49 protein-coding genes, 1 tRNA gene and 1 pseudogene (1 of these 51 running past the window's edge) are annotated in these 56,720 nt (G+C 64.0%); 29 read left to right on the top strand and 22 right to left on the bottom strand.

What is annotated here, in order from left to right; all coding sequences use genetic code 11:
* Positions 1-30 precede the first annotated feature (30 nt).
* The gene (locus tag BIWAKO_RS24860; protein ID WP_084651785.1) at positions 31-795 is read right to left on the bottom strand and encodes a GntR family transcriptional regulator; all 765 of its coding nucleotides are present in this window, start codon (positions 793-795) and stop codon (positions 31-33) included.
* A 90-nt stretch (positions 796-885) separates the two neighbouring features.
* Between BIWAKO_RS24860 and BIWAKO_RS24855 the strand changes: the two genes are divergently transcribed.
* From BIWAKO_RS24855 to BIWAKO_RS24835, 5 genes are all read left to right on the top strand, one after another.
* The gene (locus BIWAKO_RS24855; RefSeq protein WP_043234293.1) at positions 886-1,173 is read left to right on the top strand and encodes a UxaA family hydrolase; all 288 of its coding nucleotides are present in this window, start codon (positions 886-888) and stop codon (positions 1,171-1,173) included.
* A 165-nt stretch (positions 1,174-1,338) separates the two neighbouring features.
* Positions 1,339-2,529, top strand: a complete 1,191-nt coding sequence (locus BIWAKO_RS24850; RefSeq protein WP_069882757.1) for a UxaA family hydrolase — start codon at positions 1,339-1,341, stop codon at positions 2,527-2,529.
* Positions 2,530-2,612: 83 nt separating this feature from the next.
* The gene (locus tag BIWAKO_RS24845; protein WP_069880935.1) at positions 2,613-3,662 is read left to right on the top strand and encodes a YeiH family protein; all 1,050 of its coding nucleotides are present in this window, start codon (positions 2,613-2,615) and stop codon (positions 3,660-3,662) included.
* A gap of 24 nt (positions 3,663-3,686) precedes the next feature.
* Positions 3,687-4,616, top strand: a complete 930-nt coding sequence (locus BIWAKO_RS24840) for a hydroxyacid dehydrogenase (protein ID WP_069880934.1) — start codon at positions 3,687-3,689, stop codon at positions 4,614-4,616.
* Positions 4,613-5,593 (top strand): Ldh family oxidoreductase, encoded by a 981-nt coding sequence (locus BIWAKO_RS24835; RefSeq protein WP_069880933.1) that lies wholly within the window; start codon positions 4,613-4,615, stop codon positions 5,591-5,593. The genes BIWAKO_RS24840 and BIWAKO_RS24835 overlap by 4 nt, the downstream gene beginning before the upstream one ends.
* 106 nt (positions 5,594-5,699) lie before the next feature.
* Here the strand turns inward: BIWAKO_RS24835 and ade are convergent, their stop codons facing one another.
* Positions 5,700-7,400 (bottom strand): adenine deaminase, encoded by a 1,701-nt coding sequence (ade, locus tag BIWAKO_RS24830; protein ID WP_069880932.1) that lies wholly within the window; start codon positions 7,398-7,400, stop codon positions 5,700-5,702.
* 123 nt (positions 7,401-7,523) lie between these two features.
* Here ade and BIWAKO_RS24825 point away from each other — a divergent pair, with 123 nt between their 5' ends.
* The 3 genes from BIWAKO_RS24825 (at position 7,524) to gatA (ending at position 10,311) form a co-directional block, all read left to right on the top strand.
* Positions 7,524-8,222, top strand: a complete 699-nt coding sequence (locus BIWAKO_RS24825) for a metal-dependent hydrolase (protein WP_069880931.1) — start codon at positions 7,524-7,526, stop codon at positions 8,220-8,222.
* A 200-nt stretch (positions 8,223-8,422) separates the two neighbouring features.
* On the top strand, positions 8,423-8,710 hold the full coding sequence (gatC, locus tag BIWAKO_RS24820) for an Asp-tRNA(Asn)/Glu-tRNA(Gln) amidotransferase subunit GatC (RefSeq protein ID WP_069880930.1): 288 nt from the start codon (positions 8,423-8,425) through the stop codon (positions 8,708-8,710).
* An 86-nt stretch (positions 8,711-8,796) separates the two neighbouring features.
* A complete protein-coding gene (gatA, locus tag BIWAKO_RS24815; RefSeq protein ID WP_069880929.1) occupies positions 8,797-10,311 on the top strand; it encodes an Asp-tRNA(Asn)/Glu-tRNA(Gln) amidotransferase subunit GatA in 1,515 nt (504 codons plus the stop codon).
* A gap of 9 nt (positions 10,312-10,320) precedes the next feature.
* On the opposite strand, the gene BIWAKO_RS24810 is transcribed toward gatA, so the two are convergent.
* The 3 genes from BIWAKO_RS24810 to BIWAKO_RS24800 form a co-directional block, all read right to left on the bottom strand.
* A complete protein-coding gene (locus tag BIWAKO_RS24810) occupies positions 10,321-11,040 on the bottom strand; it encodes a glycine-rich domain-containing protein (protein WP_244523540.1) in 720 nt (239 codons plus the stop codon).
* Positions 11,018-14,212, bottom strand: coding sequence for an efflux RND transporter permease subunit (locus BIWAKO_RS24805; protein ID WP_069880928.1), 3,195 nt, complete (start codon positions 14,210-14,212; stop codon positions 11,018-11,020). Before BIWAKO_RS24805 ends, BIWAKO_RS24810 begins: the two co-directional genes overlap by 23 nt.
* Positions 14,213-14,284: 72 nt before the next feature.
* A complete protein-coding gene (locus BIWAKO_RS24800; protein WP_069880927.1) occupies positions 14,285-15,442 on the bottom strand; it encodes an efflux RND transporter periplasmic adaptor subunit in 1,158 nt (385 codons plus the stop codon).
* A gap of 228 nt (positions 15,443-15,670) precedes the next feature.
* On the opposite strand from BIWAKO_RS24800, the gene gatB reads away from it, so the two are divergent.
* From gatB to BIWAKO_RS24780, 4 genes are all read left to right on the top strand, one after another.
* Complete coding sequence (gene gatB / locus BIWAKO_RS24795; RefSeq protein ID WP_069880926.1) at positions 15,671-17,152, top strand: Asp-tRNA(Asn)/Glu-tRNA(Gln) amidotransferase subunit GatB; 1,482 nt, start codon at positions 15,671-15,673, stop codon at positions 17,150-17,152.
* On the top strand, positions 17,149-17,655 hold the full coding sequence (locus tag BIWAKO_RS24790; RefSeq protein WP_176733401.1) for a GNAT family N-acetyltransferase: 507 nt from the start codon (positions 17,149-17,151) through the stop codon (positions 17,653-17,655). Before gatB ends, BIWAKO_RS24790 begins: the two co-directional genes overlap by 4 nt.
* A gap of 118 nt (positions 17,656-17,773) precedes the next feature.
* Positions 17,774-18,262, top strand: a complete 489-nt coding sequence (locus BIWAKO_RS24785) for a GNAT family N-acetyltransferase (RefSeq protein WP_069880925.1) — start codon at positions 17,774-17,776, stop codon at positions 18,260-18,262.
* 147 nt (positions 18,263-18,409) lie between these two features.
* Positions 18,410-19,117: a glutathione S-transferase N-terminal domain-containing protein gene (locus BIWAKO_RS24780; RefSeq protein WP_069880924.1), complete on the top strand. Its 708-nt coding sequence runs from the start codon at positions 18,410-18,412 to the stop codon at positions 19,115-19,117.
* Between the two features lie 119 nt (positions 19,118-19,236).
* Here the strand turns inward: BIWAKO_RS24780 and BIWAKO_RS24775 are convergent, their stop codons facing one another.
* The gene (locus tag BIWAKO_RS24775; RefSeq protein WP_069880923.1) at positions 19,237-20,583 is read right to left on the bottom strand and encodes an amidase; all 1,347 of its coding nucleotides are present in this window, start codon (positions 20,581-20,583) and stop codon (positions 19,237-19,239) included.
* Between the two features lie 430 nt (positions 20,584-21,013).
* Between BIWAKO_RS24775 and BIWAKO_RS24770 the strand changes: the two genes are divergently transcribed.
* The 14 genes and pseudogenes from BIWAKO_RS24770 to BIWAKO_RS36110 all read left to right on the top strand — a co-directional run bounded on the left by BIWAKO_RS24770 (position 21,014) and on the right by BIWAKO_RS36110 (position 40,051).
* Positions 21,014-22,438 (top strand): ISNCY family transposase, encoded by a 1,425-nt coding sequence (locus BIWAKO_RS24770; protein WP_069880922.1) that lies wholly within the window; start codon positions 21,014-21,016, stop codon positions 22,436-22,438.
* A 135-nt stretch (positions 22,439-22,573) separates the two neighbouring features.
* On the top strand, positions 22,574-23,998 hold the full coding sequence (locus BIWAKO_RS24765) for an ISNCY family transposase (RefSeq protein WP_069880922.1): 1,425 nt from the start codon (positions 22,574-22,576) through the stop codon (positions 23,996-23,998).
* A gap of 860 nt (positions 23,999-24,858) precedes the next feature.
* Positions 24,859-25,263, top strand: coding sequence for an Hsp20/alpha crystallin family protein (locus BIWAKO_RS24760; RefSeq protein WP_069880921.1), 405 nt, complete (start codon positions 24,859-24,861; stop codon positions 25,261-25,263).
* 40 nt (positions 25,264-25,303) lie between these two features.
* Positions 25,304-27,715 (top strand): endopeptidase La, encoded by a 2,412-nt coding sequence (lon, locus tag BIWAKO_RS24755; protein ID WP_084651781.1) that lies wholly within the window; start codon positions 25,304-25,306, stop codon positions 27,713-27,715.
* Between the two features lie 153 nt (positions 27,716-27,868).
* Complete coding sequence (locus tag BIWAKO_RS24750) at positions 27,869-28,714, top strand: hypothetical protein (protein ID WP_069880920.1); 846 nt, start codon at positions 27,869-27,871, stop codon at positions 28,712-28,714.
* 346 nt (positions 28,715-29,060) lie between these two features.
* Entirely contained in the window at positions 29,061-29,582 is a 522-nt protein-coding gene (locus tag BIWAKO_RS24745) for a hypothetical protein (RefSeq protein WP_141740218.1), read from the top strand.
* A 600-nt stretch (positions 29,583-30,182) separates the two neighbouring features.
* On the top strand, positions 30,183-33,266 hold the full coding sequence (gene fdnG, locus BIWAKO_RS24735) for a formate dehydrogenase-N subunit alpha (RefSeq protein ID WP_084651779.1): 3,084 nt from the start codon (positions 30,183-30,185) through the stop codon (positions 33,264-33,266).
* A gap of 10 nt (positions 33,267-33,276) precedes the next feature.
* Positions 33,277-34,197 carry a formate dehydrogenase subunit beta gene (fdxH, locus tag BIWAKO_RS24730; protein ID WP_069880916.1) on the top strand — a complete coding sequence of 307 codons (921 nt, stop codon included), beginning with the start codon at positions 33,277-33,279 and terminating at the stop codon, positions 34,195-34,197.
* Positions 34,181-34,876, top strand: coding sequence for a formate dehydrogenase subunit gamma (locus BIWAKO_RS24725; protein ID WP_069880915.1), 696 nt, complete (start codon positions 34,181-34,183; stop codon positions 34,874-34,876). Before fdxH ends, BIWAKO_RS24725 begins: the two co-directional genes overlap by 17 nt.
* A gap of 68 nt (positions 34,877-34,944) precedes the next feature.
* Positions 34,945-35,865, top strand: a complete 921-nt coding sequence (gene fdhE, locus BIWAKO_RS24720) for a formate dehydrogenase accessory protein FdhE (protein WP_069880914.1) — start codon at positions 34,945-34,947, stop codon at positions 35,863-35,865.
* 25 nt (positions 35,866-35,890) lie between these two features.
* Positions 35,891-37,297, top strand: coding sequence for an L-seryl-tRNA(Sec) selenium transferase (gene selA, locus BIWAKO_RS24715; RefSeq protein WP_069880913.1), 1,407 nt, complete (start codon positions 35,891-35,893; stop codon positions 37,295-37,297).
* Positions 37,284-38,033: a tetratricopeptide repeat protein gene (locus tag BIWAKO_RS24710; protein ID WP_069880912.1), complete on the top strand. Its 750-nt coding sequence runs from the start codon at positions 37,284-37,286 to the stop codon at positions 38,031-38,033. Before selA ends, BIWAKO_RS24710 begins: the two co-directional genes overlap by 14 nt.
* Positions 38,030-39,844 (top strand): annotated as a pseudogene (gene selB, locus BIWAKO_RS24705) (selenocysteine-specific translation elongation factor); the annotation flags it as partial. The gene BIWAKO_RS24710 and the pseudogene selB, both read left to right, overlap by 4 nt.
* Before the next feature lie 111 nt (positions 39,845-39,955).
* Positions 39,956-40,051 (top strand) — tRNA-Sec (locus BIWAKO_RS36110).
* A 1,089-nt stretch (positions 40,052-41,140) separates the two neighbouring features.
* On the opposite strand, the gene BIWAKO_RS24695 is transcribed toward BIWAKO_RS36110, so the two are convergent.
* Complete coding sequence (locus BIWAKO_RS24695; protein ID WP_141740217.1) at positions 41,141-41,404, bottom strand: hypothetical protein; 264 nt, start codon at positions 41,402-41,404, stop codon at positions 41,141-41,143.
* A 96-nt stretch (positions 41,405-41,500) separates the two neighbouring features.
* Here BIWAKO_RS24695 and BIWAKO_RS24690 point away from each other — a divergent pair, with 96 nt between their 5' ends.
* Entirely contained in the window at positions 41,501-41,728 is a 228-nt protein-coding gene (locus BIWAKO_RS24690; protein WP_244523539.1) for a transcriptional regulator, read from the top strand.
* An 852-nt stretch (positions 41,729-42,580) separates the two neighbouring features.
* On the opposite strand, the gene BIWAKO_RS24685 is transcribed toward BIWAKO_RS24690, so the two are convergent.
* From BIWAKO_RS24685 to BIWAKO_RS24620, 14 genes are all read right to left on the bottom strand, one after another.
* Positions 42,581-43,006, bottom strand: coding sequence for a type II toxin-antitoxin system PemK/MazF family toxin (locus tag BIWAKO_RS24685; RefSeq protein WP_069880907.1), 426 nt, complete (start codon positions 43,004-43,006; stop codon positions 42,581-42,583).
* A 164-nt stretch (positions 43,007-43,170) separates the two neighbouring features.
* The gene (locus BIWAKO_RS24680; protein ID WP_084651777.1) at positions 43,171-45,597 is read right to left on the bottom strand and encodes a phage tail tape measure protein; all 2,427 of its coding nucleotides are present in this window, start codon (positions 45,595-45,597) and stop codon (positions 43,171-43,173) included.
* The gene (locus BIWAKO_RS24675) at positions 45,590-45,835 is read right to left on the bottom strand and encodes a hypothetical protein (RefSeq protein ID WP_069880905.1); all 246 of its coding nucleotides are present in this window, start codon (positions 45,833-45,835) and stop codon (positions 45,590-45,592) included. The genes BIWAKO_RS24680 and BIWAKO_RS24675 overlap by 8 nt, the downstream gene beginning before the upstream one ends.
* A 20-nt stretch (positions 45,836-45,855) precedes the next feature.
* On the bottom strand, positions 45,856-46,953 hold the full coding sequence (locus BIWAKO_RS35535) for a glycine-rich domain-containing protein (RefSeq protein ID WP_069880904.1): 1,098 nt from the start codon (positions 46,951-46,953) through the stop codon (positions 45,856-45,858).
* A gap of 245 nt (positions 46,954-47,198) precedes the next feature.
* Positions 47,199-48,092 carry a head maturation protease, ClpP-related gene (locus BIWAKO_RS24665; protein WP_069880903.1) on the bottom strand — a complete coding sequence of 298 codons (894 nt, stop codon included), beginning with the start codon at positions 48,090-48,092 and terminating at the stop codon, positions 47,199-47,201.
* The gene (locus BIWAKO_RS24660) at positions 48,092-48,625 is read right to left on the bottom strand and encodes a hypothetical protein (protein ID WP_069880902.1); all 534 of its coding nucleotides are present in this window, start codon (positions 48,623-48,625) and stop codon (positions 48,092-48,094) included. The genes BIWAKO_RS24665 and BIWAKO_RS24660 overlap by 1 nt, the downstream gene beginning before the upstream one ends.
* Positions 48,615-48,980, bottom strand: coding sequence for a hypothetical protein (locus tag BIWAKO_RS24655; RefSeq protein WP_069880901.1), 366 nt, complete (start codon positions 48,978-48,980; stop codon positions 48,615-48,617). Before BIWAKO_RS24655 ends, BIWAKO_RS24660 begins: the two co-directional genes overlap by 11 nt.
* Positions 48,977-49,390 carry a hypothetical protein gene (locus BIWAKO_RS24650; protein ID WP_069880900.1) on the bottom strand — a complete coding sequence of 138 codons (414 nt, stop codon included), beginning with the start codon at positions 49,388-49,390 and terminating at the stop codon, positions 48,977-48,979. The genes BIWAKO_RS24655 and BIWAKO_RS24650 overlap by 4 nt, the downstream gene beginning before the upstream one ends.
* Positions 49,391-49,927: 537 nt before the next feature.
* Positions 49,928-50,545, bottom strand: coding sequence for a hypothetical protein (locus BIWAKO_RS24645; protein WP_069880899.1), 618 nt, complete (start codon positions 50,543-50,545; stop codon positions 49,928-49,930).
* On the bottom strand, positions 50,542-52,470 hold the full coding sequence (locus BIWAKO_RS24640; protein WP_176733400.1) for an AAA family ATPase: 1,929 nt from the start codon (positions 52,468-52,470) through the stop codon (positions 50,542-50,544). Before BIWAKO_RS24640 ends, BIWAKO_RS24645 begins: the two co-directional genes overlap by 4 nt.
* The gene (locus BIWAKO_RS36105) at positions 52,451-52,714 is read right to left on the bottom strand and encodes a hypothetical protein (protein ID WP_069880897.1); all 264 of its coding nucleotides are present in this window, start codon (positions 52,712-52,714) and stop codon (positions 52,451-52,453) included. The genes BIWAKO_RS24640 and BIWAKO_RS36105 overlap by 20 nt, the downstream gene beginning before the upstream one ends.
* Positions 52,715-52,830: 116 nt before the next feature.
* A complete protein-coding gene (locus BIWAKO_RS24630) occupies positions 52,831-53,388 on the bottom strand; it encodes a hypothetical protein (RefSeq protein ID WP_069880896.1) in 558 nt (185 codons plus the stop codon).
* Positions 53,385-53,567: a helix-turn-helix transcriptional regulator gene (locus BIWAKO_RS24625; RefSeq protein WP_084651769.1), complete on the bottom strand. Its 183-nt coding sequence runs from the start codon at positions 53,565-53,567 to the stop codon at positions 53,385-53,387. The genes BIWAKO_RS24630 and BIWAKO_RS24625 overlap by 4 nt, the downstream gene beginning before the upstream one ends.
* A gap of 182 nt (positions 53,568-53,749) precedes the next feature.
* A complete protein-coding gene (locus tag BIWAKO_RS24620; RefSeq protein WP_069880894.1) occupies positions 53,750-54,949 on the bottom strand; it encodes a tyrosine-type recombinase/integrase in 1,200 nt (399 codons plus the stop codon).
* A gap of 157 nt (positions 54,950-55,106) precedes the next feature.
* Between BIWAKO_RS24620 and BIWAKO_RS24615 the strand changes: the two genes are divergently transcribed.
* Together BIWAKO_RS24615 and BIWAKO_RS24610 are read left to right on the top strand one after the other, a co-directional pair.
* On the top strand, positions 55,107-55,577 hold the full coding sequence (locus tag BIWAKO_RS24615; RefSeq protein WP_069880893.1) for a hypothetical protein: 471 nt from the start codon (positions 55,107-55,109) through the stop codon (positions 55,575-55,577).
* Positions 55,564-55,944, top strand: coding sequence for a hypothetical protein (locus BIWAKO_RS24610; protein WP_244523538.1), 381 nt, complete (start codon positions 55,564-55,566; stop codon positions 55,942-55,944). Before BIWAKO_RS24615 ends, BIWAKO_RS24610 begins: the two co-directional genes overlap by 14 nt.
* 58 nt (positions 55,945-56,002) lie before the next feature.
* Here the strand turns inward: BIWAKO_RS24610 and selD are convergent, their stop codons facing one another.
* Positions 56,003-56,720 carry the 3' portion of a selenide, water dikinase SelD gene (selD, locus tag BIWAKO_RS24605; protein ID WP_069880891.1) on the bottom strand. 389 nt of this gene lie beyond the right edge of the window, so only the last 718 of its 1,107 coding nucleotides appear in the window; its start codon lies off the right edge, out of view; the stop codon is at positions 56,003-56,005.

The raw sequence follows: 56,720 nt of genomic DNA, 5'->3' as shown, positions 1-56,720 counted from the left end.
TTGGTATGGAACGGGTATGCCGCCCGCGCCTCAGCGCAGGTCGGAAAGGTAATGAGCCTCCTCGGTCAGACAGAGGCTGAGGCGTCGTTCGACGGGCATGCCGTCGAGCGCCAGAGCCACGCGGTCGATCTGCAAAGCGGGCCGGCCGGCTTCGACACCGAGCGCAGCTGCATCCCCCGGGGACAGGGCGACGGCCTTCAGCTTCTCCCGCGCATTCGCGATCGTCACGCCGTAGCGCGCCGCAAACAGGCTGTAGAGATTGTTCGGGACCGGGCCGTGTTCCAGCCCCGGGAACAGATGTTGCGGCAGGGTCAGCGTCTCGACGATCAGCGGCGCCGCGTCGAGCGAGCGCATCCGGCGGATGCGAATGACCGCGGCCTTGTCGTCGAGTTCCAGCGCAGCTTGCTCGGCTGCGTCTGCCGGTCCGGTTGCGATGCTCAGCACGGCACTGTCGGGAAAGCGCCGCTCGCCATGGTCGGGCACCAGCTTGAAGAACTGGAACAGGATGCGTCGCTCGTCGTGTTCGGCCACGAAGGTGCCGCGCCCCTGCCGGCGAACGACGAGATTTTCGGCAGCGAGTTCGTCCAGCGCCTTGCGCACCGTGCCCTGGCTGACGCCGATCTCGGCAGCGAGTTGCCCTTCGCTCGGCAGACCTTCGCCCGGCGCCCAGACGCCATCGACGAGCCGGCGAACGAGGATCGCCTTCACCTGGCGATAGAGCGGCCGGAAGCCCAGCGGCTCAGCCGTGTCGACCGCGCCGCGCCGCTCTGCATTTTCGAGCTTGTGCACACTCATGTGTCTTATATAAGACTTAGCCAAGCGCAGGTCGAGCCCGATTTTCGCACGGGCCAGAGCGAACCTTCGCAAGCTTGAAGGAGGCGTTACATGAGCAAGCCCCATCTCCTGGTGCATGAGCAGAAGGACACCGTCGGTGTCGTCGTCGTCGAGGGCCTGAAGGCCGGGACGGACATGCTCTGCGTCGTCACCCACGACAATTCGGATTTTCGCCTGGCCGCGAAGATGGACATCCCGATCGGCCACAAGGTCGCGCTCAAGGACATCAAGAAGGGCGACACGATCTGGAAATACGGCCAGGACATCGGCAAGGCCGTCGCCGATATCGGCAAGGGAGAACATCTCCACGTGCACAACGCCAAGACCAAGCGCTGGTGATCGGCACGTTCGCCGCCTGACCTGTTCCGGGGCTCCCGCCAGGGTCGAGCCCGTCAAGAAAACGAAGGAAACGCCATGTCGATCGTCGCCAATTTCGATCTCGTGAAGGGCAAGCTCGGACGCATCAAGGGCCGCAAGATCGAGGCGCCCGAGTTCAAGGTGCCGATGGTGAAGCGCCCGACCGGCCGCAGCCTCGATTCGTTCCATGGCTGGCGCCGGGAGAATGGCCGCGTCGGCGTCCGCAACCACGTCCTGCTGCTGCCGCTCGACGACCTCTCCAATGCCGCCTGCGAGGCTGTCGCCAACAATATCAAGGGCACGCTCGCGATCCCGCATGCCTATGGCCGCCTGCAGTTCGGCGAGGATCTCGAGATCCATTTCCGCACCCTGATCGGCACGGGCTCCAATCCCAATGTCGCCGCCGTCATCGTCATTGGCATCGAGGATGGCTGGACCAAGCGCGTCGTCGACGGCATCGCCAAGACGGGCAAGCCGGTCGTCGGCTTCGGCATCGAGGGCCATGGCGACATCGCCACGATCGCCAAGGCGTCCTATGTCGCCAAGGAATTCATGCAATGGGCGACCGAACTGCAGCGCGAGAAATGCGGCATCGAGGAGCTCTGGGTCTCGACCAAATGCGGTGAATCCGACACCACGACCGGGCTCTCCTCCTGCCCGACCGTCGGCAACATGTACGACAAATGGATCCCGCGCGGCGTCTATGGCGTCTTCGGCGAGACCTCCGAGATCACCGGTGCGGAGCATCTCTGCAAGGCCCGCGCCGCGACGCCGGAGGTCGGCGAGCGCTGGTACAAGATGTGGAAGGCCTATCAGGACGACGTGATCGAGGCCCACAAGACCGACGACCTCTCGGACAGCCAGCCGACCAAGGGCAATATCGCCGGCGGCCTGACCACGATCGAGGAAAAGGCGCTCGGCAATCTCGAGAAGATCGGCCGGGAGTGCAAGTTCATCGACATCCTCGAGCCGGCGGAAGCGCCGACCAAGGGCCCCGGCCTCTACTACATGGACACTTCCTCGGCTGCCGCCGAATGCGTGACCCTGATGGCGGCCGGCGGCTATGTCGTGCACACGTTCCCGACAGGGCAGGGCAACGTCATTGGCAATCCGATCGTCCCGGTCATCAAGATCACCGGCAATCCCAAGACAATGCGCACCATGCCGGAGCATATCGATGTCGACGTCTCCGGCATTCTGCGCCGCGATCTGACGATTTCGCAGGCCGGCGATGCGCTCATCCAGAATATCGTGCGCACCGCCAATGGGCGTATGACGGCGGCCGAAGCCTTGGGGCATCGCGAGTTTTCGATGACCAAGCTCTATCGCTCGGCCTGACCGGACACTAAACCGGCGGGCGGGCGCCATGCCGCCCGCCCTCCACCTGCCGAAGACCGGCAGAGCCAGCCGGAGCAGAGTTCTTGTCCGTCGCCTCATCCTCCCCGCTGAGTGCCTGGCGCCCGCTTCTCGACGGGATCGTGCTTTCGACCGCAGTCGCCATTGCGTCGGTCCTGGCTGAGCCGGTCCTGAAGAGCTGGCTTGGCGGCAAGATCGGCATCCCCGCCGTTGTCATCGCCCTGCTGATCGGCATGGCCTTGCATCCGCTGGCGAATACCGTCCGGTTCCAGGCCGGCATGGTGTTCTGCGTCAAGAAGATGCTGCGCTGGGCCATCGCGCTGCTTGGCCTGCGCATCGCGCTTGGCGACATCATTGCGCTCGGCCTGTCGACCGCCTTGCTGGTCGTGTTCTCGATGATCGTGACGGTCATCTCGGGCTTCTGGCTGGCGCGCCTGCTCGGGCGCGAACACGGTTTTGGCGCGCTGGCCGGGGTTGCGACAGCGGTTTGCGGCGCCTCTGCGGCGCTGGCGACGGCGAGCGTGCTTCCGGATTATCGCGGCAAGGCCGCCGATGTCGCCTTCACGGTCATCGCCATGAATGCGCTCGCGACGATCGCGATGCTGGCCTACCCGCTGATCTGCGTCTGGCTCGGCCTGAGCCCGACCCAGACCGGCGTCATGCTGGGAGCCTCGATCCACGACGTCGCGCAGGTCGTCGGCGCCGGCCAGTCTGTTTCCGACGATGCGGCCAATGCTGCCGTCATCGTCAAGCTGTTCCGCGTCTTCCTGCTGCTGCCGGCTGTGCTGCTCGTCGGTTGGTGGATGGCGCGCGAAGGCGGCCATCCCAGCGATGCCAAGGTGCCGGTCCCGGTTTTCGCCTTCGTCTTCCTGGCGCTATGCCTGGTGAACAGCGCGTTTGCGACGCAGCCGGCGCTGGCCGGGTTCTATGAGCCGGTGCGCGCGGCCTTGCTGGAAGCCTCGCGCTGGGGGCTTCTGATCGCCATCGCCGCGCTCGGGCTCGGCACCTCGATCGGCTCGATGGTGCGGCTGGGCTGGCGGCATCTTGTCGTCGTCACCGGGACCAGTCTCGTCATTCTCGGGCTCGTCCTCGGCGGCCTGACAGCATTGGGTTGAGCAGCCACACAAGGCGGGAGAGTCATGACCGATATCGTCATCACCGAATTCATGGATGAGGCGGCGGTCGCAAGCCTCAGCGCCCGCTACGCGGTCCATCACGACCCTGAACTCTTCGGCAAGCCGGACGAACTCGCCCGGCTGGTCGCCGACATCCCGGCCCTCATCGTCCGCAACCAGACGCAAGTGAGAGGGGCGTTGCTGGCAGGCGCGAAGAATCTGAAGGTCATCGGCCGGCTTGGCGTCGGCCTCGACAATATCGACATGGAAGCCTGCGCCGGCCGCGGCATCAAGGTTTTCCCGGCGACCGGGGCGAACAGTCTCTCTGTCGTCGAATATGTCATCGGCACGGCGATGACCCTGTTGCGCGGCGCCTATTTCGCCAATGCAGCCATGCTGGCTGGCGAATTTCCGAAGACAAAGCTGATCGGCCGCGAGATCGCCGGCAAGCGCATGGGGCTCGTCGGCTTCGGCGCCATCGCGCGCGATGCCGCGGCGCATGCCCGCTTGCTCGGGATGAGCATCGCGGCCTACGACCCCTATGTTCCAGCCGATGATCCGGTCTGGAGCAATGTCGAGCGGCTGGAACTCGATGCCCTGCTTGAGACATCGGATGTGATCAGCCTGCATCTGCCGCTGACATCGGAGACCAAGGGGTTGATCGGAAGCGCATCCTTCGCGCGCATGAAGCCGGACGCGATTCTGATCAACGCCTCGCGCGGCGGAGTCATGGACGAGGCCGCGCTGGTCGAGGCCCTGAAGAGCGGCAGGCTCGCCGGTGCGGCGCTCGACGTCTTCGAGGAGGAGCCGCTGCGCGGCGGTGCCAAGCTCTTCGCCGGCACGCCGAACCTGATCCTGACGCCGCATATCGCCGGCAATACCGTCGAATCGAACGGACGCGTTTCCGGCCTCGTCGCGGAGCGGGTCATCGCCGCGCTGGAGGGGCGGACATGACCCGGCTTTCTCTGGAGGAGGCCGAAGCCAGAATTGCGGCGCTGTTCGCCGCAGCGGGGACTTCGGCGGCCAATGCCGCCTCCGTTGCCTGGGCGTTGGTGATGGCCGAGGCCGACGGCTTGAAGGGCCACGGCCTTTCGCGCGTGCCGACTTATCTCGCCATGCTGAAATCGGGAAAGATCGATGGCCAGGCCGTGCCGATCGCGCGGCGACCGAAGCCCGGCGTGCTCGCCATCGATGCCGCCCATGGCTTTGCCTATCCCGCGATCGATCTTGCGGTCAGCGAACTGCCCGAACTCGCACGCGCCCAGGGCGTCGTCGCGGCGCCGATCAGGCGCTCAAACCATTGCGGTGCTGCGGGACTGCATGTCGAGCGCCTCGCCGAGCAGGGGCTCGTCGCGTTGCTCTTTGCCAATACGCCGGGCGCGATGGCTCCCTGGGGCGGCTCGAAGCCGGTCTTCGGCACCAATCCCATTGCCTTTGCTGCACCGCTCGCCGGGCGCGAGCCGGTCGTCATCGATATGGCGCTGAGCAAGGTCGCGCGCGGGCCGATCGTCGCCGCCAGGCAGAAGGGCGAGCCCATCCCTGAAGGCTGGGCGCTCGATGCGCATGGCAAGTCGACGACCGACCCGGCCGCCGCGATTGCCGGCACCATGGTGCCACTCGGCGACGCCAAGGGCGCGACCTTGGCGATGATGGTAGAGATCCTCGCCGCGGCGCTGGTCGGCACGCATTTCGCCTTCCAGGCCTCCTCCTTCATCGACGACAAGGGCGGTCCACCCGATACCGGCCAACTCATCCTCGTGATCGATCCGGCCAGTATGGGCGGCAATTGGTTCGCCGAACGCATGAAGCTGTTGGCCCACGCGATCGAGGACCAGCCAGGCACGCGCCTGCCGGGGACGAGGCGCTTGAATCTGCGTGCGAAGGCCCGCGCCGAAGGGATTTTGATCCCAGAGGAAATCCTTTCCGCCTAGACCATCGGACCGGATTTCACATCCGGCCCGAGGGTCCAGTTTTCTGTGTTGGCATCGGCCTGAACTCCGCAATCCATTCTTCGGGCCGATGCCGTGAAGTCGGATCTCAGACGAAGTCGAACCGATCGACATCGACCAGCCCCTTGTCGGTGATCTTCAGATGCGGGATCACCGGCAGGGTCAGGAAAGCGACCTGCAGGAATGGCTCGGCCAGCACGACGCCGAGCGCCTTCGCTTCCGTTCGCAAGCCTTCCAGGCCATGCCGCACGACCTCGAAAGGCTGGTCGCTCATCAGGCCGGCGACCGGCAGCGCCAGCTCCGCCTTGACCGCGCCACCATCTGCGACGGCGAACCCGCCGCCGATCTCGATCAGCCGGTTGGCGGCAGCCGCCATCGAGGCTTCGTCGACGCCGACGACGCAGAGATTATGGCTGTCATGGCCGACGGAGGAGGCGATGGCGCCGTGTTTCAGGCCAAAGCCGTGGACGAAGCCGGTCGCGATGCCGTTCGTCTTGCCGTGCCGTTCGATCACCGTGACCTTGACCGCGTCCTGCGCGAGGTCGGGCAGGGCCTCTCCATCCTGGGCGGGCAGGGACATCGCCAGCCGCTCGGTGATGATGCGCCCCGGCACGACGCCGATGACGGGGGTGTCGCTGGACCGGGCCGCGACCTTGAAATCTCCCGGCTCCAGTCTGCGGCTCCTGACGCTGCCGAGGCCGACCGGTGGAATGGGCTTGCGATCCGCGAAGAGGGCGCCCTCGACGAGCCGGCCTCCCGCAAAGACGGACTTTACCCGGCAGCTCGCCAGGTCATCCACGAGCACGATGTCGGCGCGCTTGCCGGGGGCGATGAAGCCACGATCGAACAGGCCGAAATTCCGTGCAGCCGAGAGCGTCGCGACGCGATAGGTCGCGAGCATATCCGCCCCGGCGGCGATCGCAGTGCGGATCATGTAATCGAGATGGCCTTCCTCGGCGATATCGAGCGGGTTGCGATCGTCGGTGCAGAACGCGAGGAAGGGCGAGGCGTCGCGGGTGATCAGTGGGATCAGGGCGTGCAGGTCCTTCGACACCGAGCCCTCCCGGATCAGGATCGCCATGCCCTTGGCGAGTTTTTCGCGCGCCTCCTCGGCCGTGGTCGTTTCATGATCGGTGCGGATGCCGGCCGAGAGGTAGCCGTTCAGGTCCATTCCACGGACCAGCGGAGCGTGCCCGTCGATATGCCGGTGAGAGAAGGCTTCGAGCTTGGCAAGGCAGCCGGGATCGCGGTGAAGCACGCCCGGAAAATTCATGAATTCGGCGAGCCCGATCACCTTGGGATGGTTCATCAGCGGCGTCAGGTCGCCGGCCTCCAGCCGGGCCCCCGCCGTTTCCAGATGGGTCGCCGGTACACAACTCGAGAGTTGTACGCGCAAATCCATGCGCATCGCCTCGGCGCAGCGCAGGAAATAACTGATACCCTCGATGCCAAGGACATTGGCGATCTCATGGGGGTCGCAGATCGCGGTCGTGACCCCGTGCGGCAGCACGCAACGCTCGAACTCGAACGGCGTCACCAGCGATGATTCGACATGAAGATGCGTGTCGATGAAGCCCGGCACCGCGATCAGCCCCCGGGCATCGAAGCTCTCGATGCCCTCATAGCGGCCATGGGTGCCGACGATCGTTCCGCCGCAGAGAGCGATATCGGTCTCGACCAGTGCGCCGGTGACGAGATCGAGCAGCCTGGCGCCGCGAATGACGAGATCGGCCGGCTCGTCGCCACGGCCCTGGGCAATGCGGCGGGAAAGGGTTGCGGCGTCGGTCATGGCGAGGGTTCCATTTGGTCCAGGCGTGGCAGCGTGCACGTCGCCCGATGCAAAGTCGACTTGGACGGCACGCGTTGCCGGCCTAGATAGGCTGTCTTGCCCATCAGCCTAAGAGGTTCCGCCATGAAGCTCACCTGGTTCGGCCATTCGGCCTTCCGCCTCGATCTCCCCGGCGCTTCGCTGTTGATCGATCCGTTCTTCACCGGCAATCCGGCCTTCGAGGGTAATGCCGCCGAGGCATCGAAGGGCGTCAGCCATATCGTGATCACCCATGGCCATGGCGACCATATCGGCGACACGCTTGCCATCGCCGAGGCCAATCACGCGACCGTCGTCACCAATTTCGACCTGTGCATGTACCTTGCCTCGAAGGGCCTGAAGAAGTTCGAGCCGATGAATACCGGCGGCACGGTCGATCTCGGCGCCTTCCAGACGACGCTGGTCCGGGCAGACCACTCAGCCGGCCTGGTCGAGGCCGGTGTCGGATATCCGCTCGGCAGCGCCAATGGCGCGGTCATCAAGGCCCCGGGCGAGAAGACGCTCTGGCATATGGGCGACACCGACATCTTCCCGGGCATGGCGCTAATCAGCGAACTGAATGCCGTCGACATCTGCATCTGCCCGATCGGCGACCGCTTCACCATGGGCGCGAAGACCGCCGCACTGGCCATGACCCGCTTCGTCAAGCCGAAGGTCGCGATCCCCTGCCATTACGGCTCCTTCCCGATCATCGCGGAGAATGCCGACGAGTTCGTCGCGGCGCTGAAGGGCAGCGATGTGCGGGCCCTCGTGCCCGGGAAGGGCGAGGCGGTCGAGATCTGACGCAAGGCCGTGTCATCCGGGGATAGCCGACGAAGCCCGTTATTCCCGTCTCCATCCAGCTCCGGTCCCTGACGATGGATCCCGGTATTTGGCCGGGATCCCGACGATCCGTCAGTATTGACTTATCCTTTTGCCGCCGACGCGCTATAGCGCGGGCAAATCAGTTTCGGCTTGTTCAGCCACAGTTTCAGGAGCCTGCCATGTCGGTCGATCTCGCCACCGTGAAGCGCGTCGCGCATCTGGCGCGCATTGCCGTGCCCGAGGCCGATCTGCCCAAGCTGCAAGCCGAGCTCAACGCCATTCTCGGCTTCGTCGAGCAGTTGGACGAGGTCGATGTCAGCGGCGTCGAGCCGATGACCTCGGTCACGCCGATGGCGATGACGCAGCGCCAGGATGTCGTCACCGATGGCGAGATCGCCGATCGGATCGTCGCCAATGCGCCGGTCTCCGAGGACAATTTCTTCATGGTGCCGAAGGTGGTCGAATAGGCGCTGATCCGCCCGTTCCATCTCCCCGGAAGCGCCAGGCGCGCTCCGCGGGCTCCTCCCAGTTCAATTTGCCGGAAACCACTGACGTGACCGACCTGACCCGCCTGACGCTGACCGAGGCCCGCGACGGCCTCAAGGCAAAGACCTTCTCCGCGACCGACCTCGCCAAGGCGCATATCGCCGCCATCGAGAAGGCCCGCGCGCTCAACGCCTTCGTGCTGGAGACGCCGGAACACGCGCTGAAGCAGGCTGAGGCGTCCGATGCCAGGCTGGCGAAGGGCGAGGGCGGCCCGCTCGAAGGTCTGCCGCTCGGCATCAAGGACCTCTTCGCCACCGAGGGCGTGCGCACCACCGCCTGCTCCAAGATCCTTGGCGAGTTCGTGCCGGCCTATGAATCCACCGTGACGAGCCAGCTCTGGCGCGACGGCGCGGTGATGCTTGGCAAGCTCAACAATGACGAGTTCGCCATGGGCTCGTCGAACGAGACCAGCGCCTTCGGCAATGTCGTCAATCCCTGGCGCCGCAGCGGCTCGAATGTCGGAGCAGGGGGCTCCGGCGCAATCGAGGGCAACCATCTGGTTCCGGGGGGCTCGTCGGGCGGCTCGGCCGCCGCCGTCGCCGCCGACCTCTGCCTGGCCGCCACCGCAACCGATACCGGCGGCTCGATCCGCCAGCCGGCGGCCTTCACCGGGACAGTCGGCATCAAGCCGACCTATGGCCGCTGCTCACGCTGGGGCACGGTCGCTTTCGCTTCTTCGCTCGACCAGGCCGGTCCGATCGGCAAGACGGTGCGCGACAGCGCCGTGATGCTGCGCTCGATGGCCGGCTACGATGCCAAGGACACGACCTCCGCGAACCTCGCCGTGCCCGACTACGAGGCCGCGGTCGGCCGCTCGGTGAAGGGCATGAAGATCGGCATTCCCAAGGAATACCGGCTCGACGGCATGTCGCCTGAGATCGAGGCTCTCTGGCAGCAGGGCATCGCCTGGCTGAAGGCGGCCGGTGCCGAGATCGTCAACATCTCGCTGCCCCACACGAAATACGCTCTGCCGGCCTATTACATCGTCGCGCCGGCGGAAGCCTCCTCCAACCTCGCCCGCTATGACGGCGTGCGCTACGGCCTGCGCGTGCCGGGGCGCGACATCGTCGAGATGTATGAGAAGACCCGCGCCGAAGGCTTTGGCGCCGAGGTCAAGCGCCGCATCATGATCGGCACCTATGTGCTCTCGGCCGGCTATTACGACGCCTATTATCTCAAGGCCCAGAAGGTCCGCACGCTGATCAAGCGCGATTTCGAGTTGGCCTATGCCGACGGAATCGACGCCGTTCTGACGCCGGCGACGCCCTCGGCGGCCTTCGGCATCGGCGAGAAGGGCTCGTCCGACCCGGTCGAGATGTATCTCAACGACGTCTTCACGGTCACGGTGAACATGGCCGGCCTGCCGGGCATCGCGGTGCCCGCCGGACAGGATGCGCAGGGCCTGCCGCTTGGCCTGCAGCTGATCGGCCGCCCCTTCGACGAGGAGACGCTGTTCTCGCTGGGCCAGGTCATCGAGGACGCGGCCGGCCGCTTCACGGTCGGCGAGAAGTGGTGGGCGTAAGCGCCTGACCTAGTCGCCACCGCCACCACCACAGCCGCTGTCACCACCACAACCACCGCCGCCGCAGCCGGAACCTCCAGGAGTGTCCCGGGCGGTGGCGAAATCGCCGCCGCATTGAACCCCAGCCTCGCCGCGGCAGCGAAGCTCCGTGCAATCCGGGTGATAGTAGAAGCCGTTCGGTATGCTCAGCTTGATGTCGAGCGCAAAGAGCAGCGGCAGCCGATCCGGCCGCATCGTGTTGATTTCCTCCTCACGGCAGCAATGCCGCCAGACCCTGCGTAAGCCTTCATTGCTGCGCGTGTGCTGCTCGCTGAGCCCAGCCGCAGGGGTGTGATGCAGGAATCCACCAAAGGCGCGCCGACAGAAGGCCTGATAATCGCGCGTATACAGGATGAACTCGTGCCAGAGATCGTCTGCGACCTGCGATGGCATGGCCACGTAGCGAGAGCCTGATCCGAGATAGGCCCTAAAGAACTGGCGCAGGCCCTGCGAGACCATCTCAACATCGTCAGGACACAGGCTTGGATGATGCTTCGTCAGCTTGTCCAGCAAGCCCGGTGGCCAAGCGTAGTCGTGAATATACCTGGTGCGTTTCAGCCTTGCGCGCTCAAGGAGCATGCTGGCGCAGCCCAGGGCTGCAAAGGACGAGAGGGCCAGCGCGACGAGGATAATGGAAATCGACATCGCGCTGGTCCGGGAGGCTTCGTCAATGCGTTGCCGGATGCGCATCCTTGCCGGCGGCAGGTTCGCCCTTCTTCTTCCTCTCGAACAGACTCGCGAGCCAGCGCACCACCACATAGAACACCGGCGTGAACAGCAGACCGAACAGCGTCACGCCTATCATGCCGGAGAACACCGCGACGCCGAGAACCTGGCGCATTTCGGCACCGGCTCCGACGGAGATCGTCAGGGGCAGCACGCCAAGGATGAAGGCGAGCGACGTCATCAAGATCGGTCGCAACCGGGTCCTGGCCGCTGCGATCGCAGCCTCGCGCCGGCTCATGCCCTCGTCCTCGGCCTGCTTGGCGAATTCGACGATCAGGATCGCGTTCTTCGCAGCAAGGCCGACGAGCACGACGAGACCGATATCGACGAGCACGTTGCGATCGAAGTCCTTGTAACCCACGCCGACCATCGCCGCGAGAATACACATCGGCACGATCAGGATAACCGCGAGTGGCAAGGTCCAGCTCTCGTACAGTGCCGCCAGCAGCAGGAAGACGAAGACGACGGCGAGGCCGAAGGCGATGATCGCAGTGTTGCCGGCGAGCTTCTCCTGCAATGCGATCTCGGTCCATTCGAAACCGAACCCGGCCGGCAGAACCTGCTGCGCGATCTTCTCCACCTCCGCGATGCCCTGGCCGGTCGAGTAGCCACGCGCCATCGAAAGCTGGACCTCGGCCGCCGGATAGAGGTTGTAGCGCGGCACGCGATAGGCGCCGGTCGTGTCGGAGAAGGTCGCGACCGAGCCGATCGGCACCATCTCGCCGTCGACATTGCGCGTCTTCAACGCCGCGACGTCGCGGATGTCGAGCCGGTAGGGGTTGTCGGCCTGCGCTGTCACCCGGAAGGTGCGGCCCAGGATATTGAAATCGTTGACATAGGCCGACCCCATATAGACCGACAGGGTCTCGAACACCCGGGTTACGGGCACACCGAGCATTTCAGCCTTGGTCCGGTCGATATCGGCGTAGATCTGCGGCGTCCTGGTCGAGAACAGCGTGAACGGCTGCTGGATTCCCGGAGCCTGGCCCGCGGTTCCCGCCACAGCCCAGGTCGCGCCCTCGAGCGCCGGCAGGCCGCGCCCGCCGCGATCCTGGACATAGCCCTTGAGACCACCACCGTTGCCGATTCCGGGAACGGCGGGAGGCTCGATCACCAGGGCGAAGGCCTCGCCGATCTGGCCCAGCTGGCTGCGCAGATCGTTGAGGATGCCCTGGGTCGTCAGGCCAGCCTTGGCCCTTTCCCTGAAGTCGGTGAGGGTGACGAAGGCGACGCCGGCGTTGGGCGCCAGGGTGAAGGTTGCGCCGTCAAGGCCGGCGAAGGCGACGATATGGGCGACGCCAGGCCGCGACAGCAGCATGTCGGTCGCCTTGCGGATGACCTCGTCGGTTCGCGGCAGCGACGAGCCCGGAGGCAGCTGCACGACGGCGATGAAGTAGCCGCGGTCGAGCTGCGGGACGAGGCCGGTCGGAATCGCCGCCAGGCGCTGGCCGGCGACCGCGATCAGGGCGGCATAGACCAGCAGCATCAGGACGCCGACCCGGATCAGACGCGAGGTCACCGCGCCATAGCCGCGCGAGAGCCAGTCGAAGGCCATGTTGAAATATTTGAAGAACCAACGCAGCGGCGCGCTGATCGCCGCGAAGAAACCCTTCGGCTCCTCATGGCTGTGTGGCTTCAGCAGGATCGCCGACAGCGCCGGCGACAGCGTCAGCGAAACGAAGCACGAGATCGCCGTCGAAGCTGCGATCGTAACTGCGAACTGCTGGTAGAACGTGCCCTGCAGACCGGTGATGAAGGCGGTCGGAATGAACACGGCGCACAGCACGAGCGCGATCGCGAGCAGGGCGCCGCCGACCTCGTCCATGGTCTTGTGCGCTGCTTCCTTGGCGCTCATGCCTTGCGCCAGATAGCGCTCGACATTCTCAACGACGACGATCGCGTCGTCGACCACGATACCGATGGCCAGCACCAGCGCCAGCAGCGAAATCGTGTTGAAGGAGATGCCGACCGCGCTCATCACCAGGAAGGTGCCGACCAGCGAAACCGGGATCGCGATGATAGGGATGATCGCCGCACGCCAGGTCTGCAGGAACAGGATCACGACGAAGACGACGAGCACGATCGCCTCGAGCAGCGTCGTCACCACGGCGGAGACGGATTCAGCGATGAACTCCGTCGGGTTGTAGACGATCTTGTACTCGACCCCGGCCGGGAAGTTTTTCGACAGCCCGTCCATCGTCTTGATAAGAGCTTCGGACGCCGACAACGCATTCGAGCCCGGACGCTGGAACACGCCGATCGCGACGGCTTCCTTGTTGTCGAGATAGGAGTTCGAGAGATAGTCCTGCGCGCCAAGTTCGACGCGGGCGACGTCGCGAACGCGGATCGTGCCGCCATCTGCGTCTGAGCGAACGACGATGTTGTAGAACTCGTCGATGCTGGTCAGGCGTCCCTGCGTATTGACCGAAAGCTGGAAGGCGCCATCCGACTTCGCCGGCGGCTGGTTGATCGCTCCGGCGGCGACCTGAATGTTGGCGGCGCGGATCGCGGCGATGACATCCCCGGCCGTCAGATTGCGCGCCGCGACCTTGGCGGGATCGAGCCAGACACGCATCGAGTAGTCGCGCGCGCCGAAGACCTGCACGTCGCCGACGCCTTCGACGCGGGTCAGCACGTCCTTCACGTTCAGCGTCGTGTAATTCGAGACGTATTGCTGGTCGCGCGAGCCGTCGGGCGACAGCATGTGGATGACCATCAGGAAGTCGGGCGAGGCCTTGCGGACCTGCAGGCCGAGCGTACGAACGTCTTGCGGCAGGCGCGGTTCGGCAGCCGAGACCCGGTTCTGCACCAGCACCTGTGCCTGGTCGACATCGGTGCCCGCCTTGAAGACGACGCTGATCGTGACACGCCCGTCACCGGTCGATTGCGACGAGATATAGAGCATATCGTCGACGCCGTTGACCTCCTGCTCGATCGGCGCTGCGACGGTCGAGGCGACGACCTCGGCCGATGCGCCCGGATAGGTCGCGGTGATCGTGACGGTGGGCGGCGCGATCTCGGGATATTCCGCGATCGGCAGGCTGCGCTGCGCAATGGCGCCGGCGATCGTCAGCAGGATCGAGAGAACGGTCGCGAAGATCGGCCGGTCGATGAAGAAATGCGCAAAGCGGAACATGCTGGGGTCCTGGCCGGGAGGGCAGGGCGGGCGGCCGATGCCGTCCGCTTCCGGTGATGGCGGCGTGAGCCGTCAGTTGGTTGCGGCGACCTTGATCTCGCCGGCCTGCGGTGTGACGGTCGCGCCCGGCCGCACCATCGGGCTGGCGAGCCCGTTGACGATGACCTTGTCGTCCTTCTCCAGACCCTTGGTGATCACGCGCAACCCGTCCGCGATCTGACCGAGCACCACCGGCTTGGGCACGACCTTGTTGTCGGCGCCGACCGTCAGCACGATCTTGCTGGCCTGGTCCGAGACGATGACGGCGTCGGGAACGAGCAATGCGTCGACCTGGCCGGCATAGATGCGCACGCGCCCGAAGGTGCCGGGCGTCAGGAACTGGTCCTTGTTCTCGAATACGGCGCGGCTGCGAATCGTGCCTGAGCGGGCATTGAAGGCGTTGTCGACGAAGTCGATCTTGCCCTGGCGCTTCCAGGTCGTTTCGTCGGCGAGCCTGACCTGTGCGGTCGGCGCGCTCTCACGGTTCGTCAGCCCACGCTGTTCGCCGGCAAGCCTGGAATAGCGGAGGTAGTCGGCTTCCGACGTATCGAACACGAAATTGATCGGATCGGTGGCGACGATCGTCGTCAGCAGTGTCGCACCCGACTGGCCGCCCGCGACGAGGTTGCCCGCATCGACGCGCTTGTTCGAGATCCGGCCGGACAGGGGCGCGCGAACCTGCGTCCATTCCAGATTGAGCTCGGCCGTCTTGAGATTGGCCTCGGCCGCCTGGTGGGACGCGACGGCACCATTCAAGTTGGCGCGGCGCTGGTCGATGTCGCGAACCGTGATCGTCCGGTTCTGCGTCAGGGCCTCGGCGCGCTCGACCTCGTTCTGGGCGAGCTCGACCTGGGCCTTGGCGCGCGCGACTTCGGCGCGTGCCGCATCGACGGCAAGCTGATACGGGCGCTGGTCGATGGTGAAGAGCAGATCGCCCTTGTTGACCCGATCGCCGTCGCGGAAATGTATGCTGTCGAGGAAGCCGGAGACGCGAGCCCTGATCTCGACCTGCTCGCGTGCTTCGAAGCGACCTGTGTACTCATCCCAGTTGGTCACGCGCTTGGCGAGCGGCGCTGCAGTCTGGACCGACGGAGCCGGTGGGGCGCCCTGGGCGAGGGCCGTGGCGGCGGACGTCGCGAGCAGCACCGCAAAGGTAGCAAGAGTCCGACCCGTTGAGCGGCGGATTCGCATGGAAAAACTCCGGATAGCGGGGCCGGCGCAACCACTCTCGGTTTCCGGGCCGCGCGCAAGAAAGGTTGCATGCTGACGATTGTCAAGTTCCGTCACTCGACAGCAGCGCCGAATGACGACAGATTAGCAACATTCCGGTCAGGGGGTGACAGGATGGCAACAGACGCTTGCCGCCCGCGCGCCAAGGTTCTACCGAAGACGCGACCTGACCAGAGTTGGAAGACCGATATGAACGCGCATGCCCGCCCTGCCGACCCGAAGAAGCTGATCAAGGGTGCAACTGGCGATTGGGAGATCATCATCGGCATGGAAATCCATGCCCAGGTCACCTCCAACGCGAAACTCTTCTCAGGCGCCTCCACCGCCTTCGGGGGCGAGCCGAACGAGCATGTCAGCCTGGTCGACGCGGCGATGCCCGGCATGCTGCCGGTGATCAATGCCGAATGCGTGCGTCAGGCAGTTCGTACCGGCCTAGGGTTGAACGCGCGCATCAACAACCGGTCCGTGTTCGATCGCAAGAACTATTTTTATCCCGACCTGCCGCAGGGCTACCAGATCAGCCAGTACAAGAGCCCGATCGTCGGCGAAGGTGAGATCGTCGTCGATCTCTCGCCGACCGAGCAGATCAGCGTCGGCATCGAGCGGCTCCATCTGGAGCAGGATGCCGGCAAGTCGATCCATGACCAGCATCCGACGATGAGCTTCGTCGATCTCAACCGCTCCGGCGTCGCGCTGATGGAGATCGTCTCGCGCCCCGACCTGCGCTCGGCCGACGAGGCCAAGGCCTTTGTCACCAAGCTGCGCACCATCCTGCGCTATCTCGGCACCTGCGATGGCGACATGGAGAAGGGCAACCTGCGCGCTGACGTCAACGTCTCGGTGCGCCGCCCCGGCGAGCCCCTCGGCACGCGCTGCGAGATCAAGAACGTCAACTCGATCCGCTTCATCGGCCAGGCGGTCGATGTCGAGGCGCGTCGCCAGGTCGGCATCCTTGAGGATGGCGGCAAGATCGACCAGGAAACGCGGCTCTATGATCCCGGCAAGGGCGAGACCCGTTCGATGCGCTCCAAGGAGGAGGCGCATGATTATCGCTATTTCCCGGACCCGGACCTGCTGCCGCTCGAATTCGACGACGCCTTCGTCCAGGACCTGAAGGCAGCGCTGCCGGAACTGCCCGACGCCAAGAAGGCGCGCTTCATCGCCGAATACGGCCTGACGCCCTATGATGCCTCCGTGCTCGTCGCCGAGCGCGAGCAGGCGGATTACTTCGAGGCTGTCGCCAAGGGCCGCGACGGCAAGGCCGCCGCCAACTGGGTCATCAACGAGTTGTTCGGCCGCCTGAACAAGGAAGGCAAGGATGTGACCGCCTCGCCGGTCTCTGCCGCCCAGCTCGGCGGCCTCGTGGATCTGCTTGGCGAGAGCGTCATTTCGGGCAAGATCGCCAAGGATCTGTTCGAGATCCTCTGGTCCGAGGGGGGCGATCCGCGCGAGATCGTCGAGACGCGCGGCATGAAGCAGGTGACCGATACCGGTGCGATCGAGAAGGCGGTCGACGAGATCATCGCCGGCAATCCCGACAAGGTCGAGCAGGTCAAGCTGAAGCCGACCATGCTCGGCTGGTTCGTCGGCCAGGCCATGAAGGCGTCGGGCGGAAAGGCCAATCCGCAGGCGCTGAACGAGATACTGAAGAAGAAGCTGGGTATCGAGTGACGCCAGACAGGCTCATCATCCGCGACGCGGTTGCGGCCGATCTCCCGGCCGTCCGCTCGCTGTTGGTCGAGACCTGGCATGCCACCTATGACGGCATCTATGGCTGGCAGCGTGTCGCCGAGATCACCAATGCCTGGCATTCGCTGGAGAATCTGAGCGCCCAGCTCGATCGCGACGGCGAGGCCTTTCTCGTCGCTCTGGTCGACGACCAGATCGTTGCGACCTCGTCCGCCCGCCGCGAGCGCGACCGGGCGGCGCTGCTGACGCGGCTCTATGTTCTGCCGACCTATCAGGGCGTCGGGATCGGCCGAACCCTGCTGCACGTCACGCTCGCCCATTTCCCCCTGGCGCCGGTCGCACGGCTGGAAGTCGAGCTGCAGAACGAGCCCGCGATCGCGTTCTACGAGCGGATGGGCTTCTTCCTGCAGCGCTCGGCCCGGTTCGATGGCCGCGACGACACGCCAAACACCTTGCTGATGGCAAAGCGCCTGTTTGCCGAGTGACGGCAGCCGGCGGAGCCTGAGCGGGCCACATGGGCCGGCGTGCCGAGTTCCGTTTCAGAAGGGGCTTTGCTAACACCGCGCCAACCGCGGGGCTGTCCAGCGGTCCGGAGGCCTGACCATGAGCAAAAGCAAGATCGATCCGTCCGAGATCTCCATTCGCCAGGCCCGGCGCGAAGATGTCCAGCGTGTCGCCAGCCTGGTCATGCTTGGCTCCGCAACACAGACAGTGACGGAACAGGACGCTGCGGCTGAAGCCGCGCACCCGGACTATGAGCGGGCCTTCGACGAGGTTCTGGCGAGCCCCGACACCACACTCTTCGTCGCCGAGCGCGCCGGAGAGGTCGTCGGCACCTTTCAGGTCACGCTCATTCCGGGTTTCGCCGCACGAGGGCGCAAGCGCGCGAAATTCGAGAGTGTCCACGTTGCGCCGGAAACGCGGGGAATGGGGATCGGCGCAGTGATGATGACCCTCGGGCTCGCCTTCGCAAAGGAGAAGGGAGCGGGGCTGGTCGAGCTGACCTCCCATAAGGCTCGCACCGACGCCCATCGCTTCTATCGCAATCTCGGCTTCGACCAGAGCCACGAAGGCTTCAAGAAGCTGGTCTGAAGGCCGCAGAGCCGTCCAGGCCGATCGCGGGCGGCTTATCATGCCCGGACATGACCAACCTGCTTGCCAAGCAGGTCGGCAACCCTACCGACGGCCTGCCGGGCGGCCTACATCAGACCCCGGCCCAATCGCGACAGGAAAGCTGTTATGCTCGCACGTTCGTCAAAGCCGATCGATCTCTATTACTGGCCGACGCCCAATGGCTGGAAAATCACCATCATGCTCGAGGAGTGCGGGCTCCCCTACAACCTCATTCCGGTGAACATCGGCAAGGGCGATCAGTTCAAGCCCGACTTCCTGGAGATCTCGCCGAATAATCGCATGCCGGCGATCGTCGATCATGACGGGCCCGGCGGAGAGCCGATCTCGATCTTCGAGTCCGGTGCGATCCTGCAATATCTCGGCCGCAAGACCGGACAATACTATCCTGCCGATGAGCGTGGCCGCGTCGCGGTCGATGAATGGCTGTTCTGGCAGATGGGTGGCTTTGGACCGATGCTCGGCCAGACCCACCATTTCCGCATCTACGCGCCCGAGAAGCTGCCTTACGCCATCGATCGCTACACTAACGAGGCCAATCGGCTCTACGGCGTGCTCAATCGCCGTCTTGAGGGCCGCGACTATATCTGCGGCGCCTACTCGATTGCCGACATGGCCTGCATCGGCTGGGCCAAGGGTTGGGAGAAGCAGGGCCAGGACATCAGGCAGTTCCCGAATGTCGGGCGCTGGCTGGAAACGATGCAGGCCCGCCCGGCCGTGCAGCGCGGCCTCGCGATCGGCGCCGAACTGCGCAATCCAGCCGGCATCAGCACGCCGGAAGAGAAGGCCATTCTGTTCGGGCAGCGGGCTCGCTGAGCAGATCCATCGGCGATGGTCGGCCTTGCGTTGACCATCGCCCTCCCGTCATGCTCGGCGCCTGCCGGGCTGGCGGCGCGGATCGCCAGGGGAGGGGCGGTTCCCCCCCGATTCTCGGCCTATTGCCGCAAGGCCGCCTCGATCCCGGCCGCAATGGCAAACAGGGTGCGATCGCCGCCGGTCTCGCCGGTCAGCATCAATCCGACCGGGGCCTCGCCAAGCCTATGGCAGGGCAGGCTGATTGCGCAGCGGTCAAGGAAGTTGCCGAGGCTCGGGTTGCGCAACAGCAGCCCATTCAGCCGGAAATACTCGGAATCCTCCTTCAAATCGTCCAGGCGAGGCGCCATGATCGGGCAGGTCGGCATCAGCAGCGCGTCGTAGCCTGCAGTGAGCGCGTCCATCGCCGCGATGATCTCGCGCCGGGACAGGACGAGATCGAGATAATCGGCGGCCAGCGCCTGTGCGCCGGTCGCGATCCGGCTGCTGACGCGCGGGTCGTAAAGCTCGCCCTTCGTTTCGAGCAGCGCGCGGTGCCAGGCGAAAGCCTCGGGCGCCGCGAAGCCGAACTTGCTGTTGGCCTTGCCGATTGCCGCGAGCGGCGCGAAATCAACATCCGAGATCAGCGCGCCAAGCGCGCTCAGGCGGCTGACTGCGCTGTCGAAAGCGGCGGACACGGTTGCATCCATACCGTCCCTGACGATCTGGGTCGGGATGGCAAGGCGCAGACCCGCAATCGGGCGTGGCAGCGGCGGCGCAAAAGAATCGGCGGCCAGGATGCCGTCAACAATGGCGCAGCAGGCCACACTGGCTCCGAGCGGCCCCAATGAATCAAGGCTGCTCGACAACGGGACGACACCCTCGAGCGGCACCCGTCGCGCTGTCGGCTTGTAGCCGACAATACCGCAAAGCGCGGCCGGAATCCGGCATGACCCGCCCGTGTCACTGCCGAGTGCAACCGGTGCCATGCCATCGGCAACCGCCACGCCGGAGCCCGACGAGCTGCCACCCGGAATGCGGCGTGAGGCGCGATCCCAAGGACTGAGCGGCGTTCCATAATGTGGATTGGCACCGATTCCCGAATAGGCGAATTCGGTCATGTTGGTCCGGCCGATCGGGATGAACCCGGCCGCAATCATGCGTGCGATCGTTGGCGCATGAGCCTTCGCCGGCGCGCAATCGGCCAGTGCACGTGAGCCAGCCATGCTCCGTTCGCCGGCAACGTCGAAGAGGTCCTTCACGGCGAAGGGAATGCCGGCGAATGGGCCGGCCGCACGGCCGACACGCCGCAAGCCGTCATGAGCATCAGCCGACGCCCGGGCGCTGTCTGCCGAGACCGAGATGAAGGCACGTCGACCTTCGCCCGCCGGATCTGAAATCCGTTCGAGGCATTCCTCCACCAGCGCACGGGCGGTGATCGTTCCACCGGCCAGAGCTTCGGCACAATCCTGCAGCGTGCGCATGGTCATCGATTCTCCGAAACAGCCATCATGTCAGCCTGTATCCGGGCTGGCGGTCGAAATCCATTCCTGGCGACCGATAGCCCGGCCATGCATTTGAGGCGCGGTCCCGCATCGATCGAACCGGCTCCAAGACGATGAGCCCGTGCCCGGAACGGCTGGAACAGTGGCAAGCGGAGAGGCCGCCAATCTACTTTGGCACATTGCCATAAGAGGCTGTCGTGAATGGCCTATTTGATTCATCGATCGCGTGATTTCCCGATCGGAGGGCTATTCGGCAAGCAAGGACCGGCCTGGATCAGGGGGTCCAGGATCATAGGTATTGGTTCCATAATATGTCTTATGCGAATCAACGTATGTAGGCGCAAAGCTAAAATGTCCCACCGTGGCAAACTAGGAATGTCACACTCCCGGGCTGATGGGTTTGGGGGGGGGTGGCATGGGCTGGGTGGAGATGAGCGAACGAGAGCTTCGGCGTGCTGAAGTGCTGGGGTCGGTTTTGTCTGGCCGGCTGACGATGACGGCGGCGGCCGGTTTGATGGGCGTGTCTCGGCGCCAGGCGCATCGTCTTGCGCTTCTGTTTGCAGATGGCGGCGCGGCGGGCCTGCGCCATCGCGCGCGCGGACGTCCGTCGAACCGTTTGCTGGGGCCGCATGTGCGCAATCTGGCCCTGGCATATGTGGCGGAGCACTACCGGGATTTCGGGCCGACCTTTGCGAGCCAGATGCTGCTGGAGCGGCATGGACTGAGCGTCTCCCGGGAGACGCTACGCAAATGGATGAGCGAGGACGGGCTCTGGCTGTCGCGCACGCAGCGACGCCGGTTTCACCAGCCGCGCATCCGCCGCGATCATTTTGGCGAACTGGTTCAGATTGATGGCAGCGAACACGCCTGGTTCGAGGATCGCGGCGGGCGCTGCACGCTGATCGTGTTTATCGACGACGCGACGAGCCGCCTGGTGGCGCTTCGTTTTGTGGCGTCGGAGAGCGCCTTTGCGTATTTTGAGACGCTGAAGGGCTATCTGACGAGCCATGGTCGGCCCCTTGCCTTCTATTCCGACAAGCACTCGATCTTCCGGGTGTCGAAGCCCCAGGCTCTCGGAGGCCAAGGCATGACGCAGTTCGGGCGGGCGCTGTCCGAGCTGAGCATTGAGATCCTGTGCGCTCATTCGAGCCAGGCCAAGGGCCGGGTTGAGCGGGTGAACCGCACCTTGCAGGACCGGCTGGTGAAGGAGCTGCGGCTGGCCGGGATCTCGTCGATCGAGGCGGCGAACACGTACCTTCCGGGCTTTGTCGAGCGTTTCAATGCGCGCTTCGCGACGCCGCCTTCCCGTCCGGAGGACCTGCATCGTCCTCTCGAGAGCACGTCGGATCGGCTCGACACGATCCTGGCGTGGCGCGAACAGCGCTATGTCACGCAGCAGTTGGCCCTCTCTTATGACGGCAAGCGCGTCATTCTGGACGAGACGCCTGTGACCGCTGGCCTGGTGGGCAAATATGTTGAGACCTACGAGTTTCCCGATGGCCGGCTCGAGATCCGCTGGAAGGGCGTTTGCCTGGCCTACCGGACCTTCGACAAGAAGCAGCGTGTGACCCATGCCGCGATCGTCGAGAACAAGCGCTTGTCGGAAGTTCTGGCCTGGGTGAAGGCCCGCCAGGATGAGATCAGGCCGGCACCGGTGAAGACCACTAGCGAAGCCGGTGGCTATGTGGCTCGTCCCAAGGGACGAAGGCGAGGTCGCCCTTCTTTCGTCGATCTGCACATCGCCGCCAAAGGCGCCCTTCCCCACGCCTCTGTTGGGGCTGCTGCGATATGTGAGGTCTCCGCAGCCCCAACAGAGGCTCCGTCGAGAGCGCGGCTGTGACATTTCTAAATTGCCAAAACCTGAGACATTTCAAAGGTGTTGCAACAAACGTATGTAGGCGCAAAGCTAAAATGTCCCACCGTGGCAAACTAGGAATGTCACACTCCCCGGGCTGATGGGTTTGGGGGGGGTGGCATGGGCTGGGTGGAGATGAGCGAACGAGAGCTTCGGCGTGCTGAAGTGCTGGGGTCGGTTTTGTCTGGCCGGCTGACGATGACGGCGGCGGCCGGTTTGATGGGCGTGTCTCGGCGCCAGGCGCATCGTCTTGCGCTTCTGTTTGCAGATGGCGGCGCGGCGGGCCTGCGCCATCGCGCGCGCGGACGTCCGTCGAACCGTTTGCTGGGGCCGCATGTGCGCAATCTGGCCCTGGCATATGTGGCGGAGCACTACCGGGATTTCGGGCCGACCTTTGCGAGCCAGATGCTGCTGGAGCGGCATGGACTGAGCGTCTCCCGGGAGACGCTACGCAAATGGATGAGCGAGGACGGGCTCTGGCTGTCGCGCACGCAGCGACGCCGGTTTCACCAGCCGCGCATCCGCCGCGATCATTTTGGCGAACTGGTTCAGATTGATGGCAGCGAACACGCCTGGTTCGAGGATCGCGGCGGGCGCTGCACGCTGATCGTGTTTATCGACGACGCGACGAGCCGCCTGGTGGCGCTTCGTTTTGTGGCGTCGGAGAGCGCCTTTGCGTATTTTGAGACGCTGAAGGGCTATCTGACGAGCCATGGTCGGCCCCTTGCCTTCTATTCCGACAAGCACTCGATCTTCCGGGTGTCGAAGCCCCAGGCTCTCGGAGGCCAAGGCATGACGCAGTTCGGGCGGGCGCTGTCCGAGCTGAGCATTGAGATCCTGTGCGCTCATTCGAGCCAGGCCAAGGGCCGGGTTGAGCGGGTGAACCGCACCTTGCAGGACCGGCTGGTGAAGGAGCTGCGGCTGGCCGGGATCTCGTCGATCGAGGCGGCGAACACGTACCTTCCGGGCTTTGTCGAGCGTTTCAATGCGCGCTTCGCGACGCCGCCTTCCCGTCCGGAGGACCTGCATCGTCCTCTCGAGAGCACGTCGGATCGGCTCGACACGATCCTGGCGTGGCGCGAACAGCGCTATGTCACGCAGCAGTTGGCCCTCTCTTATGACGGCAAGCGCGTCATTCTGGACGAGACGCCTGTGACCGCTGGCCTGGTGGGCAAATATGTTGAGACCTACGAGTTTCCCGATGGCCGGCTCGAGATCCGCTGGAAGGGCGTTTGCCTGGCCTACCGGACCTTCGACAAGAAGCAGCGTGTGACCCATGCCGCGATCGTCGAGAACAAGCGCTTGTCGGAAGTTCTGGCCTGGGTGAAGGCCCGCCAGGATGAGATCAGGCCGGCACCGGTGAAGACCACTAGCGAAGCCGGTGGCTATGTGGCTCGTCCCAAGGGACGAAGGCGAGGTCGCCCTTCTTTCGTCGATCTGCACATCGCCGCCAAAGGCGCCCTTCCCCACGCCTCTGTTGGGGCTGCTGCGATATGTGAGGTCTCCGCAGCCCCAACAGAGGCTCCGTCGAGAGCGCGGCTGTGACATTTCTAAATTGCCAAAACCTGAGACATTTCAAAGGTGTTGCAACAAAAACGTAGCGCCCATCGGGACACCGATTGGGCCCTCATTCGGATGCGAGACTGACGGAACTCATGCCGGACGGCGGCAACGCTTGAGACGTCACATCGCGGTGTAGACTTCCCTGCTGCTGGCATGGATGGACAATTGGCCGCTGCAAGCGGGGTGCGCTGCCGCGAGATGCTGCTGCCGAGAGATGTACTCGTGGCCCGGCCGGTCCTGACAGCACCACTGTGGTGCAGGAACGATTGACGGATCCGGCCACCATCCGCCTCATGCGCACAAATGCTCTGGAAGCCGAAAGCCCGATCGGCCTCCCTGAACCATCATTGCGAGCTGCTTCAGCGAAGGCCGCACCTCGGAGGGATTTTCCAGGTTTTCAGCTCCTCGAGAAACACCTGGAACTTCGACATGCGGACCAACTCATTGCGCGCGGGCTGCGGTTTGTCGTGGGTTCGAAGGCAGGACTGCGATGCCGTGACTGCGCGAATTGCAGCCATTCACGACTTGAAAGTCAGCGGCAAGAAAACGCCCGTAAAGAGCTGATCTTGTTTTCTTTTTCCTTTAGTGATGGGCCGCTCGGTTGTGCTGAGTGAGCTTGGGCGAACGCTCATTCGACTTCATACGAGTGGCCGATCGATTCTTGCAGCGAGGATCGCTCCTGAGGCCGCCAGGTTCAACCTGCGCGCTATGTTCCGTTACACCGTGGCGCCCTGTTCTGCCGCGCCCTATCTGTCGTTCAGGACGCAAGCTCATGCCCAATCTGGCCATGATGCGTGGCTAGGCTCTCGAATGCTGGAAGCACCTTAAGTGGAGCTGCGGACATGAGGCGTGACGATCATCAGAGTTGGATGTGGTCGGAAGCGATCGCGATGCTGACGCGGGCCGAGCATCTGCACCGACAGTTCTTCCAGCCACGCCAGGCGGCCCAACAGGTGTCCTGGGTCCCACCGGTCGACGTGCTCGAGCTCGAGACGGAGGTCCTGATCCTGGTCGCCTTGCCGGGGGTGTGCACCGATCAGGTCGAAATCGCCATCGAGGACGGCGAACTCATTGTTGCGGGGCGCCGCACCCTGCCTTCGGAGCTCCGCACCGCGACCATCCATCGGCTTGAGATTCCCCAAGGCCATTTCGAGCGCCGCGTCCGCCTGCCCCCAGGACGCTACGCGGCGGTGACCCGCAGCGACGCCAATGGCTGCCTGGTGCTCAGCCTGCAGAAATCGATTTGAGATCGAGAGCCGTTCGCGAACAGGCACCTGGGAGGGATTCATGCCGAGCGAGGATCGAGAGCGGGAAACCGAGCAGCCGGCGGCATCGGCCGCTCATCCCACGGCGCCTTCGACCGTGCCTTCCGACGCCCTGATCATCGTCCCTGTCCGCGATATGGTTCTGTTCCCGGGCACGGTATTCCCGATCACGATCGGACGAGAACGCTCGGTCCTTGCCGCCCAGCAGGCGCTTCGCGAAGAGCGACCGGTCGGCATTCTGATGCAGCGCGACTCCGAGATCGAGAATCCGGCGCCTGCCGACCTGCACCGGGTGGGGACGGTCGCCAATATCCTTCGCTATATCAACACGCCGGACGGCAGCCATCACCTGGTCCTGCAAGGGGAACAACGCTTCAGCCTGGTCGAGTTCGTCGTCGAGACCCCCTTCTTCGCGGCGCGCGTGTTGCGGATCGAGCAGCCCGATCTCCTGACGCCGGAGATCGAGGCTCATACACTCCATCTGCGTCAACAGGCGCTCGAGGCGCTGCAGCTCCTGCCGCAGGTGCCGCAGGAACTGCTTGCGGCCGTTCAATCGGCCGCTTCGTCCACGGCCCTGGCCGATCTCGTCGCCGCCTATCTGGATATCACCGTCGACGAGAAGCAGGAGCTCCTTGAGACCATCGACATCACCAAGCGCATGGACAGGATCTCGCACTTCCTGGCCCGGCGGATCGAGGTTTTGCGGCTGACCCAGGAAATCGGCCGCCAGACCAAGGAATCGCTCGATGCGCGCCAACGCGAAGCGATCCTGCGCGAGCAGATGGTAGCGATCCAGCGCCAGCTGGGTGAGACGGACGGCAGAGGGCCGGAGGTCGCCGAACTCACCGAAGCGATCGCCAGGGCCGGGATGACGCCGGAAGCGGAAGAGGTCGCGCGCAAGGAATTGCGCCGCTACGAGCGCATGCCGGAGGCCGCGGCCGAGTCGGGCATGGTTCGCACCTATCTCGACTGGCTGATCGAGCTGCCCTGGGCCCTCCCCGAGGAGAAACCGATCGATCTCGCTGCCGCCCGCCAGATTCTCGACGAGGATCATTTCGGGCTCGACAAGATCAAGCGTCGCATCATCGAATACCTCGCCGTGCGGAAGCTCGCGCCGGGAGGCAAAGCGCCGATCCTGTGTTTCGTCGGCCCGCCCGGTGTCGGCAAGACCTCGCTCGGTCAGTCGATCGCACGGGCCATGGGGCGTCCCTTTTCGCGCGTGAGCCTGGGCGGCGTCCATGACGAGGCCGAGATCAGGGGCCATCGCCGAACCTATATCGGCGCCCTGCCCGGCAACATCATCCAGGCGATCCGCAAGGCCAAGGCGCGCAATTGCGTGATGATGCTCGACGAGATCGACAAGATGGGCCGGGGTATCCAGGGCGATCCCTCCGCCGCCATGCTGGAAGTGCTGGACCCGGAGCAGAACGCGACCTTCCGTGATAACTATCTCGGCGTCCCGTTCGATCTCTCCCGCGTCGTGTTCCTCACCACCGCCAACATGCTCGACACAATCCCCGGGCCGCTGCTCGATCGCATGGAGATCATCAGCCTCTCCGGATACACCGAAAGCGAGAAGCTTCAGATCGCACGGCGTTATCTTCTGCGGCGGCAGTTCGAGGCCAACGGTCTCGCGCCTGAGCAGGTCGAGATCGACGACGTGTCGCTGCGGCGGATCATCCATGACTACACCCGCGAAGCCGGAGTGCGCGGCCTCGAACGCGAGATCGGCCGCGCGCTGCGCCACGCGGCAGTACAGGTTGCCGAAGGCAGTGCCACGCATATCCGTATCGGGGCCGACGATCTGGCGACGATCCTCGGTCCGCCCCGTTTCGAGAATGAGGTCGCCATGCGCACAAGCGTGCCCGGGGTTGCCACCGGGCTGGCCTGGACGCCGGTCGGAGGCGACATCCTCTTCATTGAAGCGACCCGCATTCCCGGCAGGGGCAACCTGATCCTGACCGGCCAACTCGGCGACGTGATGCGCGAAAGCGCGCAGGCCGCCCTCAGTGTGGTCAAGAACCGTGCTTCATCACTGGGCATCGACCCTGGGGTGTTCGCGGATAGCGATATCCATATTCACGTCCCCGCCGGCGCCACGCCCAAGGATGGACCGAGCGCAGGCGTCGCCATGTTCACCGCGCTGGTTTCGCTCCTGACCCGTCGGACTGTGCGAAGCGATACCGCCATGACGGGGGAGATCAGCCTGCGCGGGCTGGTTCTGCCGGTTGGCGGCATCAAGGAGAAGGTCGTCGCGGCTGCAGCCGCCGGGCTCACCCGCGTTATGCTGCCAGCCCGCAACCGCCGGGATTTCGAGGATATCCCGGACGACGCCCGCAAGAGGCTCGAATTCATCTGGCTGGAAAAGGTCGATGACGCGATGACGGCTGCGCTCGAGGACAAGCCGGTGGAACAGGCCGCTGCGGCGGAGTGAGGACCGCACCAGGCTGTATCCTGAGGTTACGCTGCGCCCCCTCCTCCGCAGTTCGCCGGTCGATTTCCTATTCTATCGTGTACCGCTTAACCCTACGTAAGGACCCGCGAGGCAATATCCTGCCGCTCGATTGGACGGCTGAGGCGGCGAACGATGTCGTTCGGAAGGAAGCAGCAACAAGGCACCGATGTGCCGGAGACAGGCCGCGCGGTTGCGACGCGGGCTGGGCGCGTCGCCAATGCCCTGCTCATTCTTGTCCTGGTACTGCCGATCGTGACGGCGGCGAGCATCTTCGTATCCGTGAATTTTCATCTCTGGCGCTCGACGCCGTCATTCGATCCACTGCTGACAAAGATCGAATCCGCGCAGCGGGCGAGCGGCGTCGTCTCCGGCGACGACGCCGAAGCGATGAAACGGCTCTTCCAGCGCCTCGAGGGCATGACGGCGCAATCTGCCGAGGCCAGGAATACCGACATGGTGCATGTCGTCTTCCTCGCCGTCAGCGCGGCCGAGACGACCGCGCTGACCTCTGAGGCGCAGGCCAGACACCCGGGCCGATCGGACCCGCAGGCCATTGCCCTGGATCTATCCAACATTGGCGCGTCTGCCGTCGTCCTCATCGCCGACAGGCCAGCTCTGTGGCAGATCAGCGGGGCACTCCCGAGCCAGCGGGCGAAGATTGGCGTCGAAGGACCGTTTGCGTTTGATCTCGCCGGAGCCAGGGATGGACTGCTCGCAGGGTTTCGCGTCGGCGCCTTCGGGGCCGGGGATGTGGCAAGCCCGGGAGACTATGCCCGCTTCCAAACGGACAAGGCCAGGCAGCGACTGGTCTGCAAGGCGTTGGACAGATGGCAGCGCTATTTCGGGATCTCCAGGGAGAATTTGCGCATCTGGTCGACCACGAACACGCGTCGGATCGAGATCGGCCCACGAAACGTCAGGGCAGACACACGCGTCGATCCGGACGGGTACGGCGCAGCCGGCATCTGCCCACGATAGGACACCGAAATGACAGCGCGAACGCAGCGAGATCGAGACCATGTCGTTCGGTAAGAGGAAGCCTCCGACCACAGAGCCGCAACGCTACAGCGCGGACACGCAGGCAAGCTCCCGCGGAGCCCCGGGTGGCAGCGGCGGATCAGGCATAGGCGTGGCGGACATTGCAATCGGTGTCGTCGCCGTTCTCGCAAGCTTTTCTGGCGCCTACTTCTTTCTGGGGCGAAGCTCCGGCCCCCTGCCCCCGACAGCTCCGGCCGTTGTTGCGAGCATTGGTTCCGAGCCGGCTCCGGTTGCACGGTCCTATAACAAGCAGGGAGCGATTCCGTTCATCGTCGGGCAGTCATGGATGATGACGCTTGCGATGCAGCAAACTCCCGAAGGGTTCGATGCGATCGACAGCGAACTGCATGAGCGGTGCATGAAGCCTACGAGCAGAGACGCGGCAGACTATGCGGAGAAGCGCGGCCAGACATTCCTGGTGCCCGAGAAGGGAGCGGAATTTCTCGCCTGCTCGATGCGGATCTACACGAACCGCTTCTGCGATGACCGATATCGCAAGCGTTTGGTCGCACGGCTAAGCGAATTCGTTCGCGCTCGGCGGGAACATATATCATTCGTAAAGAGCATCCGTGAAAGCAACATGGGTCAAATGATCGTTGCCGTCGACGGCGCAAACAGGGGGCGCGGCGCTGACGTGACCTCGGGCTATCAGCATTCGGCCTTCGTTCCGCAGGCGCTTGCCGAACAGATCCGCATCTTGTCGCGAGCCGGGTTCGTCACCCAGAAGGACTTCGCCGGCCTGTTCAGTGCCGCCCCGGATGAATTGAAGCCCTATCTCCAAGCTGAAGGCAGGGCGCCTTGCGGGTAGCCCGAGCGCGCCACAATATCCCAGGGCGATGGCAAGGCTCGCGCGGGCTGGAGCGCCGCAACGAAGCGCCAAGCGCCATGACCATGCTTCCACGCGTAGAAATCGCCTCGCCACGGCGCGATCTCCGGCATCTCGCCTCTCATAGGGGGGCCGTTCAATGATCGGCGCCAAGCGGGCGGGCGTGATTCCCGAAGACCGGCAGATTGACGCAGGCGCTCCCCTGCCCGCCCGGAGGCCCGGCAGGTATTTATAGAAAACCGACGATAATCGGGCAGAATGACCAATTCTTGAGCAGAATTACGCTCCCGGCGCACTACTCGATTGAGATTTTCCGCAATCGTTCGCAGCCATACGTAACGTTATTTTTTATCAGATCAATACAGTCGCAGATCAGAGGTGTCGTTAGATTGGCATAATGCCCGGTGGTTAATCGCCATACCAAATCATCGATGGATATACGCTGAAATAACGCCAAGTGCCACTGTGAGCGCGCGCGCATCAGGTCGCCCATTTCCGTAAAGTCATCTTGACGCGGCCGATCCAGAGTTTCACTATTCCAAAGAGAATAAGGGCGAATATGTCGCCATCTGGGAGGTCCGGATGCTTCAAGAGCTATCGCGCCGCCAGTTTTTGAGCGGCGCAGGAACGGGACTGGCTGGAACAGCCATAGCTGCGCTAGGGTTCGGAGAGTCGGAGCAGGCGCTGGCTCAGGCCGTGCGCCCCTTCAAGCTGGCGCAAACCACCGAGACGCGAAATACCTGTCCCTATTGCTCTGTCGCCTGCGGCGTCATCATGTACGGCCTGGGCGACAAATCGAAAAACGCCCATTCGGCGATCATCCATATCGAGGGCGATCCGGATCATCCAACGAATCGCGGTACCCTCTGCCCCAAGGGCTCGGCACTGCTCGATTTCGTCCATGCCGAGACGCGCACGAAATTCCCGCAATATCGCGGCCCCGGCCAACGTGACTTCAAGCGCATCAGCTGGGCGGACGCGCTCGACCGCATCGCGCGGCTGATGAAAGACGACCGCGACAAGAATTTCATCGCCACCAACCAGGATGGTGTGACGGTCAATCGCTGGCTGTCCACCGGGTTCCTGGCGGCCTCGGCGACGACCAACGAAACCGCCTTCATGACCTACAAGGTGGTGCGAAGCACCGGGATGTTGGCCTTCGACAACCAGGCGCGCGTTTGACACGGACCGACGGTGGCCAGTCTGGCCCCAACATTCGGTCGCGGTGCGATGACGAACTCCTGGACGGATATCAAGAACACCGATCTCGTCGTCATCATGGGCGGCAACGCCGCCGAGGCGCATCCTTGCGGCTTCAAATGGGTCACTGAAGCGAAAGCCCAGCGGGGCGCGAAGCTGATCGTCGTCGATCCGCGTTTCACGCGCTCGGCGTCCGTCGCCGATTTCTATGCGCCGATCCGGCAGGGCACTGATATCGCCTTCCTCCTGGGGGTGATGAAGTACTGCATCGATAACGACAAGATCCAGCACGACTACGTGCGCGCCTTCACCAACGCGCCGTATCTCGTGAAGGAAGGCTTCGGCTATCAGGAAGGTCTGTTCACCGGTTACGACGAAGCCAAGCGCGATTACGACCGCTCAAGCTGGGAATACGAGCTCGGTCCGGACGGTTACGTCCAGATCGACGAGACGCTGCAGCATCCGCGAAGCGTCTACCAGCTCCTGAAGACCCACATCGCGGCCTACACGCCGGAGATGGTTGAACGCATCTGCGGAACGCCGAAGGACAAGTTCCTGACGATCTGCAAGATGATCTCGGAGACGTCGGCGCGCGACAAGGTCATGACGTCGATGTATGCGCTCGGCTGGACCCAGCACTCCAAGGGCTCGCAGAACATCCGCTCGATGGCGATGCTGCAGCTGCTGCTCGGCAATATCGGCATGCGTGGCGGCGGTATGAATGCGCTGCGCGGCCACTCCAACATCCAGGGCCTGACCGATATCGGCCTGATGTCGAACCTGCTCCCCGGCTATTTGACCCTGCCAACGGACAAGGAGGTCGATTTCACGACCTATATGAGCACGCGCGGCTTCAAGCCGCTGCGCCCCAACCAGATGAGTTACTGGCAGAACTACAAGAAGTTCATGGTGAGCTTCCTGAAGTCGATGTGGGGCAATGCGGCGACGCCGGAGAACGATTTCGCCTATCAATGGCTGCCGAAGCTCGACGTGCCGGGCTACGACGTGTTGCGCACCTTCGAACTGATGAACCAGGGGAAGGTGAACGGCTATTTCTGCCAGGGCTTCAACCCGCTGCTGTCCTTCCCCAACCGGGGCAAGGTCACGGCCTCGCTCTCCAAGTTGAAGTTCCTGGTCGTGATGGACCCGTTGCAGACGGAGACATCGCGTTTCTGGAAGGACGAGGGCGTCTTCAACGACGTCAAGCCCGAGGCCATCCAGACCGAAGTGTTCGAGTTGCCGACGACCTGCTTCGCAGAGGACGAGGGCTCGCTCGTCAATTCCGGCCGCTGGCTGCAATGGCACTGGCCGGGAGCCGAACCTCCCGGCGAAGCCAAGAGCGACGCCTGGATCATGGCACAGCTCCATCTGCGCCTGCGGGCTCTCTATCAGAAGGAAGGCGGCGCCTTCCCTGATCCGATCCTCAACCTGCACTGGCCCTATCGGATATCGGACGATCCGATGCCGGACGAGCTGGCGAAGGAGATGAACGGCTACGTCGTCTCGACCGTCACCGACCCGGTCGATCCGAGCAAGATCGTGCTGGAGAAGGGCAAGTTGGTCGATACGTTCGGGCAGTTGCGCGATGACGGTTCGACGGCCTGCGGCTGCTGGATCTACTCGGGCTCCTGGACCGAACGGGGCAACATGATGGCCCGCCGCGATACGAGCGACCCCGGCAATACCGGCGCCTATGCCAACTGGGCGTTCGCCTGGCCGGCCAACAGGCGCATCCTCTACAACCGCGCCTCCGCTGATATCGACGGAAAGCCGTGGGATCCCAAGCGCAAGCTGATCGAGTGGAATGGCAGCAACTGGACCGGGTTCGACGTGCCGGACATCGCGCCGGCCGCCAAGCCGCGGGATGTAGGCCCCTTCATCATGAACCCCGAGGGCACCGCGCGGCTGTTCTCGCGGGGCATGATGAAAGACGGCCCCTTCCCGGCCCATTACGAGCCGTTTGAAAGCCCGGTCACCAATGTCATGGCGCCCAAGATCCGCGGCAATCCCGCCGCCCGCATCTTCAAGGACGATCTGGCGGCGCTCGGCACTTCGGACAAGTTCCCCTATGCGGCGACATCCTACCGCCTGACCGAGCACTTCCACTTCTGGACCAAGCATGTCTGGGTCAATGCGGTGCTGCAGCCGGAGTTCTTCGTCGAGATCAGCGAACAACTGGCCGCGGAGAAGAACATCCAGCCCGGTAGCTGGGTGAAGGTCTCGTCGAACCGTGGTTCCGTGCATGCGAAAGCCGTGGTGACCAAGCGCATCAAGCCGATGATCTGCGACGGCAAGACGGTCCATATCGTCGGCATCCCGCTCCATTGGGGCTTCACCGGTGCGGCAAGGAAGGGTTTCGGCCCCAACAGCCTCACTCCGTTTGTCGGCGACGCCAACATTGAGACGCCCGAATTCAAGGCGTTCCTGGTGAATGTCGAGCCGAGCAACGGGCCGGTCACGAGCTGAGGAGGCGGCGATGGCAGGATTGCAGAGTCAGGACTTCGCCCGCATCTCGGCCACGACCTTCAGGCCGCCCGATGTTCGGCATGATTTCGAGGTCGCGAAGCTTATCGATGTCTCGAAATGCATCGGCTGCAAGGCATGCCAGGCGGCATGCCTTGAATGGAACAACCTGCGCGAGGAGGTCGGCTTCAACATCGGCGTCTATGACAACCCGCACGATCTGACGCCGAATACCTGGACGCTGATGCGTTTCACCGAATGGGAGAATGCGGAGAGCGGCAATCTGGAATGGCTGATCCGCAAGGATGGTTGCATGCATTGCGCCGATCCGGGCTGCCTCAAGGCCTGCCCCGCCCCCGGCGCCATCGTCCAGTACAATAACGGTATCGTCGACTTCGTCTCGGAGAACTGCATTGGCTGCGGCTATTGCGTGAAGGGTTGCCCCTTCAACATCCCGCGCATCAGCCAGACCGATCACAAGGCCTATAAGTGCACGCTATGTTCCGACCGGGTCTCGGTTGGCCAGGCCCCAGCCTGCGCCAAGGCCTGCCCGACCGGCGCGATCGTCTTCGGCACCAAGGCGGCGATGCTGAACTATGCCGAAGGCCGGATCACCGACCTGAAGTCGCGCGGCTTTAAGAATGCCGGCATCTACGATCCGCCGGGCGTCGGCGGCACGCATGTGATGTACGTGCTGCACCATGCCGACAGGCCGCAGCTCTATGCCAACCTTCCGCAGAACCCCAGGATCAGCCAAGTCGTCGAGCTCTGGAAGGGGCTGACCAAATATACCGGCATGGCTGTCGTGGGTTTCGCCGCCATGTTCGCCTTCGTCCATGCGACCGTCGCAAGACGCAACGAGGTCAGCCGTGCGGAGGATCGCGAGGCCGAGCATCTGATCGACGAGGAGGCAGCCCGTGGCCGTGAGGCGTGAGGAGGAGCGCACGACCGTCGACCGCTACCCCGGCCGCGTGCGCGTCAATCACTGGGTGACTGCGATCTCGCTGATCCTGCTTGCGCTCAGCGGGGCCGCTCTGTTTCACCCGTCGCTGTTCTTCCTGTCGAGCTTTTTCGGCGGGGGCTCGAATACACGGATGCTGCATCCGTGGATCGGCGTGGTGCTGCTGCTGAGCTTTGCCATTCTGTTCGTCCAGATGGTCCGCTACAATTTCTGGACCCGTGTCGATACGGAATGGATGCGCCATATCGGCGACGCGATGGCCGGTCGCGAGGAGAACCTCCCCGAAATCGGCAAGTATAACGGGGCACAAAAGCTCGTCTTCTGGCTGATGACGCTGATGATCCTCGTCATGTTCGGAACAGGTCTGATGATCTGGTACGAGTATTTCGGCACGAGCTTCACCATCGAACAGCAGCGCTTCGCCCATATCGTGCACGCGCTCGCGGCAATCGCGATGCTGCTGGTCGTCATCGTCCATATCTATGCGGGTTTCTACGTGCGCGGCACGATCAACGCGATGACGGAGGGCAAGGTGACGGGTGGCTGGGCTTTCCGGCATCATCGGCTCTGGCTCCGGCGCGAAGCTCGCAAGGGCGTCATCGACGAGCGGCAGGTGCCCCCACGCCGCCATGGCGTAGGTCCGGCGGAATAGGATTTCGCGGGGCAGCTTCGGCTGCTCCGCCTCGACGTGGCCCGTGCGGTTCGTGAGGTTGATGCTTGATGAGTGACAGCCAGGATTTTGCGACCTTTGAAGATGTCGGCATCGCCGAACGCGACAAGCCCCCCTTCGTCCGGCTTCCAGAACCACGTTTGATATTCGGGCTGCGCGCCATGCGCTTCGCAGCCCTGGCGCCAGGGCACCAGCTCCAGCCCTATCTGACCTTCCTTGCGGCGCTCTCAACCGCCCAGGAGCAGCTGGCGGGCGTGATCGCTCCGCCGTCGATGCCCTCCCTCGCCGAACAACGGAGCCGCGCGGCAAACGCGATGCCTCTGCTGCCGCGTACGGAACTGGCCTTGGACGAGGCGACGTCTGCATGTTTCGCCGGGCTTCTCGTTCTGCTCGAAGGCGTCATCATGCCGGAGCTTGCGCGCGCCGCGTTGAACCGGGCGAAGGAAGCGGACAGCGCCGCCCGCGGTACCATGTTCGCAGCCGTGCTCGACGACGCCGTGCCTGCAGAGACTGCCGCCGAACACATCTTCGCGGCTGCGGCCCTGCAAGTCGTTGCGGCCCAGCGCGCTGCACTGCTCGACGCCCCCCTGCCCCAGCCCGTCGCCGATGGCGTCTGCCCGTGCTGCGGCGGCCCGCCTGTCGCGAGCGCTGTCACGGCCACGGCGAATATCGAAGGTGTTCGCTATGTCCAGTGCTCGCTTTGCGCAACGCAGTGGAACCATGTCCGGGTAAAATGCGTCTCCTGCGGCTCGACCAAGGGCATCGCCTATCAGGCCATCGAAGGGATCGCTGACACGATCAAGGCGGAGACCTGCGACGAGTGCCGGACTTACCTGAAGATCCTGAACCAACGGAAGGATGCGGAGTTGGAGCCAGTGGCCGACGATGTCGCGAGCCTCGGCCTCGACCTTCTCGTCTCGGAAGCAGGATGGCGCCGTGCCGGCGTGAACCCTTTCCTGCTCGGCTACTGATCATGCGTCTCCCGGAGGGAGCCTGATGAACCGACCTGAACGCTTCCGACCGCCATCGGTGGATGAGGTGCTGCGCAGCCCGCATTGCGAGCTCGCCCTTGCGCGCCACGGCCGGCCCGCGACCACACAGGCTGTCCGTCAGGTGCTGGAGCGGATGCGGCAGGCCGAACCGCCCCACCCTGCCCCCGTCAAGGCGATCGCCGAGCGCGCGCTGGCTTGCCTGGAGGATCGGGAGCGGCCGTCGCAACGACCGGTCATCAACCTCACCGGCACGGTGCTGCACACCAATCTCGGCCGCGCCCTGCTGGCGGAGGAGGCGATCGACGCCGTCATCGCGGCGATGCGCTCGCCGACTAACCTCGAATACGACATCGAGGCCGGCAAGCGTGGCGAGCGCGACGCGCATATCCGGGACCTCGTCCGCGAACTGACGGGGGCCGAGGACGCGCTGCTCGTCAACAACAATGCCTCGGCCGTGCTGCTCGTGCTCAATACCTTCGCCCGGGAACGCGAGGCCATTGTCTCGCGCGGCGAGCTGATCGAGATCGGTGGCGCCTTCCGGATGCCCGACATCATGGCGCGTGCCGGCGCGATCCTGCGCGAAGTCGGCACGACGAACCGGACCCATCTGCGCGATTATGCCGAGGCAATCGGCTCCGCAACGGGGCTGATCATGAAGGTCCATACATCGAATTACATGGTGCAGGGCTTCACTGCAGCCGTCGAGCCCGCAGAACTCGCGGCGCTGGCCCATCAGCATGACCTCCCCTTCGTCGATGATCTCGGCTCCGGCACGCTGATCGACCTCGCGCGCTGGGGGCTGCGCCATGAGAAGACCGTGCAGGATGCGCTGAAGGGCGGCGCGGATCTCGTCACCTTCTCGGGCGACAAGCTGCTCGGTGGGCCGCAGGCCGGCTTCATCGCTGGCCGCAAGGAACTGGTGGCCCAGCTCGCGAAGAACCCGCTCAAGCGCGCCCTGCGCCTCGACAAGCTGCGCCTTGCCGCGCTCGAAGCAACGTTGAAGCTTTACCGCAACCCCGACCGGCTGGCCGCCAGGCTGCCGACGCTGCGCCTGTTCACGCGCCCTGTAGCCGCACTGCGCAGCCTGGCCGAGCGCGTGCAGCCGCACGTCGCCGACGTCCTGGGCTCCGGCTGGATCGTCGAAATCGCCGATTGCTCCAGCCAGATCGGCTCAGGCGCTCTGCCGCTTGAAACGCTGCCGAGTGCCGGCATCACGATGAAGCCATCCGGCAAGGCCTCCGGCGCCGCACTGGACAAACTTGCCGCCGCCTTTCGCGCCCTGCCCCTGCCCGTGATCGGGCGCATCGCTCAAGGCGCGCTGGTCTTCGACCTGCGCTGTCTGGAGGACGAGGGCGCATTCATAGGCCAATTGCGCTTGTTGAAGCCCGAGGCCGGTGATGTCCTTGCTTGACCGCCTCCTCCGTCGCGACCGGTCTCCGCCGGCCGACACCGCGGCAGCGATGACCGCCGCCTCCGCGGCGGTCGAGCGTAGAGATTACAGTGCGGCTCTGGCCATCTGGGGTCCGCTCGCTCATGCCGGCATGGCGCGCGCCCAGAACAATATCGGCGCCTGCTTCGCCGAGGGACTGGGCGTCGAGCCCGATCCGGCGCTCGCGCTGCGCTGGCTCTCGCTCTCGGCCGAAAGCGGCGATCCGGTCGGCCAGCGCAATCTCGCCGCTCTGCATTTCAAGGGCGATGGCGTCGCGCAAAGCGACGCCGAGGCGGCCCGGCTCTACCGGCTCGCGGCCGAGCAGGGTGATGCGCCGGCGCAGGACATGCTTTCCTGGATGCTGCTGGAGAGCGGCGGTGCGGCCGACCTGCCCGACGCCCTGCGCTGGGCGGAAGCCGCGGCCGGGGCCGGGATCGCTGCCAGCATGACCCGGCTCGGCATGATGCATCACGAGGCGCTCGGAGTAGATCGGAATCCGGTGCTGGCGGCGCAGTGGTGGCAGCGCGGCGCCGAAGCCGGCGACGCCGACGCTAAGGCCATGCTCGGCGCCGCGACACTGCTTGGCCAAGGCGTCGCGAAAGATGCTGCCCGCGCTCTCGGCCTTTTGCTGGACGCCGAGCGCGGCGGCAGCCTGCTCGCCGCGCCTTTCATCAAGGCAGCGCGCGCGGCCGTCGCGCCCGAAGAGGCCGCGCCATGATCATCGGCACGGCGGGCCATATCGATCATGGCAAGACCTCGCTGGTGAAACGCCTCACCGGCGTCGATACCGATCGTCTCAAAGAGGAGAAGGAGCGCGGCATCACCATCACGCTCGGCTTCGCCTTTTGGCCGCAGCGGGATGGCCGGATCGTCGGGTTCATCGATGTGCCTGGTCACGAGAAATTCGTACACACGATGCTGGCCGGCGCCTCCGGCATCGATCTGCTGCTGCTCGTCGTGGCGGCCGATGACGGGGTGATGCCGCAGACGCGCGAGCATGTCGACATCGCCCGCTTGCTCGGCATCGGCCAAGCCGTCGTCGCGATCACCAAATCCGACCTCGCCGAAACGGGGCGCCTCGCCGAGCTGCGCAGCGAGATCGGCATGCTGCTTGCCGATACGCCATTCCATGACGCACCGGTCCTGCCGGTCTCGACCGTGACCGGGTCGGGTATCGCCGAGCTTGCCGCGCTGTTGAGCGAGCGAGCCCAATCCTCGCATATGCGCCGTGGCGATGGCGCCTTCCGCCTGGCCGTAGATCGCTGTTTCACACTCTCCGGCGCCGGCACAGTCGTCACCGGTACGGTCCTCTCCGGAGCCGTTGCGGTCGGCGACAGCATCATTGTCTCCCCTTCGGGCATCCCGGCACGCGTGCGCTCGATCCACGCGCAGAACCTCCCCGCTGAGCGAGGTACGGCTGGCGATCGCTGTGCTCTCAACCTCGCCGGGTCGGAGATCTCAAAGGCCGCGATCCATCGTGGCGACATGATTGTCGTTCCGCATCTGCATGCTCCGGCCACGCGGATCGACGCCGAGCTCACCGTTGTCGCATCCGAAAAGAAGGCGCTGGCGATGTGGCAACCGGTGCGGCTGCACCATGCGGCGACCGAGGTGGGCGCCCGCATCGTCTTGCTTGGCGGCGAGATCGCGCCCGGCGCGACGGCGCTGGTACAGCTCGTGTTAGACAGCCCGATCGCGGCGGCCACGCTTGATCGCTTCGTGTTGCGCGACACCAGTGCGTCACGGACGATCGGCGGCGGCCGCTTCCTCGACTTGCGTGCGCCGGAGCGTCGGCGCCGAAGCCCGGAGAGGCAGGCCCAGCTGTTCGCCCTTGCCGAGACCGACGATGGGGAAGCTCTGGCAAGGCTGCTCGACGAGCCGCCCTATCATGCCGAGCTGGAGGCCTTCGCGCGTGACCGCGCCCTGGGGCCCGGGCAGTCCGAGGCACTCTCGGTCAGGCTCGGCCTCGTGCCGATCGGTGCTTCGGTCATGCTCCCGCAGAACTGGAAGAACCTCTCCGGCTCGGTGGTCGAGATACTGAAAGCCTATCACGCCGACCACCCCGACCAGCCGGGAATGGGGCTGGAAAGGCTGCGATTGGCCGTGACGCCGCGCTTGCCTGCTGCCATCTTCCGCGCGGCCCTCACCCGGCTGGCGCATGCTGGTGAACTCGCCGTCATCGGTTCCTGGATCAGGCGGCCCGAGCACGAGGTCAGGCTCACGCCGCAGGACGAGGCGCTCTGGGCACGCGTCGCGCCGTTGATCGGCCGCGGCGAGCGCTTCCGCCCGCCCCGCGTACGAGACGTCGCCCAGATGCTCAGTTGCCGCGAGGAGGATATCCGACGCCTGTTCCGCCTTGTCGGGCGTCGCGGCGACGTCCATGAGCTCGCGCTTGACCACTTCTTCCTGCGCGATACGGTCTCTGAAATGGTCGGCGTCGCGGCAGACCTCGCGGCGCGCGACCCGGCCGGGTTCAACGCCGCGCAGTTTCGCGACAGGCTTGATAACGGCCGTAAGGTCGCGATCCAGATCCTTGAATTCTTCGATCGCCATGGTGTCACCATCCGCCGCGGAGATCTCAGGCGCATCAACCGCCAGCGGCTCGACCTGTTCGGTCCGCTGGCGGGCGATGCGTCGAATGGAGGAGAAGCGTCCCCGGTGGGGCGTCCGGACTTCAAATCCGGGAGGGGCCGTCAGACGGTCTCTGGTGGGTTCGACTCCCATTCTCTTCCGCCATACTCTTTGAAATCATTGAGTTTTTTATGACTGTTTTGGGGTCATCATAACGCCGAGCCTAACCGCCAAGGCTGCCAATACGGCTCGCACGCTGCCCAAATTCCGACACGACGCCTTCGCACCTTGCGCGACCGTCACAGCGATGCGGCGGCGGACGCCGGGTCAGCATCAAAGCTGCCCCCAGCCCCCCAGCAGGCCCGGCGTCCATCTCCTTTGCTGGCGCTCTAAGGCCACGAAAGAGCGGCCGGTGGCCGAGCGCCAGGTCGTCGACCTAGCATCCGAGTCTCAGCTCGTAGCGGGTTGTCGGAGTTTCAAATATCGAGAGTTCATCCCCGCCAAGCATTCGAGGAATTGCATTCCGTAATCATCCCCGAAAGACTGACTGACGGAATTGTCAATTTCGCACAGAAACGCATGCCGAATGCTACAGTAACCGCCAATTTCTCTGAAGCATGCAATTGCAAGAGTTCTTGGATCAATGCTGCATTGCTCTATCGTATCGCAAATAGTCTGCATCGGCATTTGCGAAACTTCAATAATTGACTCCCGGTCACATAGCGCCGAGCGAAGGATCGCCTCTATCACGACCTCTTTCGTTTTCTGGGTCATTGCCTTCTTGCGCGTTGTCATAGCCATACCCTTTCGCCGCCAAATGGCGCGCTTTCAAATTGCCCAAATTGGACAAACGGTTCCGTTCGCCCCGAGGGGCGTGTTCGTTGCGATGAAAGGCCGCTTGGGAGCGGCGAAACCCACTTAAGGGCTGGGCTACCCCGAGGGGCGCGAGCGTTCCGAAGAACAATGCTATTTAGCCGAGTGTTTGACGTCGAATGTCAAGCGCTGCCCGTGAGCGGCCCGATCGTGACGCAGCTATATTCTCGTGTTGGGCCGGCGCATCTCCCGGACAATCGCGAAGATCGCCTCGCACTCGGCACGCTTGAATCCTGCGGCCGCCAGAGGCCTCGACCAACTTTCGGGCCACCACGTAAAGCCGTCCAACCTCGCGCCCGTCCAAGAGCGCACTGGGCTCGTGGGCGTCGAGTGCGGCAAGCAGAAGATCCGTTCGGATCGTGAGGGTGCGTGGCGCCTCGTTCATGCGGCACCCACGCGCTCGGCCTGGACCAACTCAGCGACCAGCCCGCCGACTCGGCTCAGATGGTGGTAAAGCGCTTCCACCTGTGCGGCGCTGAGCGTCAGGGGCTCGCCGCTGGCGAATAGATCTTCGATGCGCGGGCCGAGTAAGTCCCAGAGCATGGCGAGATCAAAAATGGGCTGCTCGACGGCAAGTGCGGTCTGCGTGTGATGGCGGGCGGCCTCGGCCAGGTTGTTAAGCATCTCGAGGGGATGGGCGGTCATGGCGTTGCTCCTTGTTGTCTGTGTCCTGTTTTCAGTGCTATGTAACGATAGCGATGCAAAATCGTGACGTCAACACGAAATCGGTACAGCGTCCTGATGAAAGCAGTTCAGAGCAAAATGGCGCGCGCGGCCCTCGAGTGGGGCGTTCGTGACCTGGCCGGAAAAGCGAAGGTGTCGATCGACACGGTAACTCGGCTGGAAGGCGGCAAAGAACTGAAGGAGCGGACGGTTGATGCTATCCGTCATACCTTCGAAGCCGCCGGCATCGAATTCATCAACGACGAGCGTGGCGAGGGCGTCGTGAAACTGAAACCAACGCCATGACTGAGCGGAACCACCGCCCCGTGTTCGTCAGCAGACAGACCGCTGCCGCTCTCATGGAAATTTCGACTGACACTTTCGACGCATGGGTTCGAGCGGGCTACGTGCCTCCGCCTGCCATCAACCGCGGGCAGATAGTGCGATGGCACTGGCCCACGATCGAGGCTCGACTGGCCAGCCCGGTCGCGCAGCGGGCGCATGACCCCAGTATTATCCCGCCGACTACGGACCCAGTCGAGCTAGCCCGACGGGCTCGTCATGTGGAACGTAGAGAAGCCAAACGGTTGGCCAGAAGCCAGACAGACCAGAGGGGAAGATATGAAGGGCCGGTTTCGTTCGTTCCGCCCCGGATTGAAAGCGACGAGCCCAACAACAGCTAGCCGAGACAGCCCATGCAGATTCCTTGGCGGACCATCGATTTTTGGGTCTGGGTGCTGATCTTCGCGCTGATCGTTGGGGCAGCGGCGGTCCTAGTTCAGGCGTAGGGCCACTGGCGCGAGGCTTGCGACCTTAACGGCGCGATGGTCGTCCATCCGGTTGACGCTCAACTCCCGCGCCGCCGCTTCGATCCCGCCGCTCGGCTTGCCCGGCCTCCGCTTAATATCCTCACATGTTGTGAGGATATTGCTATCGGCATCACGCACCTCAACCAACTCGATCCACCGGGCCAGATGCTCGTCGCGCTCGAGTAGCGGGGCACGTCCTTGATGTGAAAAAGCCCGGCGAAATCGCCGGGCTTTCACTGCGCCGCGCGCGAGGCTTGCCTTCGCCCCATATTTGCACGGCGGCCCTTGGTAGGGTCTTAGACGCGGATCTCCTCGCGGAGAGAGCCGCTGACGAAGGGAATGTGTGTTTTCAGAGGTGTTTTGTCAAGGACGCGAGCCCCATGCCGCGGAGTACGCACTTTCTCACCAACTTCAGTTGCTCGTCGGATAAGACGTCAAACCGATAGATGCGCTTCCCTGTGTGGTCTTTGCCCGTCTTGATCAAGTCGAGCCTGTGAAAACCCACAGCATAGACCATATCACCCTTCACCCAGACGCCGTCGCTTTCTAGCGGCCTCGGAAGCCGAGGACGTATGTCGATCTGGCAATGGTAGGGCATTACATGTTCCGGAGCAGTTGTGCTCAGACACACGACCGTACAGAGATGATGACGATGTTCGATCTTCGGGCTTAGAACCACAACGACCCGAGGCTTAACCATTTCGGGCTCTTTGAATGAGCCGTCAAAGTTGCACGTAAGAAGCGTGCCCTTTTCTACATGTTCGCGAATCGGCATTCGAAGCCCTTTCCGGCCACGATCTACCAACCCGCTTTTCGATACGTAAAGGTCCGGCCAGAGCAGCGCCGGGTTATTCGACTAATCCACAGCCCCACCTGCCCGTGCGCCGGTACATCCGCGGTCGCACGGGCGGGTCATGACGGCCCGAAGGCCGCCAATCTCTATTGGGTGTAGACATGGCCCATCGAAGTTCCGACGGACGCTTTGACGTTGCCAGACGATGTCGAGGACATGCCCGTTACCGTGCCGCCGTCGACCTTGACGCTGACATTGACGTTGGCCTGCCCTTCCAGCGTGGCCGTTACCGGGCCTTCGACTGTGGCCTTGACCGCCTGCGTCTCGGCGCGCAGCTTTTCGTGAAAGGCCCGGCGGCGCGAACGCACGTCGTCGTGCGCCTGGCCCGGGGCCGCGTTTTCCTTGGTTACGCCAGGCGCGGCAGGTTTGTAGTCGTTCACGATGATCGCGGCGCCGGCAGCAATAGCCGCGACGCTCGCAACGCCAGCCGCGGTAACGCCGGCGGCCACAGCGGGGACTGATTTTTTGACGGCTTCCGGAACTACGGAGCCGCCGGACAACTTTGCAGCAGCGGCCGTCAAGGCCGCAGCAGAAGCGTCTAGGGCCGCCGCTGAGCCCGAGAGGGCAGCGCCGCCGGTAAGGAGGCCAGACAGCTTAAGGGCTCCGACACCAGCGCCGTAGGCCGCTCCAGCCGCGGCCACAGCGGTAGCCGCTTGCTGGCCTTCGGTTGAAAGCTTCCCAAACGAATCGAGGACGGTCGAAAACCCGTCCAGGCCGAACTTGATCAAGCCTTTGTTGGCCTCACCAATAGACAGAACGAAGTTGTCTATTGCGCCCTTCGCCTGTTCGTAGGAGCCACCGACGCCGGCCATGATCGAGTCGGCTTTGTTTTTGGCGAAGTTCGGGTCGTCGCCGGTCCTGTTTAGCTCTTTCCGACTGGCGACGTATTCCTCGCGCTGGGCCGCGGTGATCGCGCCCTTGCCGCCGTGCTTGTTGGTCAGGAAGGCGTTTAGCTGAGCCAGCGTCATTTTGGAATTCATGACCGCGTCGAGAAGCCCTTCGGCGTCGACCGACTCCGCGGACATCTGATGAAATTTGCCGGCGGCCTTCGCGACATTGACGCGGTCGGCGGGCTTCATCGTCCCTTTCTTGGTCTTGGGCATCTGCCCTTCGATCGCCTCGGTAACGGCGGTCGTGAACTTGCCGCGGTCGCCGATTAGGCTCTTGTCCGCCAAGACCTTTTCGAGATTGGCTCGCGTCTCCGGCGTAAAGTTCAGGCCCATCCCGTTTCGGAACTGGCCCTGCAGCCCGTTGACGTCCAGCGCGCTCGGCATGCGAACGAACTTGTTGTGATCGATGCCGGCAGCGTTCAGCGCGGCGAGCCCGTCCTTGGTCGGGGCGACGAGCTTTGAGGCCGTCGACCGCATGAACGTGCCAGCCTCGTCGCCGCGGAGACCAGCACGCCGCGCCACGGCCGCAATCGACATCATGCTTTCGGGCGTGAGCCCGGCAGCCGTGCCGGACGCGGCAGCATATTTGATATACTGCTGCACGTCCTCGTCGGACATGCCGCCGAGTTTGGCCATTTTGACCAACTGGTTGGTCGCCTTGTTGGCCTCGAAAAGCGCCTTTTCCTTCGTGCTGATGTCCTTGCCGGTCGATTGCAAGTAACTGCGGATAGCCTCCGCCGCCTGCTCCATGTCGGCTTCCATGACGAGAGCGTAATTCTTGACGTTCTCGATGATGCCTTCGCCGACCTCGGCTTTGATGTCACCCGTAATATTAGACGGCAGGCCCTGCATTGCCTTGGTCTGCGCCTTGACGATGTCAAGGTTGCTAAACTGCGTGTCCTGGCCGATCCTCTTAGCCTGCGGCAACAGCCCCTTGCGCTGCGCGGCCTCACTGATGTCGGTGAATTCGCGCTGCTTGCGCGAGGCGATGTCGAACTCGGCGACGGACACGACAGACTTTTTGCCGACGCTCTTAGCACCCGCGCCTACCGCCAGGCCGCCCATCGCGAGCAGATTACCCGCGGCATCGCGGCGACCTTGAGAGCGCAGCAGCGCAGCCTGGCGCCGCTCGAGCGCGGCGGTCGTCTGCATCGTCGCGGCGCGGAGGCCCCTCTCCTGTGCCGCCAGTTTGGACAGCGAAACGCCGGTCTGCTCGAGCGCGCGCTTGTTGCCGATCAGGGCGGACTTTTGCGCTTCGAACGCCGTCGAGGCGGCGCGCACTTCGCGCTGTGCCTTGGCAAACTCACGCGACAGGGCCGCGGTCGGCGCCTTGGCACGAGCCATCTCTGCGGCCAGGCGCGATACATTGGCCTGCGCCTCACGGAATGTCGTACGCGCCGCTGCGAAAGAAGCCTGCGACCCGCGGAATGCATCGATCGCGCTGACCTTGGACAGCGACTTCGCGACAGCGTCAACCTGCTGCGCCATTCCCTTCATGCCCTTGGCCTTGCCAAGTGCAGCGGCGGCCTTGTCGACAGCCTTCATCTTGCCTGCGATATCGCTGAACGTTTTCCCCGTCTTGTCGACGGCCTCGATAATGGCCCGCGCCTTCATGTCAGCCATTGGAGCGATCTCCGAAAAATGCGGCGGTGACGGCTGCCGTGATCTCGATCGCCTCAACGTGCGGGATGAAATAGACGGGCCGGCGTTCGGTCTTGGGCGACCAAATAGTGAAGTGACCAGCCGCGTTTCGCTTCAGCTTCAGGTCGCGCATCCGCCGATCTGGGGTGACGACGTCGAACGTCGCGATGAAGCCGGGATTTGCCGGGTCGTTCCGCGGCCACATGTTTTCGATGCGCATTGCGCGCTCCATGATGGACCTCAAAACTCCAAAATAACCTGGCCGCCGGAGCCAACGCCGCCATTGGCGAAGAGCGCGCCGCCTGACGCGCCGCCGCCCGGGAAGCTGCCATTCGGCCCCTGAACGGCCACCCCGGTGGTGACTGTGTTGGTGAAATTGCCAGTGTAGGAAGGCCCGCCCTGCGCCAAAACGAACAAGCCTGCACCGATGGAGTAGGCGATACCGCCGCCCATCCCGGGGCGATTGATTGTGCCGCCACTGCCGCCCACCCCGCCAGCGCCGGAACCAGCTTGGATCGCTCCGTTGGCTGCGGTGCCGCCAACTCCCCCGAGCGCCGAGATGAGCGAACCGAAAGATGATGTGCCGCCGGAGCCGCCGTTAGTTGGGCCAACACCAAGGCCGGAGGCTCCGCCTGCGCCGACGACGACATTGTAAGAGGTGCCAGGCGTGACTGGGAAATCGCCTTCGCGATACTCACCGCCACCGGCGGCAGAGGCCACCGAATTGGCCGCCGAGGCCGCGCCGCCGCCACCACCGCCGCCCGCCCATACTTGGGCGCGCACGCGGAAGACGCCCGCCGGGCAAACCCAAGCAGTGGTGCCGGGCGTAGAGTAGACCAGCGTCGTGCGAGCAGCATTTTGCGTCAGGCCAGCCATTTGGATCGCGGTGCCGTCATAGATGCCGCGCAGAATCCCGCCGACGCCGAGATCGCCCGCGAGAAGGGCCGCGCCACCAGGGCGAAGAATTGACTTTGTTCCCGTCACGCCGGCGACGGCCAACGTTGCCGCGCCCGTGTTCGTGGCGGTAAGCAGGATGTTAAGTGGCATTCCGACCAAGTCGGACCAGGCGGCCGGAGCAGGGTCGAGCGTGACAGTAAGCGCGTTCGCCGTGCCGCCTGCCGTGCGCCAATTCATCCAGCAGGAACGAACCGAGTCCGCAACCTGCGTCAGCACGGATTCGGATGGTGTACGATTGGATTTGGTGATCAGCGCGATAAGTTCGCGCTGATGGTGCTCGATGGCCTTCGGGGGCACCTTGGAGCCCACAATGCCCGCGCCTGGGTTGGCGCCGACATACGGGTCATTGGCAGCGCCGCCGGTGGGGGGTTGATAAAGCATGCGTGTCTCCTGAAAGGTGGGGAAAGTCGCGCGGCCAGGGCCAGCGCAAAATTGGGATGGGAAATTGGTTCGGCGCCTCGGCGGGATCATCCGTTCGGTTGATGGATGCGCCCAAAAGACGGCGTTGAAACTATTAATCTTTTAGCGCTCTGATTAGACAGCCGAGGCGAGCCCCGATTCGGCTCGCCGGCGGTCAGAGCCGGGCCGGCCATCGCCCGCCGGACCGGCTCGCCCAATTAGCTCGCTCAACGCCGCAGCAACTCCGCCAAACTGGGAACGCCCGCAATCGCGCCCGTCAGCACAACCTGGCGCGGCAGGCGGTACAGTTTGGCGAGCGCGTCCTTTACCGGCAGATCGCCCGCGACTAGCTCCTCGCCAAAAGCGACGGCGCGGCGGGCTTCCGCTTCAGTGCGGATGGCAGCAGCGCGCTCCTCAGCGGGGGGGGCGGTGGCTGGCGCGGTTAGCCCAGCATTCGCCTTCGCCAGGACTCTGGCCCAGCTAGCTGCGCCGGCTTTGCCTTCGGGGCTCTCGGCTCGTGCCTTCGCCTCCATCGCCGCTAGCGCGGTTAGGGGCACGTTTGCATAAACGCTGTAATCGAAGTGTGCCGCGGCCCTGGCCTTGGTCGTGCCGGTCCTGTCGGCATAGCCAGCTGCCACCGCTTCATCAGCGGTCATCCACGTTTCAGCCGCCATCTCGGCACGGACATTGGCGAGCGCCTTACCGGTACGCTGGGCGTAGACGGTCGCCATGGCCGCAGCGGTCGCCTCGAGTTGCTGGATGCCGCGACCATGTTCAGCGGCCGTGCCAATCGTGATCAACGACGGATCGTGGACCATCATGAGCGAGCCGGTTGCCATGACGATCGTGTTTCCCGCCATCGCGATCAGCGAGGCTGCAGAGGCGGCCACACCGTCGACGCTGACGACCACATGCCCGCCATGACGCGCTAACGCTGTATGGATGGCGACGCCTTCATGCGCGAAACCGCCACCGGAGTTGATCCTGACCGAGATGTCCGCATCTGCGCCAACCTCTGCGAGCGCGTCGATGACGTCGCTCGATGTGAACCCCTGGCCGTCCGAGTCCATGTAGCCGACGGGGCCGTAGAGCCGGATCTCGTTACCCTCAACGAGCCGCATCAGACGGCCTCAAGTTCCGAATCCGGCGCGCACAGAATCTCAGGCCGCGCGTCGGGCCGCCTGGGGAACTCAGACTGCCTACCGCCCGAGAAGATCTCAAACCCGCGGCACAGCAATTCTTCCGCGCACTCGAGTACCAAAAGCTCGGCCTCGATTTCAGCGACCTTTGCTGCGCGTGCTGCAGCAGAAATCCCGTGAGCCGGGGCACCATCGATCAATGCCTTGCGAAGCGCGTCAGGGGCCAGCGCCGCAAAGAACGCGAACGGATTCGCTGCCGCACGGGTTTGGAACGCTGCCTGCCAATGCCCCTCGACTGGTTCCGACAGATCGGAAAATCGCAGATTGCCGAGCGCGGAGGCCTCGGCGATGGCTTTATCGATACGGCGAGCGATCTCGTCCGCGTCCGCGCTGGCCGTCTCGATGCCGGCCAGGTCTAACTGCAGCGCGGCGATGCGCTCGCGCTTGGAGTCGATTGCGGCGCCCGCGGCGGCGATCGAGGCGGCGAGGCCGCTGATGGGGGATTTACCGGCCATTGCTGAAGCCCTTGACGATGGCGCCGCCGAACGTTGCGGGGCGAGGGAGTGCGTAAGTCGTGACGGCGTCGGCGAGCTTCGCGTACTGCTGAGCCCCGGCGATGGACGCTTCGAAGCGACGTTTCCCGTCCGCAATCTCGGCCTTGAGCTTCGCAATCTTTTCGACCTCGGATGGCGGTGCGACCCAACGACGGATGGCCTGGCGCGACCGGGCGTGCTCGGCCTCGAGCCGGCCCAGCGCGGCAATTTTTTCGTTCCGGTCAGCTTCGTCGTTTCGAGCGACCTCAAACAGGGCAGCCCGACGGGAAGTGAGCTTTTCGACCCGCGCGGGGTCGATCGTAAATTTTCGGATCATGGGATTGGGTCCATTTGTGAAAGCCTGGATTCGACGGCTGCCAACAGCGGGCCGAGATTCGCCGCGATGGCGATTCCCGCGGGCTCACCGACGGAAATCAGCCTGCCGCCCTCGGCGAGATCGGCTAGAAGGTGGACGGGGAATGCGTCGTCAGCCCCGGTCGCGGCGAAGTCGTCGACGATGGAGGCGGCGAGCCGGTAATTGATGCCCGCTCTTGCAAGGGCCGCTGTGACGGCGAGCCGGTAGATAGACTCGCGGGTCAGTTCCCGGCTGATGCCGGGGCCGGTAGTGGCGACGTCATTCTCGGCCAGGTGGAAAATTCCGCGGTCGATCAGCGTCGAAAAGTGCCGGTATGGGGCGTCGGCCGCGCGTGCGGCGTCGACCGTTCGCCAGCGTGGGCGCGCGTTCATCAAATGGTTCCTGTTCTTCTGAATTGCGGAAAGGTTGAGCGGGCCAAACCCGAGTTGAGGAGGAAGACCGGCGACGCGTACCGCCCGGCACCGCGTCGCCGGTCTACGTCGGACTCGCCCGAGGAGAGGCAAGCGAGGCCGGCGTTTCAGACGGAGCGCTGAGCGCTCGACGCCCGAACTTAGGTGCGCCCGAGGGCGCGAAGGTTATGGGGCCGGGACTGTCCGCGCTGGGGACACCTGGGGACACCCAGTGCGGACACCTAGAGACAGAAATATCAATAACTTAGCTGGGCTGGGGACAGTGCGGACACCAATTTTAGAATTTCACCTACGCATTGGCGGGGGTCTTGCGTCCGCTACTCGTGAGGGCTGTAGAGCGGCCCCGACGACCGGGGGGGGTAGGCCTTGCGCGTCAGCAGCGCGGCGTCGGCCCTGAATAGAAAAAGGCCCGCCGAAGCGGGCCAGTCAGATGAAGCAAACGGAGCGACCGCCTCACCCATAATTTCATTGTAGCGATTCGGGCCGACCCCCTCCGATTTAGGCCGCAAGCGCCTGCTTATGGTTGTCGTTGCTGGCGCGCAGTCTGCGTTTGGCGACCAGTGCCCAGCACGCTTCGGCCGCTGCGGTTTTGATTTCCAACGCCTCTCGAGCAGTGCAGCCGTTCTCACCGGCGAACCTCTCCACGATCTGCATCGCAGCACCCACCCGGATACGCCCCGCCGCTGCGCGCTTCTCCATCGGGAATGACATGGCCGGCGGAGCCAACTCACGCATCTCCGCGCCCTCAAGGGCAGCTTCTAGGACCACGGCCAACGAGCCGAGCAGGCGGTAGATTCGACCGAGTACCAGGCTGCGCTCGGCCGCTAGTTCCTGAGCAAAGAGTGCGTCACGTGGGCGGCATATGAAAGGTGTCGAAACCCCGCCGATACGCATGCTGCCGATCGAGTTACCAACTTCCGTCGCGCTATGTGTCCGGATCCACCAATCCAGACCGATACCCTGGTCGCGGGTGAACCGGCCCGCGATGAACTCTTCGGCGAGCGGCATGCGTCCATGTCCGTCCGGTTCCGGCTGAGGTGCGCGTGGCGCGGGCCGGTGGGCCAGCAGTTCGCGCATGGATGCGTCGGCAGGGGTGTTGTCGTTAACGGGGATCATCGGGGCGCTCCGTTGGAATGGATGGCGCTTGGGGCGCTCTTTTGTATGAAGGCTGGCGGGGTGAAGTCGGCGTCTTCGTCGGGTGGGTTTGCTCCACCTCCTGCTCCACCTGTGATTTCTTCCTTCTCCCCTTGCTCCACCCCCACCCCCTTACGGGGGCGGGGGGTGGTGGAGCAGGGTTCGGATGGTGAAGTTGCTCCACCTTGCTCCACCTCTGCTCCACCTATCCAATGGGGTGGTGGAGCAGCGGGGACGATGTATTTTCGATCCCGACGCTGGTGGTCTGGGCGCGTTTCGATCTTGAGCAGACCTTGCTTCAGCCACGCTGCAAGGAGCGTCTTGATCCGCGCGCGATCAGACTTGTGGTCAGCGTCCAGCCCGAGGACTTCGGCGACGATGTAGCCAGCCCAGCCGTTGGCTTGGTCGTGCTCGCGCGCCTCCCGTGAGCCGAGGCGAGAGACGACCGCGGCAACAAGGTGTTCTGGTACGTCGCCGGCAATGTCTTGAGCGGACGGCCAACGCCAGCTTTCGACCACGCCGATCTGGTCAGCCGGGTCCAACATGCCTGCACCATTGCCGAGGCTAACTGAAGCGAACCGACGCCACGCCGAGGACGACGAAGCCACCATGTTCACCTTGCCGAAATCGACACGGAAGTACCGGCGAGCCTGGTCGGCCGGAATGCCAGCCTTTTCGGCTTCCTCCTTGGTCATGCCATTAACGACGCGGACAGAGCGGGCTTTGTCCTTTAGGGCGCCGGCGCCGCGGCCATCGTCCGCGGTTGCTTCCTGGCCATTGGACTTGCGGACGTGGTGCACAAGCTCAACGCTGCAGTTGGCCTCATGAGCGACTCGTACCCATGCCGCAGCAACCGCCTGGATGGCGCCGTTGTCGTTCTCCGGCACGGAGTGTGTGGACACGAACGGGTCGACGATCAGGACGTCAATCTGACGTTCCTTGATCTCGGCAATCAGGGCCGCAACCACCGGCTCGACGACCTTGATATCGCGCCCCTCAGTACGAACGACCACGAACTGTTGCTCGCGTCCCGAGTCCGTCCAGAGGTAACCTTCAATGTCATCAGGCCGAAGGCTGTAGTGCAGCGCCGCTGCCATCACGCGACGATCTATCTCCTCGATTGGATCCTCGAGATTGATCGTCCAGACGCGCCTGCGCTCGCGGGGTATCTCGCCAAGCAGCGGCTTGCCTGAAGCCATCGCCAGGGCCTCGGTGTAGCTGTGCGCAGTCTTTCCGCCGCCGCCAGCGCCGAACGTTGCCGATAGGTACTTGCGGGCGTAGTGCGAGCCGTAGAGCCATTCGCGCCGGGGGATGGTCTTGGGGTCGATCCAAACGAACGGGGTGGCAGAGACTGGCTTGGGGCCTTCGCTGCTGCCGCCACCATGCTGCTGTATCCACCGGGCCATGGAGTAGCGTTTGGCGAGATTTTCACAGGCGCCATTCAGATCACCGGCCAGCAGTGCTTTGTAGGCGTCTTCGATATAGCCGGAGATGTAGTCTCGCGCTGTGGCTATATCCCGCGGCCCCTTGCCCCGACCAACACTCAGCGCGAATTTCGCGTCCTGCCCAATTGGGTGAGCGCGTGCCATAGCGGGCAGGTTGTCGTTGGCGGGCGTAACGCCGCCCGTTCTGAAAGCCTGGAGTGCGGCCTTGATTTCCGCCTGGCGCGCTGTGCGATCTGCGCACCGCTCCTCATGGAATCGCTCGAACCTAGCGGCGTCGTATGCCTCCAAGCCAAGCTGGCGGCGAGTGTAGAACTCGTCGGATTCGGGCGTTGCGTCTGGCGTTTCGTCGGTTTCGGGGTCCCATCCCGGAGGCTCAGCAATGGGCCCCTTGAAATGCTCAAGCCCGGTCGGCGGGTAGTCGCCTTCGTCGTCTGGCGCGAATTCAGGCTGCGTGGCGGTCAATGGCATAGAGCCCCCGATAAGCCGCCTCGGCGGCTTCATTGATTTGACGGAACATGGTGGGGCTGAAGTTCGCGAGGCGAACGCCGCCTGCAAATGGTGCGGCCACGATGAAGCTGCCATTTGGACGAAGGCGCAGCCGAAAGCCGCTAAGCCTCATGTCAGGCGTTGCGATTGCAAAGCGCGCAACCGTCCTGGCCGTATCGCCGCCCGGATCGGGGAACGATACGAAATCGACAATCCGCATTCAGCAGACTCCTCTGTGTAACGCCCATGCGGGCGCGTTGCCGCCGGCGGATGCTGGCGGGTGGGTGGTGGGATGTGGGTGCTATTGATCCGCACCCGGTGTGGGCGCGGGATTGGTTAGGCTGCGGGCGTGAGGAGCCAGGGCTTTGAGGATGAGGCGGTCCTAACCACTCTGTGGCCGAGCATCTCCATAACGTTCAGGATGGCATCAGGCGTCCGGCGGCTATCGGCATCGATCAGCTTACGGGACAGTGCGGTTAGCTTCGGCCACAGTTCACCTGCCAGCAGATCTTCAACCTCACCTACCGCCGTAATCAGATTGTCGTCGGGCTCGCCAGGCTCGCACTCTGTGCCGGCCCAGTCAGTGGGCGACATGCATGCCGGATCGGCCACGAAGTCCGGCCAATATCCATATGCCGGCCCGCGCGCTTTCCAGACTTCTTCCGCCACCACGCCGGCGACGGCGATCAGGCGACGCTGGCTCAAGTCCGAAGGTGGTTCATACGTCGCCTGCCCTAAATACGATTTCTCGCTGTAGATGTCGTCGGTGGGGTTTGGTCGGATGAACGCGCCCACAACTTCGAAGCCTAAGTGCATGGCGACAACTGCGTGCCCGGCCTCGTGCACTGCCGCCATTCTACGATCGCGTGCGATGATCCGACGAACGTCCATCACGCTGCCCTCACGGAGCGGGCGGCGATGCGGTCGGAAATCCAAGTCACGACCTCGGCGCGCACATATGCTGTCCTGCGCTCGCCAAGTTGGACAGGCGCAGGGAACTGCCCTGCCCTTGCCATCAGCCCCAGAAGTTGCCGGGACAGGCTAGTCTGCTGAGCCGCTTCCTTCGGCGACATCAGCAGAGGTCGATTATCATTATCTGCGGTCAATTGTCGCACTCCCAAAGGAATTCTTGACGGGCGACGTCAAACAGGCGAAATACCGCAAATGCATCGATAAGATGAACGCGGGCGCTTGCCCTCGGCGCAACCACGTTTATAGTGATGTTTGACGTCGAAAGTCAATGGCGCCAATTGGGCTAATTGGCGCCTGCGCAGTACGCGTCCCAATCTTCCATCAATTTCCGCCGTTTCTGCAGCGCATCTAAGCGCCGATAGGCTCGTTCGGTCTCGTTTCCGACAGAGTGCGCGAGCGCTGATTCAATAATCTCACGCGGATGTTCCGTTTCGTCGCCCGCCCAATCTCTGAAAGTAGACCGCCAGCCGTGGAGCGTCGCAGCCTTGTCTGGCGACGCCAGGCGAAGCGCCTTCGTCATCGCGGTGTCCGACACAGGCGCGTCCTCTCGACCGCCCTCGAATATGAGGGCGCAAGTTGATTGTTGGCGCCTTGCCTCAACAATCTGGAGCGCTCTGTCTGTTAGGGGGACGACATGCTGAAGGCCTGCCTTCATCCGGTTGCCGGGAACGGTCCACGTTTTCGCCTCGATATCGATCTCGTCGAATCGGGCTCCCCTCACCTCACCGGCACGTCCGACGGTCAGGGCTAGAAATTCGACAGCGCGCGCCGCCGTGCCCGACGACTGACGGAGCTTCGCGACTGTCTGTGCAGCCTGTTCATGATTGAGCGCGGCGTGGTGCTCCTTGTCGCGCCGCTTACGGGCAGGCATGACCTTATCCAAGAGGCCGCGCCAGAGAGCAGGGTTGCCTGCCTTCCGCCACTCGTGGGCAATGCCGTAATCAATTACGGCTCGAATGCGCATGCGCAGCCGATCTGCGGTCTCCGGCCGTTCATGCCAGTGTGGCAGCAGGCACTCCTTGACGTCGCCAAGCGCTATGTCCGCTATCGGCATGTCGTGAAGCGGCTTTGCGTAATCGCGGAGCGTCATTTCCCATTGATGTTTATGCTTTGAGTTACGCCAGCCCTCAGCCTTGCTCTCCAGCAGCGCCTCCATGCAGTCGTAAAACGTCTTCGGCTTTGTCGTTATCTTCGGGGCTGGCTTATCGCCGCGCGGGTCTTCACCGTTCGCGAGGCGGTCGCGGATGACCAGCGCTTTCTGACGGGCCAAGGCGAGTGATACCGGCGCAGTGCCTGAACCGTAGCCGCCTAAACCTATCTCAATGCGCTTGTCGCCCCGTCGGTAAATGAACACCCAGTTTTTGGACGGTGGCCGGTCACCGCGCGGTTTCTGAATGCGCAGGAATAGGCCACCGCCGTCCCCCAACATTCCGGGCTTTGCGTGCCCGCGGATCTTGTGCTCCGATAGCTTATTGAGCGCCATATCCGACCTTCCGCCGAACCTTTAAAGCCTAACAATTATCATAACTACAATACGGCAAATGGGGCTAATAGAGCAATAATCGATGCGAAAACCGCAAAAATCTCCGTATTTTAAGGAGGTTGGCGGTCATTCTCTTCCGCCAGCTCACTGAGGCGCCATGACCGAAGACACAGAAGCGCTGGGCCTCAACCTGATCGCGGTCTTCGAGCAAGCGGCTGAAGCGGCCCGGCGGGCCGAGGACGCGTATCGTCGCGAGGCGGCCATGCGGATCGAGGTGCTCGCCCGGGAGCGCGCCAACGCCTTCCGCAGGCTCAACCTGATGCGCAGCGCGACCAAGGCCATCGCCGAGGCAGAGGACCCCGACAAGGCGACTGCGCGCGCCAGGTTCATAGTCGCCAGTGCGCTCGGCTGGGACGAGATCGGTCCGCGGCAGGCGCTCGTCCTCGACAGGCTGATGCCGGTCTTCGAGGCGATACAGGCGGAGATGGGCGCAAGCGAGGGTCCGCCCGGTCCGGGTTCGCAAGCCGCCCTGCTCGCCTTCGAGGACTGGTACCAGGGGGAGACCGGTACGGAGTTCTACGCTCTGTTCGAGCGCTATATGCCGGAGACCCCGCGTGTCGACTTCTAAGGGGTTGGGGACCGATTTCGACGCCTGGCTCGCCAAGGCATTCCGAAAGGGCCCGTTCACGGCGCTAATCGTGCTGGTCCGCATTGCCGAGCCGAAGATCGAGCCGCTGCGCTCCACCTATGTCCATGTCATCGGCGACGAGATCGACTGGGGCGACATCATCCTGATGTTTCGCAGTGCCGGCGTGAGCTGGGACGCCGTCGCGTTCTTTCCGACCCGCGCAGAGAAGGGCGGCCCGCTCGACGACGCGCTCGCCCGCACGCGTCTGCGCTCGCTGGAAGACGGATTGGAGCGCGACCGGCTGGTCCTGAACCACGGCGAGCTCTTCGACGTCTGGGGGCGCCGGATGCGGGTCGACGAAACCTGAGGAATCGGCCCGAGTGGCAGATTGCGGTTTTCGGGAAGGCCGATGCAAACGCAGAAGGTCAGATCATCGGAGCGGATATCGGATCCGGACCGATGATGTAGCTGACGATCACCCGCGCAGGGCCGGCCTCGACTGTTCCGACGATGCGGGCCGAGGGATATCCAGCCGCCTTCACCATGGACAGAAACGCGTCTGCCCTCCCCGCCGCACAGGAGACCAGGAGGCCGCCCGAGGTCTGCGGATCGGTGAGCAAATGGCGCTGCCAGTCCGGCAGTCCGGCCGGTAGCGCGACGCCCTCGCCATAGCTCGCCCAGTTGCGGTGCGAAGCGCCGGTCACGCGCCCGTCGCGCGCCAGTTGCTCGGCCAGCGAGAGGAAGGGCAATTCAGCCAAACGCAGCCGCAGGGTTGCCCCCGAGCCACGTGCCATCTCCAGTCCATGCCCGAGAATGCCGAAGCCGGTGACGTCGGTGATCGCATGGACGTCGGCATCTCCTGCCAGTTCGGCGCCGACGCGGTTGAGCAGGGTGGTCGAGGCGATCATCTCGTCATAGGCGGCCTTTGGCAGCTGCTCCTTCTTGAAGGCCGCCGAATAGATCCCCACGCCCAATGCCTTCGTCAGGATCAGCACATCGCCTGGCCGCGCACCGCTGTTCCTGCGCAGGTTCGGCAGCTTCAACAGGCCGACCACTGCAAGTCCGTAGATCGGCTCGGGAGCATCGATGGAGTGCCCGCCCGCGACTGGAATACCGGCCTCGGCGCAGATCGAGGCGCCACCC

Origin of the sequence: Bosea sp. BIWAKO-01 (assembly GCF_001748145.1) — a bacterium.
Classification (GTDB): Bacteria; Pseudomonadota; Alphaproteobacteria; order Rhizobiales; family Beijerinckiaceae; genus Allobosea.
This window is presented reverse-complemented; position numbering and strand designations above follow the sequence as displayed.

What these genes read in the sequence shown, in the direction of transcription:
- BIWAKO_RS24850 (WP_069882757.1), top strand. Translation starts at nt 1,339, where the DNA reads ATGGTGAAGCGCCCGACCGGCCGCAGCCTCGATTCGTTCCATGGCTGG.
- BIWAKO_RS24680 (WP_084651777.1), bottom strand. Translation starts at nt 45,597, where the DNA reads ATGGCTGACATGAAGGCGCGGGCCATTATCGAGGCCGTCGACAAGACG.
- BIWAKO_RS36105 (WP_069880897.1), bottom strand. Translation starts at nt 52,714, where the DNA reads ATGCGGATTGTCGATTTCGTATCGTTCCCCGATCCGGGCGGCGATACG.
- BIWAKO_RS24690 (WP_244523539.1), top strand. Translation starts at nt 41,501, where the DNA reads ATGAAAGCAGTTCAGAGCAAAATGGCGCGCGCGGCCCTCGAGTGGGGC.
- BIWAKO_RS24710 (WP_069880912.1), top strand. Translation starts at nt 37,284, where the DNA reads ATGTCCTTGCTTGACCGCCTCCTCCGTCGCGACCGGTCTCCGCCGGCC.
- BIWAKO_RS24660 (WP_069880902.1), bottom strand. Translation starts at nt 48,625, where the DNA reads ATGGCCGGTAAATCCCCCATCAGCGGCCTCGCCGCCTCGATCGCCGCC.
- BIWAKO_RS24840 (WP_069880934.1), top strand. Translation starts at nt 3,687, where the DNA reads ATGACCGATATCGTCATCACCGAATTCATGGATGAGGCGGCGGTCGCA.
- BIWAKO_RS24805 (WP_069880928.1), bottom strand. Translation starts at nt 14,212, where the DNA reads ATGTTCCGCTTTGCGCATTTCTTCATCGACCGGCCGATCTTCGCGACC.
- BIWAKO_RS24825 (WP_069880931.1), top strand. Translation starts at nt 7,524, where the DNA reads ATGAAGCTCACCTGGTTCGGCCATTCGGCCTTCCGCCTCGATCTCCCC.
- BIWAKO_RS24615 (WP_069880893.1), top strand. Translation starts at nt 55,107, where the DNA reads ATGACCGAAGACACAGAAGCGCTGGGCCTCAACCTGATCGCGGTCTTC.
- BIWAKO_RS24625 (WP_084651769.1), bottom strand. Translation starts at nt 53,567, where the DNA reads ATGTCGCCGAAGGAAGCGGCTCAGCAGACTAGCCTGTCCCGGCAACTT.
- BIWAKO_RS24810 (WP_244523540.1), bottom strand. Translation starts at nt 11,040, where the DNA reads ATGCGCATCCGGCAACGCATTGACGAAGCCTCCCGGACCAGCGCGATG.
- BIWAKO_RS24650 (WP_069880900.1), bottom strand. Translation starts at nt 49,390, where the DNA reads ATGAACGCGCGCCCACGCTGGCGAACGGTCGACGCCGCACGCGCGGCC.
- BIWAKO_RS24695 (WP_141740217.1), bottom strand. Translation starts at nt 41,404, where the DNA reads ATGACCGCCCATCCCCTCGAGATGCTTAACAACCTGGCCGAGGCCGCC.
- BIWAKO_RS24760 (WP_069880921.1), top strand. Translation starts at nt 24,859, where the DNA reads ATGAGGCGTGACGATCATCAGAGTTGGATGTGGTCGGAAGCGATCGCG.
- BIWAKO_RS24745 (WP_141740218.1), top strand. Translation starts at nt 29,061, where the DNA reads ATGATGACGCTTGCGATGCAGCAAACTCCCGAAGGGTTCGATGCGATC.
- gatC (WP_069880930.1), top strand. Translation starts at nt 8,423, where the DNA reads ATGTCGGTCGATCTCGCCACCGTGAAGCGCGTCGCGCATCTGGCGCGC.
- BIWAKO_RS24785 (WP_069880925.1), top strand. Translation starts at nt 17,774, where the DNA reads ATGAGCAAAAGCAAGATCGATCCGTCCGAGATCTCCATTCGCCAGGCC.
- lon (WP_084651781.1), top strand. Translation starts at nt 25,304, where the DNA reads ATGCCGAGCGAGGATCGAGAGCGGGAAACCGAGCAGCCGGCGGCATCG.
- BIWAKO_RS24675 (WP_069880905.1), bottom strand. Translation starts at nt 45,835, where the DNA reads ATGCGCATCGAAAACATGTGGCCGCGGAACGACCCGGCAAATCCCGGC.
- BIWAKO_RS24835 (WP_069880933.1), top strand. Translation starts at nt 4,613, where the DNA reads ATGACCCGGCTTTCTCTGGAGGAGGCCGAAGCCAGAATTGCGGCGCTG.
- BIWAKO_RS35535 (WP_069880904.1), bottom strand. Translation starts at nt 46,953, where the DNA reads ATGCTTTATCAACCCCCCACCGGCGGCGCTGCCAATGACCCGTATGTC.
- ade (WP_069880932.1), bottom strand. Translation starts at nt 7,400, where the DNA reads ATGACCGACGCCGCAACCCTTTCCCGCCGCATTGCCCAGGGCCGTGGC.
- BIWAKO_RS24860 (WP_084651785.1), bottom strand. Translation starts at nt 795, where the DNA reads ATGAGTGTGCACAAGCTCGAAAATGCAGAGCGGCGCGGCGCGGTCGAC.
- BIWAKO_RS24855 (WP_043234293.1), top strand. Translation starts at nt 886, where the DNA reads ATGAGCAAGCCCCATCTCCTGGTGCATGAGCAGAAGGACACCGTCGGT.
- fdhE (WP_069880914.1), top strand. Translation starts at nt 34,945, where the DNA reads ATGAGTGACAGCCAGGATTTTGCGACCTTTGAAGATGTCGGCATCGCC.
- BIWAKO_RS24765 (WP_069880922.1), top strand. Translation starts at nt 22,574, where the DNA reads ATGGGCTGGGTGGAGATGAGCGAACGAGAGCTTCGGCGTGCTGAAGTG.
- BIWAKO_RS24750 (WP_069880920.1), top strand. Translation starts at nt 27,869, where the DNA reads ATGTCGTTCGGAAGGAAGCAGCAACAAGGCACCGATGTGCCGGAGACA.
- BIWAKO_RS24620 (WP_069880894.1), bottom strand. Translation starts at nt 54,949, where the DNA reads ATGGCGCTCAATAAGCTATCGGAGCACAAGATCCGCGGGCACGCAAAG.
- BIWAKO_RS24665 (WP_069880903.1), bottom strand. Translation starts at nt 48,092, where the DNA reads ATGCGGCTCGTTGAGGGTAACGAGATCCGGCTCTACGGCCCCGTCGGC.
- selA (WP_069880913.1), top strand. Translation starts at nt 35,891, where the DNA reads ATGAACCGACCTGAACGCTTCCGACCGCCATCGGTGGATGAGGTGCTG.
- BIWAKO_RS24685 (WP_069880907.1), bottom strand. Translation starts at nt 43,006, where the DNA reads ATGCCGATTCGCGAACATGTAGAAAAGGGCACGCTTCTTACGTGCAAC.
- gatB (WP_069880926.1), top strand. Translation starts at nt 15,671, where the DNA reads ATGAACGCGCATGCCCGCCCTGCCGACCCGAAGAAGCTGATCAAGGGT.
- BIWAKO_RS24770 (WP_069880922.1), top strand. Translation starts at nt 21,014, where the DNA reads ATGGGCTGGGTGGAGATGAGCGAACGAGAGCTTCGGCGTGCTGAAGTG.
- BIWAKO_RS24780 (WP_069880924.1), top strand. Translation starts at nt 18,410, where the DNA reads ATGCTCGCACGTTCGTCAAAGCCGATCGATCTCTATTACTGGCCGACG.
- BIWAKO_RS24800 (WP_069880927.1), bottom strand. Translation starts at nt 15,442, where the DNA reads ATGCGAATCCGCCGCTCAACGGGTCGGACTCTTGCTACCTTTGCGGTG.
- BIWAKO_RS24655 (WP_069880901.1), bottom strand. Translation starts at nt 48,980, where the DNA reads ATGATCCGAAAATTTACGATCGACCCCGCGCGGGTCGAAAAGCTCACT.
- fdxH (WP_069880916.1), top strand. Translation starts at nt 33,277, where the DNA reads ATGGCAGGATTGCAGAGTCAGGACTTCGCCCGCATCTCGGCCACGACC.
- BIWAKO_RS24775 (WP_069880923.1), bottom strand. Translation starts at nt 20,583, where the DNA reads ATGACCATGCGCACGCTGCAGGATTGTGCCGAAGCTCTGGCCGGTGGA.
- BIWAKO_RS24645 (WP_069880899.1), bottom strand. Translation starts at nt 50,545, where the DNA reads ATGATCCCCGTTAACGACAACACCCCTGCCGACGCATCCATGCGCGAA.